We start from the raw sequence: 57,061 nt of genomic DNA, 5'->3' as shown, positions 1-57,061 counted from the left end.
ACGAACGCACCACCCCCAAACCGTGGAACGCCTACGCGCTGTCCAAGCTCATTGCCGAGCAGACAGTGCAGATGTTCGCCGCTGCCCAGGGAGATGCCATCCGCTACGCGGCCTTCCGGCCCTGCTATGTGATCTCGCCCGAGGAATGGGACGGGGCACCCACCCAGCAGGGCCACACCGTGGCCGAACGCCTGGCCGACCCCGCCCTGTCCGCACCGGCGCTCTTCAACTACGTGGACGCCCGCGACGTCGCCGATTTCCTGGACGTGCTCCTGCAGAAGATGGACACCATCCCCAACGGGGAAACCTTCTTCGTGGGCGCCGCCGACGCGCTGGCCACCGCACCGCTTGCCGAACTGATGCCGCGGTTCCTGCCCGGCAGCTCGGAGCTTGCGGCCGGACTCACCGGCACCAGCCCGGCCTTTTCGATTTCCAAGGCCCGCGAGCTGCTCGGCTGGGAGCCCCGGCGAAGCTGGCGGACCGAGCTGAAGACTGACACCACCCTCAACGACGAGACCCCTGCCGTGCTGGTCGCGGCAGGCACAGGATCAAAGGAGACCCGATGAAATTCGACGGCGTACTGTTCTTCCCCGTCACGCCCTTCACGCCGGAAGGGGCCGTGGACGTGGACATCCTCAAGGAGCACATCACGTCCCGCCTGCCGCACGGGCCGGGCGGCGTGTTTCCGGCCTGCGGCACCGGCGAGTTCCATGCGCTGAGCCTCGACGAGGTGCGCACCGTGGTGACCGCCGCCGTCGAAGCCGTTGCGGGACAGGTGCCGGTGGTGGCCGGTGCCGGCGGTCCGCTGGGCCACGCGCTGGCCGCCGCCCGGGTGGCCGAGGAAGCGGGAGCGGACGCGCTGCTGGTCCTTCCGCCGTACCTGGTGACCGGCCCCACCGACGGCCTGGTGGCGTACATCGAGGCAGTGGCCTCGGCCAGCAGCCTGCCGGTGATCGTCTACCACCGCGGCAACGCCAAGTACACGGCCGCTTCCATGACCCGCCTGGCCGCCAACCCCAAGGTGATCGGCTTCAAGGACGGCCTGGGCGACGTTGGCCTCGCCCAGGAAATCGTCAGCGCCATCAACGCCACCGGCCGCGAGGACTTCCTGCTCTTCAACGGCCTGCTCACCGCGGAACTGACCCAGGGCGCCTACCGCGGCCTGGGCATCCCGCTCTATTCCTCCGCCGCGTTCGCCATGGCACCGGAGATCGCCAAGGCCTACTACGACGCCTACATCTCCGGCGACGAGGACCGCCGGCACGCCCTGCTGGAAGGCTTCTACGCGCCCCTGGTCCGCCTCCGCGACCAGACCCCGGGGTTCGGCGTCTCCCTGATCAAGTCCGGACTGCGCCTGGGCGGCCTTCCGGTCGGTCCGGTCCGCGCCCCGCTCGTTGACCCCACCGAGGAACAACTCGTCCAGCTCAAGTCCATCCTGGCCAAGGGCTACGAGCTGGCCGGTCGCTAATGGGTTCGCCAGTTGCCGGAGCCCAGCTTGCCGAAGCCCCAGTTGCCGAAGCGGTCCGCACCGCACCGCTCATCACGGGTCTGTCCAGCCGCGTCCTGACCGTTCCGCTCCTGCGGAGCTGGGGTGCGGAGGCACCGGAAAACCATGTGATCGTCACCGAACTCCAAACGGACGACGGCGGCACCGGCCATGGCTTCTCCTGGACGCCCACCATCGGCCCGCAAGCGGTCAAAGCCCTCCTCGACTTCGACGTCGCGCCTTTCATCAGGGGGCTCGACGCGAATCCCGAAGGAGTGTGGGACCAGCTGTGGAAGCGGCTGCACGAAGCCGGTGGCGGGGGACTGACCACCATCGCCATGGCCGGCGTTGACCTTGCGTTGTGGGACCTGCAGGCACGGCGCGCCGGAACCTCGGTGACCGGGCTGCTGGGCCAGCGCCAGGATTCCGTGGAGGTGTATGGCTCCGGCGTGAACCTGCACTATTCACTCGGGGAGCTCGTGGCCCAGGTGGAGCGCTGGGTTGCCGCCGGGCACAACGCCGTCAAGATCAAGGTGGGAAAGCCGGACATCCGGGAGGACGCCGAGCGCGTGGCCGCCGTCCGCAAGGTCCTGGGGCCCGACCGCAAGCTCATGATCGACGCCAACCAGCGCTGGGACCTGCCCGCCACCTTTCGGGCCCTGGACGTGCTGGCGGAGTTCGGCCTCGAATGGCTGGAAGAACCGCTCCGCGCGGACGATCTCTGGGCCTACCGCAGGCTGCGCCAACACTCGCCGGTGCCCATCGCTCTGGGCGAGAACCTGCACACCATTTACCGCTTCCGCGACTTCATCGAAGCCGGCGCGGTGGACATCATCCAGCCCAACATCATCCGCGTCGGCGGCATTACCCCGTTCCGGCGCATCGTGGAACTTGCCCGCACGCACAGCATCAGGGTCCTGCCGCACCTGCTGCCGGAGCTCTCCGGCCAGCTCGCCGTGACCATGGCCGAGCCCACGCTGGTGGAGGACGTCGAGGACGCCTCCTTCGAACAGCTCGGCGTACTGGACGCGCCCTCGCCCGTGCACGTCAGCAACGGCCGGCTCACGCTTGCCGGCCGGCCCGGGCTGGGGTTCGCTTTTTCGGACCCCTCCGACCACCAGGACAGGAAATTACTGTGACAACTGCAACCCTCGACCTCACGGCCCTGACGGCCGCCGCCACCCGGGCGGCCAAAGCGGCCGCTGCAGCGTCCGACGTCGAACGGTCCCGTTGGCTGCACGCCGTCGCCGACGCCCTGGACGCCAACGTGACGGAACTGGTGGCCATCGCCGATGCGGAAACCCGGCTGGGTGCCGCACGGCTGACCGGCGAGGTGGCCCGCACCACCGGCCAGCTGCGGCTTTTCGCCGCGGTGATCACCGAAGGCTCCTACCTGGAAGCGGTGATCGACCATGCCGATCCCTCGGCCATGCCGCCCAAACCGGACCTGCGGCGCCTGCTGAAGCCGATCGGCCCCGTGGCTGTGTTCTCGGCGTCGAACTTCCCGTTCGCGTTCTCGGTGGCGGGCGGTGACACGGCGTCTGCCCTCGCCGTCGGCTGTTCCGTGATTGTGAAGGCCCACTCCGGCCACCTCAGGCTGTCAGAGCGGACGGCGGACATCGTCACGGCGGCGCTGGCTGCGGCCGGTGCCCCCGACGGCCTGTTCGCGCTGGTCAGCGGCCGGGAAGCCGGCACCGCGCTGGTGCAGGATCCGGCGATCAAAGCCGTGGGCTTCACCGGCTCCATTCCCGGCGGCCGGGCGCTGTTCGACCTGGCCGTTTCCCGGCCCGAGCCCATCCCGTTCTACGGCGAACTCGGCAGCCTCAACCCCGTGGTGGTCACCGCCGCAGCGTTGCGGGCCCGTGCCGGCGAGCTGGCCGCAGGCCTCGCAGGGTCCTTCACCCTCGGCGCCGGGCAGTTCTGCACCAAACCGGGGCTCGTGTTCATCCCGGCCGGCAGCGACTTCCCGGCGCTGCTGGCCGAAGCCACCAAGGACAAGGCGGCCGCGCCCATGCTGACGGAGCGCATCGCCGAGGCCTACCCGGACGGACTGCAGGCGGTGGCTGGACTGACCGATGCCCTGGGCGCGGCAGCCGTCGAGGTGGTCAGCGGTTCGGTGGAGCAGGACGCGGCTGCACACGGAGCCGCCCCGGTGGTGTTCCTGACCTCCGCGGCAAACGTACTGGAGCGCCCGGAGGAACTGCTGGAGGAGTGCTTCGGGCCCACCACGCTGCTGATCGAATACTCGGACCAGGACGAGTTGGCCGAAGCCCTTGCCGTGGTGCCCGGCAGCCTGACGGCCACCGTCCACGCGGAGCCGGGCGAGGATGTTTCCGGCCTGGTGGAGCTGCTCTCCGGCCTCGCCGGCCGTGTGCTGTTCGACGGCTGGCCCACCGGCGTTGCGGTGAACTGGGCGCAGCAGCACGGCGGGCCGTACCCGGCCACCACGTCGCTGTTCACCTCGGTGGGGGCGACGGCGGTGCGCCGCTTCCAGCGTCCCGTTGCCTATCAGGAGGCTCCCGAAGCAGTGCTGCATCCTGCCCTGCGTGAAGCTAACCCGCTCGGCATTCCGCGCCGCGTGGACGGCGTGCTGGTGCTTCCGTAGCTTCAAAGGTCAGTTCACGGCAGGCGACACAGGAAGATCACCGCCCGGAAACGTTGCCGCAATCTTGTTGGGGGAAGCTGTTCCCAGGAGCATCGCCAGGGGAGGCACACAGTGGAAGCAAGCGGGAATTCAACCATCCGGACGTGTTCGGATTTGGCAGTCGGGGAAGAAATTGAGGCCTGGCACAAGGGCCGGCTGTTCCACCGGGGGAGCGTGACGGAGACAATCCCTTCCACGGACCTGTTCTGGATCGTGGATTCGCGAACCGGGGCGCGCAAGCTGCTGGACGTGGAGGCGCTGGAAATTGTCAGGGTTGAAAAGCCCCTTGCGGTTGAGGCCGTCCGGGCTGAGCCTGTGGGTGCTCGCCCGGCCAGGCCTGAACCGGCCAAGCCTGCGGCCGCGAGGCCTGAACCGGCCAAGCCTGCGGCCGCGAGGCGCGAACCGGCCAAGCCTGCGGCCGCGAGGCGCGAACCGGCCAAGCCTGCGGCCGCGAGGCGCGAATCTGCCCGTGTGGAATCTGCCTACGTGGACAAGGCGGCACGCGCGGAGCGGCTCGCCGCCCCGCGCGCAGCCCGTCGGGAACCGCACGTCGTGTGGTTCTCCAACGCCTGAATCCCGGACCGTTCCGGCTCACACAGTTCAGCGGCTGCTTGCAGCGGGGTCCAGGTGGCCGATGCCGTCGGGCGTGATCTGCAGGACGCGGGCCGTGGAGATGTCGTAGAACAGCCCCGCAACATGGACGCGTCCTGACTTAAGCGCTTCCTGCAGCCCGGGGTGGCCCTGGAGCCTGTCGAGCTGGACTGCAACGTTCACCATGGCCAGCTGGTCCACGGCACCGTAACCGGCCTCGGCTGCAGCCACCTGTACGGGATGTCCGTTGCGGAAAGCCGTCAGGCTTGGCCGGGCATGGTCCAGCCAGACGTCGATGGCGCCTCGATCGCCCGCACCATCAGGTTCAACAGCGCCGTCAGGGTCAACAGCACCATCAGGTTCAACAGCGCCGTCCGGGTCTGCCCACAGGGCGGTCATGGCACCGCAGCCCGAATGCCCGCAGACCACAATCGATTCCACCGAGAGTTCGTTGAGGGCAAACTCCAGGGCTGCCTCGATGGAGGCGTCCCGGCCGTCGTCGCCCACCACATTGCCCACGTTCCGTACAGTGAAGAGATCACCCGGGCCGCTGCTGGTGATGAGGTTCGGCACCAGGCGGGAATCCGAGCAGGCCACGAACAGGGTGCCCGGATCCTGGTACGAGGACAGCTCCTGCACATGGGGACGCACCAGATGGGCGTTCCGCCGGTGGTAGTTGTCCACGCCATCCAGTACCGAACGCAACGGTCCCGGAACGTGCGGCCCCGGGTTATCCGGTCCCGCAGCATCCTGCCCTGCAGCATCCGGTCCTGCCCCGCCCTGCCCTGGAGCATCCGGCGCGGCAGCTTGCGGCCCTGCCGCGCCCTGCCCGATCAGCCGCCGCTGCCAGCTGCGCCACGGGGCGAAGCCGCTCCTCAGGGCCGAACGCGAACTGCCGCGGCTCGGCGGCCCCGCTTGGGCATCGTGCAGCGTAGCGGTGCCGCTTTCCTCGATGACCACCGTGCCGCCGTTGCCCACGTGGCGGTTGCGCCAGGCGTCAAGGGTGTCGTGCACGGGATGGTCCAGGAAGTCCACCTCCAGCTCAACGGTCACGTGCGTGCCGGCCGGAACAGAGGCCAGGACAGTGCTCAGGCGCGGCAGCGAGAGGAAGCTGCAGGACCCGTCGATCACCACGCGCCAGCGGTTGCCGTCGCTGGCGCCTGTCGGTTCCGCATGGATGCTGGCCCGCGCCACCCGCCAGAGAACCAGGGCGACGGCCAGGACGAGGCCGGTCAACACTCCCACCAGGAGGTTGATGAACACCACGCAGAACAGGGTGACGCCGTAGACGGTGAGGTCACCGGTCCGCCGTGCGGTCCGGATGTCGGCCGCCCGGACCAGGCGGGAGCCGATCACGATCAACAGTCCCGCCAGGACAGCCTGCGGAATCAGCTGGATGAGTCCCGCCAGCAGCAGCGAGAACACCAGCACCCAGACGCCGTGGAGTATGGCCGACTTGCGCGTCCGTGCACCGGCTTCAAGGTTGGTGGCGCTCCGCACGATCACTCCGGTGACGGGCAAGCCGCCCAGCATTCCGGAGGTCACATTGGCGGCGCCCTGCCCCAGGAGTTCGCGGTTGAAATCCGTCCGCGGTCCGTGGTGCATCTTGTCTACTGCCACGGCGGAGAGCAGGGATTCGACGCTGCCAATCAGTGCCACAGTCACCACGCCAATCACCACGGCGGTCCAGTTCCCGCCGGGCATCTCGGGCAGGGACAGCGCCGCCAGCAGGGAACCGTCGAAGGTGATCCGGTCCACGTTGAAGGGCAGGGAGAGGGCGGTGGCCGCGATGACGGCGACCAAGGGCCCGGGAACCCGGCGTACTGCCGCGGGAAGGTGCTTCCAGCCGAGCAGCACGGCGATGACCACCGCGCCGAGGACCGCCGCGGCGAGGTCCGCGGCGAAAATGCTGCCCGGCATGGCCATGATGTTGTCCCAGGCCTCGCTGGCGGAATCAGCGCCGAGCAGCACGTGCAGCTGCTGCAGCACGATAGTGATGCCGATGCCGGCGAGCATGGCGTGAACCACCACCGGTGCGATGGCCAGCGCGATTCGGCCCACCCGTGCCAGGCCGAGCAGCGCCTGGAGCACGCCCGCCGCGGCCGTGATGGCGCAGGTGGCCGGCCAGCCGAATTGTTCGATCAGGCCGGCGACGATGACTGTCAGCCCGGCTGCGGGTCCGCTGACCTGCAGGGGTGAACCGCCCAGGCTTCCGGCGACGATCCCGCCCACGGCGGCTGCGATCAGGCCGGCCATGACCGGGGCGCCCGAGGCGGCCGCGATGCCCAGGGACAGCGGGACGGCCACCAGGAACACCACAAGGGATGCCGGCAGGTCCCAGCGGAGTCCGTCGGTCAGGAACCGGCGCCGGTTTGCCGGGGCCCGGTTGGCCGGCTGGTTCCCTGCCGGTGGTTTTGCGGGGGCGGGCGGGTCCGTCTTGGCGGGTGCTGATGGCATTGCAGTCCTTCGCTGGTACGTCGCGGTCCCGTGCCACGCTATTGACGCTCCAGTCCGGCCCGCAAGGGAACCGATCGTGAGAAAGAACACGCCAAAAAACCCGCTGCCGGCCACGTAACGGAGGCTCAATGGGCCCTATCCCGCGGATTGTGGAGCCGACCATTTCAGCACTGCCGGGAGTCGGCGGACCCCACCGAATCGGACTAGGTTTTCAAGTCAAATCCAATCGATGGGCCATCTGATCGGCGTCCAAGGCAGAAAAAATTCCGTGGTTTCGCCCTGATACTGCCTACCGGTCTATACCGGTGACTCCATGTTGCGTGCTCACAGCTCCAGTGTGAGCGGCCGCCGGATCCCGTTCACGACGGCGGCGGGCCAGCGCGGATCCACGCTGAGGACTGCGATCCCGGCCCCGGTGAGCTGCACCGTGTCCTCGATCTTCACTTCCGGACCGGACGGGTTCCAGGTGAAGGTCTGGTTGGGAACCACCAGGTCCTCGGTTGCGGGAGTCGCCCGGGGATCGCGGCCTGCATATCCGGCCGGACCGCCCTGGTGGTGGAGGGTCCACTGGTCGGGGCCGAAGCCGTGCCGGACGTAGGCCTCCCGGATTTCCGCGAAGATGCCGTCAAGGCGTGCCCCGGGAACGGTGGCGTCAAAGATGTCCGCCTCCACCGCGGCAATCCGGGCTTCGGCATCGAGTTCGGCCGGGGTGCCGGCGTCGAACCGGACCCAGCGCGTTACGTTGGCCACCAGCCCGTTGCGCCGCGCGCACACCACCGCCATAGCCCGCCGGCCGATCGGTGCGGGGGTGGGCAGCGGATGCCGGAACCCGCTGCGTTCCGCACCGTTGCACAGGAGCACCAGCGGCTCGGCCCCCATCGCCACGATCCGGGCGGCCAGGGCGGAAGCCACGGCGAACTCCGTGGTTTCCGGAGTGGCTTCGGCGAGGACGTCGGTCATGGCGGCCGCTGCGTCGGCGCACAGCCGGGCGTACCGGCTGCTTTCCCCGGGCAGGAACTGCTGGCGGGCCGTCCTCAGCTCGTCCGCAACATCGGCTTCCGAGAGCGGCTTCCCTCCCGGAGCGAGCATGGATGCGGCGGCATGCAGCTGCCCGTGCCACGGCACCGCGTGGAGGGCGACGCCGTCGGGCAGTTCCTCCGCCGCGATCCGGGCGGCCTCGTTGTTGAAGGTGACCAGATGGTCGCCGTCACGGTCAACCAGCATTGCTGCGACGGGGTCACCGGCCAGGCTGATGTGGACCCGGCTCCCGTCCAGGTACCACGTCAGCGCCGTGTTGGTGGTGAGCAGGAGGGACTCCCGGCCCGCGGCGTCCAGGATGTCCAGGACGCGCCGCCGTTTGACTGCCCGGTCGGCCGGGTTCCCCGGGGCCGCGGCGTCGACCAGATTCGACACCTGATGTGTCTGCTGTGCCTGTTGCGTTTGCTGTGTGACGGTGTTCATGCGGTTTCCCCCAAGGTGGTGATGAGCTGTTCGATATCGATAGAGGACAGGAGCCCGTCGGCCACCAGGACGGTGACGGTCCGGTGCAACGGGTTGGCGTGGCTGGCCACTGCCGGCTGCTCCCAGGCCAGGGAGAGGCCGACGCCGGGATACCCCGCCACGCGGACAAACCAGGGGTCGCCGGGCTGCTCGGGCCCCGGCCGGGGCAGGAAGACCAGGGTGGCGGGACCGCCGTCGGGCTCTCCCCGCCGGAAGGTGCCCGACCACGCCAGCCACGGCGCCGCAGCGGACGGGACGGCCCCGTGCAGGGATTCTTCCCCCTCCGCGGACGCCGTCCACACCCTTGGCCCGTCGACGGCGGGAAGCCGCCAGAAGAAGCCCCCGTAGCCGCCCTGCGGCCGGCCGTTCGAGCCCGGACTGCCGAGCGTGACCGGGTCCGGTCCGTTCGGCGTCAGGGTGAAGTCCAGTGTGAGCCGCCACGCGGAAGAGCCGACGGCGGCCCAGCTCCACGCCCGCTGTTCGTTCAGGAGCGGTGTGCCGTCCGGCCGGAGCCATTGCAGTGTTTCGGTCCGCACGTTCCCGTCACGGTCGGCCGCGACCGTGACAATGCGGCCGTGGTCGTTCCGCCAGACGTAGGCGCCGGCGTCGCGGGTATAGGTGCGGCCGCCCCAGAAGTTCGCGCCGTCCACGTCCTGGACGGCAACCCCCGCGCCGAGGTGCCACACATGGTCCTCGGGCAAATGGTCCGTCACCACGGTCCCGGCCAGGGTTCTGACCGGGTGGAGGTACGGGCGGGACGAGGACGTGGGTGCAATCCGGCGGCCGTCGTTTCCGCGGGCCACTTCGCGGCCGTCCACCGTGAAGCCGTCCACCATGAACTCGGGATGTTCGGTATCCAGCTCCCGGGCCCACGGCACACCAAGTTCAGCGAAAGTTGCCTGCGCCGCGGCGGCCCGGCGCACCAGCTGGCCGATTCCGCGGACCACCGGGTGGGCGTCGTCGCCCTCGCCTTCCCATGTGACGTGCGCAGCGCCGATCGCACGCGGAGGTTCCGCGGTCCGGATGGCTTCCAGTACCGTCATAAAGGCGCCGTTGCCGGCCAGCGGGCTCAGCAGCCCGTGCGCACCGGCAGGGGAGCGGCGGGCAGCCAGGAGGTTCTCCAGCAGATCGGTGCGGCCGAAAGTTTCCGTGCGCTCGCGGTCGGGCGTTGTCACGGTCAGCCGGTCCTCGGTGTAGAAGAAGTCAGCCCTGCCCAGGGTGCCGTGGACGGTGACAGCCGGCGCGGTCTGTTCCTCGGCGCAGAGTGTCAGCGCGCAGAGGAGGACGCCGCCGCGGGACGTGCGGACCCGGATCACCGAGGTGTCGTCGCTTTCGGTGGCGTGGGCGCGGTAGAGGTCCGTTTCCACGGACAGGACGTCGTCGGCCTTTTCCGCACCGGCGATCTTCAGTCCGGTGGCCACGGCATGCGCCAGGGCATTGGTGGCTACGCCGTCCACTACGTCCGTGCCGTCCAGGCTGCGTTTGCCGGCCCAGCGTGAGCGTTTGAAATAGCCCCTGGTGCGCACCCACGTGCCGACCGCGCTCACTCCGCGCACCTCGCCGATTTCACCGGACGCCACAATCCGGTCCAGGGCCGGCAGGGCGTGGGAGCCGAGGCTTTGGAAGCCCACCTGGACCAGCCGGCCGGCCCGCCGCGCTGCGGCGAGCACTTCGTCGAACTGGGCCAGGGACGCCATGGGCGGCTTTTCCACGTAAACGTCAGCCCCCGCAGCGATCGCCGCCAGGGCAAGCGGCGCGTGGGTCTGGATGGGGGTGGCCAGAATGACGACGTCGGGCGCCGGCCCGGCGGCCAGCAGTTCCTCCAGCGACGCGAACGTGGCCACGCCCTCGGGAAGCGTGCCCTCGGCCGGCGGGCGGGGGTCCGCCACCGCCACGAGCTGCACGAGGTTGAGCTCGCCCAGGCGGGCCAGGTTGTCCAGGTGGCGGGTCCCGTAACCGTGCGCGCCCACGAGGGCGATGCGCGGCACCGGGGAAGTTGCCGGCCGGCGTAGTTCGTCGGTGGCGGAACTAAAAGTATCGGCTGTCATGAGAGTCCGTTCTGGCGGGCTGTGGCGAAGGGAACCGGGGAAAGCTGTTGCCGCAGGAAGGCGGCGGCTTCCTCCTGCATGTCCGTAGTGAAAGCGTGTCCGCCCGGCCAAAAACTGCCGGTGTAGCGGCCGTGCGCGGAGCGCCCAGGATGGCGTCAGCGTCGCGCATTCCGTCCTCGGGGAACAGCTCATCCGCCAGCGCGTACTGCACCAGGAAGCTGTCCGCGGTGGAGCGTGACGCCAGTTCGGGAAAGTCGCCCAGCCGGGACAGGCCGGGGGTCTGGAGGAGCCAGGAATGGGCGTCCAGGTAGGCAGGGACCAGCGAGCGGTAAGTGGTCATCATGCAGGTGACCACGAAGCTGCGGACCAGCGGACTGAGCGCGGCCAGCACCAGTGACCTGCCGCCGCCGCCGGAGAACCCGGCGCTGCCCAGCCGGCCGGCGTCCACGCCCGGAAGCCCGGCAAGGACCTGCAGGGCTGCGAGGTCGTCATGCGCCACCATCCCCGCGAAGCTCGTGCCCAGGAGTCCCGCCGCTTTCGCCACGGTGTCCTCATGGGCCGACGCGGCGGCGTCGTAAAGCTCCGTTTCGGAAGGCACGACGCCGGCCTCCCGCCAGAGCGCCCTGCGGCCCTCCATGACGGCGGCAGTCCGCCACGGGGGCGTGCCCAGGGCGAAACGGCGGCTGCCCCACGAGAAGGTGTCGTGCGCCAGGACCGCGAAGCCCTGCGTTGCAAGCCAGGTGGCAAACGGGCGGCCGCCGTAGAGGCGTTGTTGGAGGTCCGCGGCCAGCGGATCCACCAGGCGTCCGGCGCCTGCGGACTTGATGCCGGCGTGGCAATGGAGCGCCAGGATCCCCGGCAAAGGCCCTGTTGCGCCGGCAGGGCGCAGGAACCAGGCGCGGGTGCGGGGACCGAAGCCCAACTGCCAGCTGACCCGCGAAGTAGTGACGCCGTCGTGCGTTGCTTCCGACTCGATCACCGTGCCCGGCGCTGCCGGACCGGCCGGAACCCCGAGTGCGTCCGCCAGTTCCTGCCCCGCCGAAGTCTCCGCAAGGTGCCGCGGATGGGTGCCCAGGTAGGACGGCCAGTCCTCGTAGCCGCCGATGGCGCTGGGCCGCGGCGCGGTGCCGGGTGCAAGCATCGTTGTCCTGCCTTTCGCTGGTGCTCTGATCCGGAGGTAACCGAAAGTAAGAAAACGCTTTCTCAAAAATTAGCAAAAGGCTGTACACCGGTCAAGAAAGCGTTTACTTTGGTACAAAGCCGCTGTTGGCCCGGTCACTCCGGAAGCCAGGCAGCCGGGTAGTGTCGGAACGGTCCGCGCGGCCCGGGACGGCGAAAAGCACCTCACACCAGCCCGCCGTGGAAGGCCACGATGACCAAAGGAGACCACATGGCCGCACAGCATCACCCGGGGACGCCGGCAGGCGTCCGTCAACCGAGGGGGAGGCAATGAGCGCTATCAGCGAACTGTCCTCCATCAGCCGGCGCAAAGGGCCGGCCACCCCCGAGGAAAAACGCGCGAACCGCCGCGACAACAAGGCCGCCTACATCTTCCTGCTGCCATGGCTGATCGGCCTCGTGGCCATCACCGTCGGCCCCATGATCATGTCCCTCTACCTGTCCTTTACGGACTACAATCTCCTGCAGCCGCCGGAGTGGGTGGGGCTGGACAACTTCACCCGCATGCTCGGTGATGCGCGGCTCCACAATTCACTCCGCGTAACATTCACCTACGTCCTGGTCGGAGTTCCGCTCCAGCTGGCCGTTGCGCTGCTGATCGCACTGGTGCTGGACAAGGGCCTGCGGGGCCTGCCGTTCTACCGGTCCATTTTCTACTTGCCGTCCCTGCTCGGCGGCTCGGTGGCCGTCGCCATCCTCTGGAAGCAGATCTTCGGAACCTCCGGCCTGGTGAACCAGGTGCTGGCCATGTTCGGAATCACCGGGCCGGGCTGGATCTCGGACCCGTCCACATCGCTGGGATCCATCATCCTGCTCCATGTGTGGACCTTCGGCAGCCCCATGATCATCTTCCTCGCCGGCCTCCGCCAGATTCCCAACATGTACTACGAGGCGGCCGAGGTTGACGGAGCCACCACCCTGCAGAAGTTCTGGCGGATCACGTTGCCCATGCTGAGCCCGATCATCTTCTTCAACCTCGTCCTGCAGATCATCGGCTCGTTCCAGTCCTTCACTCAGGCGTTCATCGTCTCGGGAGGCAACGGTGGACCGTCCGACTCCACCATGTTCTTCACGCTTTACCTCTACCAGAAGGGATTCGGCCAGTTCGACATGGGGTACGCCTCGGCGATGGCGTGGTTCCTGCTGGTAATCATCGGCGCTTTCACGGCCATCAACTTCATCGCTTCAAAGTATTGGGTGTTCTACGATGACTGAACTACAGACCAAGCCGGCTCCGGAGAAAGTGCCGTCCGCCGGAGGAAAAACGAAGGGCGCGAGCTTCAAGAGCGGCGGCCGGAAACGCGAATCCCGCGGGTCCCTGGCCTTCAGCCGCAGCGCCCGGATCAAGGCACTGGCCAAGCATGCCGTCCTGATCCTCACCGGCGGCATCATGATCTACCCGCTGCTGTGGATGGTTGTCTCGTCGCTGCGTCCCAATGACCTGATCTTCCGCGAACCGGGCCTCTGGCTAAACAGCCTGGAGATGGGCAACTACGTTGACGGCTGGTCCGCGCTGACCCATCCCTTCGGCCACTACATGCTCAACTCCGCGGTGGTGGTGATCGGCTCCATCCTGGGAAACCTGATCTCCTGCTCCATGGCCGCATACGCCTTCGCCAGGCTGCAGTTCAGCGGCAAAAAGCTGTTCTTCGGCGTCATGCTGCTGACCATCATGTTGCCGTTCCATGTGATCATCGTTCCGCAGTACATCCTGTTCTCGCAGATCGGCTGGGTGAACACCTTCTGGCCGCTGATTGTGCCGAAGCTCCTGGCCACGGATGCGTTCTTCGTGTTCCTGATGGTGCAGTTCATCCGCGGGATTCCCAAGGAGCTGGACGAGGCTGCCCGTATCGACGGCGCCGGCCACCCGCGCATCTTCCTGCGGGTCATCCTGCCACTGATGGTCCCTGCCCTGGCCACCACCACCATCTTCACGTTCATCTGGACCTGGAACGACTTCTTCGGCGCGCTGATCTACCTGACCGATCCGGAGATGTTCACGGTGCCGGTTGCCCTCCGGGCCTTCGTGGATTCCCAGTCGGCCACCAGCTGGGGCTCGCTCTTCGCGATGTCCATCGTGTCCCTGCTGCCGGTGTTCCTCGTGTTCCTGTTCGGCCAGCGCTTCCTGATCAAGGGAATCGCGACCACGGGCATCAAGTAAGCCTGCCGTGCACCGGCCGTGATTCGTGCACCGGCCGTGATTCGTGCGCAGCCTTCCTTCGTGCGCAGCCTTCGCGGCTGACTGCGGTAGCTCCTGGCTGTTAGCTGTGCAGCAGTCCCCGGGGTGGGCGGATGTTCGTTGTCCGCTCACCCCGGCGCGTGGGGCGGGCATCAAATTGGTCCATCGAAACACCTTGTATTACAAGTTCCTTGCTTGTATTCTCAGTGATGAGAAAGCGTTTTCTCATCAACTTCCAGACTCGCAGGCTTTCCAGACCCCTCAGTACCTAAACCCCATTCGCTTTCAAGATCAAAGAAGATCGGAGAATCAAGTGCCGCTATTTTCCCGCCCTGCCTCAGCCGCCCGTCGTGGTGCAGCAGAGGCAACATCCGCCCAGTCCGGACGGAGGCTGCGCCGAACCGGCGCAGTCGCCGCAGCTGCCGCCGTCGTCCTGGCCCTTAGTGCCTGCGGCGGGGGAGCGGCGCCGCAGAGCGCCGACGGCAAAGTCGAGCTCCGCTTCTCCTGGTGGGGAGGGGACAAGCGGGCGCAGCTGACGCAGGCTGCGATTGCGGCTTTCGAAGCCGAGAATCCGAACATCAAGATCAAGCCGGAGTTCGGCGACTGGAGCGGCTACTGGGACAAACTTGCCACCCAGGTGGCCGCCAACGACGCCCCGGACATCATCCAGATGGACGAAAAATACATCACGGAGTACTCCAGCCGCGGCGCCCTCCTGGATCTTTCCAAGTACAACATCGACACGTCGAAGCTTGACGAAGCGGCCCTCAACGCCGGCAAGAACGAGGACGGCCTGACAGGCATTGCCGCGGGCATCAACGCAGCGACCATCCTGGCCAACCCCGCCGTGTTCAAGGCAGCCGGGGTTGAACTGCCGGACGACAGCAAGTGGACGTGGGAAGACTTCGAGCGCATTTCCGCCGAGGTCACCGCGAAGTCGCCGAAGGGCACCTACGGCGCTGCAGCCTACGGCACGGACGAAGCCTCGCTCGGCGTCTGGCTTCGGCAGAACGGCAAGTCGCTGTACACCAACGACGGCAAGCTGGGCTTCGAGCCGGGCGACATTGCCGAGTGGTGGGCGTTCCTGAAGGAACTCAGCGAGAAGAAGGCTGTGCCCTCAGCCTCCGAGGTGGTTGAGGCCGAAGCGGCGCCGCTGGACCAGAGCGGCCTGGCGACGGGCAAGAACGGGCTCGCCTTCTGGTGGTCCAACCAGCTGCCGGCCCTGGAGAAGGCTGCGGGCGGAGAACTCCAGATCCTGCGGTTCCCGTCCAAGACCGGCACCTCCGCCGACGCCAAACTTTGGTACAAGGCCTCCCAGTTCTGGTCCGCGTCGTCCCGCACCAAGCACCCGGAAGAAACCGCCAAGTTCATCAACTTCCTGGCCAACAACACCAAGGCCGGCGAAACGCTCCTGGCCGACCGCGGCGTGTACCCCAACTCCGAGGTCCGGGCAGCAATCGCATCCAAGCTGACCCCCGCCGACATCAAGGTGGTCAAGTTCATCGACCAGATCAAGGACGAGCTCGGTGAAGCCCCGGCCCCGCCGCCGAAGGGAGCCGGTGCGATCGCGGAGATCGTCAAGCGGTACACCTCGGAGGTCCTCTTCAACAGGCTGTCCACGGAGGAAGCCGGCAAGAAGGCGGTTGACGAGATGAAGTCAGCCATCAGCTAGCAGGTCCTGCCGAAGTGCCCCCATCCGATGATTCGGGCGGGGGCACTTCTGCGTGCGCTTCCAGATGGGATCAGTCCTCCGCGACCACCGCCACGCCGCCGGCAGGAACCGATCCCGTGAACCGTTCGCCCGACAGCAGCTCGGTCCCGGCCACCTCCACCCTGGCGTCGGCGCGGGAATGGTTGATGGCGAACACGAAGCCGGTGCCGTCGGCGGTGCGGCGCCGGGTCAACTCGACGCCCTGGTCCGCGTTGGCCACCGCGGAAACTCCCGACTCAGCGACCAGGCGGTCCACCAGTGACTCGATGCCGTCCCGGTCCGGGAAGGTGGCCAGGTACCACGCCGATCCGGAGCCCGCCGGGCGCCGCGTGAGGGCCGGAACGCCGTCGAGCGGGTATTCGGTGAATGTCGCCAGAACTTCTGCGGCGCCTTCACCGGCAGCCCCGCCCGCCACATGGACGTGCTCGCTCCACACTGTTCCGACGCCGCCGTCGCTCAGTTTGGCGGAGGACCCGGCCAGCAGCGGATGGAATTCCTCCACCCGGACGCCCAGCAGGTCACGGAACGCGCCGGGATACCCGCCGAGCCGGATGTGGTCCTGTTCGTCAACGATGCCGCTGAAGTAGCTGACCAGGACCGTCGCCCCCGCCCGCGCAGCCGAGGCGATGTTGGCTGCGGCGGCGTCGGTGACGTTGTACAGGGTGCACACGAGCACCAGGTCGTAACCGTCCAGCGGCGCGGACGGGTGCACAAAATCCGTCGAAATCCCGCGCAGGACCAGTGCGCGGTGCAAGGCGCGCATCAGGTCCAGGTACTTCACGTCAACGCTGGGTTTGGAGTCAATTTCGCTGGCCCACCATGCCTCGTAATCGAACACGATGGCCACCCGCGATTCCACGCGGGATCCGCGCACCGGCGCCAGTTTCCGCAGCGCGGAGCCGAGCCCCACCACCTCCCGGAACACCCGGGTGTCCCGGCCGCCGTGGGGGACCATGGCGGAATGGAATTTCTCCGAGCCGGCGAAGCTCTGCCGCCACTGGAAGAACATCACGGCGTCCGCGCCGCGGGCCACATGCGCCAGCGAGTTGCGCAGCATTTCGCCCGGCATCTTCGGCTGGTTGTGCGGCTGCCAGTTGACGGCCGACGTCGAATGTTCCATCAGGATCCACGGGTCGCCGCCGGCAACGCCGCGGGTGAGGTCGGCGCTGAATGCGAGTTCGATCTGCCGTTCCGGATCGGCGGCCACAAGGTAGTGGTCGTTGGCGATCACGTCCAGGTCCCCGGCCCAGTCGAAGTAGTCCATGGACCTGGTGGCGCTGGACACCATGAGGTTGGTGGTGGCGGGCACCTCCGGCGTCACGTCCCGGAGTACGCCGAGCAGGGTGCGGTAGTAGTCCATCAGCGCCCAGGAGCTGAAGCGCTGGAAGTCCAGCTGCTGGCCCGGGTTGAGCGTGGACGGTGCCACGCCGGGAGGCAGGATCTCCTCGAACGAGGCGTAATGCTGGGACCAGAACGCCGTTCCCCAGGAGGCGTTGAGCGCCTCGATGCTTCCGTAGCGCTGTTCAAGCCAGCGGCGGAAGGCGGCGGCGTCCTCGTCACCGTAAAACTCTGAAACGTGGCAGCCGAGCTCGTTGTCGACATGCCACAGCGCCAGTGCCGGGTGGTCCTTGTAGCGTTCCGCCAGCACCCTGGTGATGCCGGTTGCGTACCGCCGGTAGACGGCCGACGACGGCGTGTAGTGTCGCCGGGAGCCGGGTCCCAGCACGGTGCCGTCAGCCGTGACCGGGAGGATTTCCGGGTGCTTGCGCACCAGCCAGGCCGGGGGAGCTGCCGTGGCGGTTGCGAGGGCCACCTTGATGCCGGACGCCGCCAGGTTGTCCAGGACCTCGTCCAGCCAGCCGAAGTCATATTCGCCCTCGGAGGGCTCCAGCAGCGCCCAGGAGAAGATGCCGACGCTGAGGAAGGTGACTCCGGCTTCCTTCATCAGTTCCAGGTCCTCCAGCCGGGTGCTGACCGGCCACTGCTCCGGGTTATAGTCGCCTCCGAAGGCAATGCCTTCGAGGCTGTTCCACACCGGTGGCGGGGTGGATTCTTGCTGGGATGACATGGGACTCCTTCGTCGATGCTGGTGCACGATCATGGCATGAAAGCAGATGTTTGGAAAACGCTTGCCCAAATCTGGGAATGGGGATATTGTATCGTTTCAGAAAGCGTGTAAGCCAGATCACTACTCTCGTTGTAGAGAATCACAGGGAATCGCGCTTACACAACCGAGCAAGGAGGCTCTTATGATCAACAGACGGAATTTCCTCACCACCGTGGCACTAGGCACCGCATCTGCCGCTGTCCTGGCGGCCTGCGGACAGTCCGCTCCGGCGCAGACTGGTTCCGCGTCAAACCCGGTCACGATCAACTACACCTGGTGGGGCAACGACGACCGTGCAGAGCGCACCCGCAAGGCGATCGCCCTGTTTGAGTCCAAGAACCCGGATATCAAAGTCAAGGGCAACTTCTCCGACTTCGCAGGCTACTGGCAGAAGCGCGCCACCGAGGCGGCCGGCGGCGGCCTCCCGGACGTCATGCAGTGGGATCTCTCCTACCTCCGCGATTACGGCCAGCGGAACCAGCTCCTGGACCTCGGCACCGTGAAGATCAACACGGATGCCTTCGAGAAGTCGCTGCTGCCTTCCGGCCAGATCAAGGGCAAGACCTACGGCATCCCCACCAGCACCAACGCCTTCGCCGTGTACTACGATCCCGCCAAGGTGGCCTCACTCGGGATCGCCGAGCCGGACGGCAACTGGACCTACGCCGAATTCAACAAGTTCCTGACCGAGGTCGGCGCCAAGGGCAACGGCGCGCTCTTCGGCTCCACCGACTACACCGGTGTCTGGTGGATGTTCAACATCTGGCTGCGCCAGAACAATATCGAGGCGTTCACCGGGGACGGCAAGCTCGGCTTCACCAAGGACGACATGAAGAAGTGGTGGAACCTCACCAAGGACCTGCGCGGCACCCCCGCCATCGTCTCCGAGGAACGCACCACCCAGCTCGCCCCCAAGTCCCCGTTCGGCTCCAATGTGACCGCCACCGAAGTCACCTGGGACAACTTCATGGCCGGCTACCTCGCTGACAGCGGCGCCAAGGAACTCAAGCTCGTCCCGGTTCCCTCCGATGACCCGGACAACCTGGGCCTGTTCCTGAAGCCCTCCATGCTGATGGTGGCCAGCGCCAAGACCAAGTACAAGGACGCGGCCGCCCGGTTCATCGACTTCATGGTCAACGATCCCGAAGTGGGCCAGATCTTCAAGACCTCCCGCGGTGTCCCGGCCTCCAAGACCCAGCGTGACGGCACCACGTTCGAAGGCACCGACAAGCTCGTGGTCGATTACGAGAAGTCGATCGAGAAGTACCTCAAGGACGCCCCCGAGCCGCCCATTGTCGGTTTCGGCACCCTCGAAACCTCCTTCAAGCGCATCAGCTCCGACCTGAACTTCGGCAAGGTGACCGTGGACGGCGCAGCCGACGCGTGGTTCAAGGAAGCCGAAGACCTCATCAAGCAGAATTCCTGATCCGCTTACTGTCCGCCCGACACTCGCAACTGACGGAATATAGACATGACTCAAAGCCCAACCCTGAACAGGCATTCGGCGTCGTCCACGCCCCCGCTGCCGCGCAAGTCGCGGCAGCGGGGGGCGGACGCCCGCGCCGGCTACACCTTCCTGATGCCCTGGCTGCTGGGATTCATCGCCCTGACCGTGGGGCCGATGATTTCCTCGCTGTACCTGTCCTTCACTAACTACAACCTGTTCGATCCGCCCAAGTGGATCGGGCTGGACAACTACACCACCCTGTTCCAGGACGAACGGTTCCTGCAGTCGGTCGGCGTGACCGTGTCCTACGTGGTCTTCGGAACCCCGATGAAGCTCGCCGCCGCACTGGCCATCGCCATGCTGCTCAACAGCAAGCGCAAAGGGCAGGGCTTCTACCGCTCGGCGTTCTACGCCCCCTCCCTGATCGGCGCGTCCGTCTCCATCGCGATCGTGTGGAAGGCGATGTTCGGCGATTCCGGCCCGGTGGACCAGGGACTGTCCTTCTTCGGCATCAACCTCGGCGGCTGGGTGGGCAACCCCTCCATGACCATGCCGATGATGATCCTGCTGACCGTTTGGCAGTTCGGCGCCCCGATGGTCATCTTCCTCGCCGGCCTCAAGCAGATCCCGGCCGACCTCTACGAAGCGGCGTCCATGGACGGTGCCGGTCAGGTCCGGAAGTTCTTCAACATCACCTGGCCCATGCTCTCCCCGGTGATCTTCTTCAACCTGCTGATGGAAACCATCCACGCATTCCAGATCTTCGCCTCGGCCTATATCATCTCCAATGGTGAAGGCGGCCCGGCCGGCTCCACCCTCTTCTACACCCTCTACCTGTACCTGCGGGGCTTCAGCGACTTCCGGATGGGCTACGCCTCGGCGATGGCCTGGCTCCTGGTGATCGTCGTCGGCATCATCACGCTGATCTTCTTCCGCACGTCCAAGTCCTGGGTCCACTACAGCGGTGATTCGAAATGACAACCATGGCAACACCCACACAGCCGAAACCCGTCAAGCAGGCAGCCGAAGCCCCGGCGCCCGTGTACAACCCGAAGTCCGAGTCAGCGGGCGCCAAACGCGCCAAGAGCGTCATCTTCCACATCGTGGCGCTGGCACTGACCGCCGTCGTGCTCTACCCGGCGCTGTGGATGATCGCCTCGTCCTTCAAGCCGAACGCCGAAATCGGCGGGTCGAACACCTCGCTGTGGTCCAGCAACTTCAGCTTCGACAACTTCGTCACGGCCATGGAAGGGATCGGCGGGGTCTCCACCCTGCAGTTCTTCACCAACTCCCTGGTCCTGGCCGTCGGCGCCGTGGTGGGCACCATCCTCTCCGCGTCCGTCTCGGCCTACGCCTTCGCCCGGATCAAGTTCCCCGGCCGCAGCATCTTCTTCGGCATGATGATTGCCACCCTGCTGCTGCCCTTCCACGTGGTGATCATTCCGCAGTACATCGTCTTCCAGCAGCTGGGCCTGGTGGACACCTACGTTCCACTGCTGATCGGCAAGTTCCTGGCCGCGGACGCGTTCTTCGTGTTCCTGATGGTCCAGTTCATGCGGAACCTTCCGGCCGAGCTGGACGAGGCGGCCCGCATCGACGGCGCCGGGCACGTGCGGATCTTCACCTCGATCATGCTTCCGCTGATGAAGCCGGCCCTGATCTCCACCTCGATCTTCTCCTTCATCTGGAGCTGGAACGACTTCCTGGGCCCGCTGCTCTACCTGAACTCCCCGGAGAAGTATCCGCTGCCGCTGGCCCTGCGCCTCTTCGTGGACCAGACCCAGTCCTCTGACTACGGGGCAATGATCGCCATGTCCGTGATGGCCCTCCTGCCGGTCCTGGTGTTCTTCCTGGTCTTCCAGCGCTACATCGTTGAAGGCGTCTCCACCCAGGGCCTCAAGGGCTGACGGCGTGGACAGCACCACACCCGCGTCCGGCCGCGACGAACCGATCCCGGTCAACCGCTTCGCCCTGTTTTCCGAGACCCTGCTGGCCGGACTGCTGGTGCTGGTGCTGTCCATCCCGCTGGTGACGATCCCCGCCGCGTATGCGGCGGGCATCGCCCACCTCGAGCGGCACCTCTCGGGCAGGGATGACTCAGTCCGCGGCCTCTGGGGCACGTTCCGCTCGGCGCTGCCGGGCAGCTGGAAGCTGGGAATCACGACGGCGGCAGCCGCCGTCGTGGTTGTCCTGAACCTCCTGCTCGCAACGGTCGGGCAGTTGCCGGGCAGCTCCGTTGTCCTGCCGGCCACGGTCGTCCTGGCGGCCGCAGGAGCCATCCTGCTGCTGCGCACCGCAGCAGCGTGGTCGGATTTTGCGGGCGGCCAGGCGCCCGGGCGCGGCTGGCCGTCCGCCCTGGCAGCCGCGAAGGCACTCTCGGTCCGCGACTGGACCGGCTCCCTCCTGCTGGCCGCCGCGCTCTTCGCCGCGGTGGTGTTTGTGTGGATGCTGGCAGCCCTGTTCGTCGTGGTGCCGGGCACCCTGGTCCTGGCCGCGGCCGCAGTCAAGATGCGCGCGGCGCGCGCGTAGCACCAAACCGTCCCAGCAGGTCCCCTTCACTACCGAGTTGAGCCAGACGTGACTTCCGAGCGCCACCCGTCCGAAGAGTCCCTCCAAGCCCCCGAACATGGTCCAGGACAAAGTTCAGGACATGGTTCAGGACAACGTTCAGCGCCGGCAGCTGCGCCAGGATTAGAACGGCCGCCGCGCTGGTACCACCCGCTGGCCCAGCGCAACTACCGCCTGTTCGTAGCCATTCAGCTGGCCGGCAGCACGGGCGTCTGGATGCAGCGCCTGGCCCAGGACTGGCTGGTCCTGCAGCTGACGGGAAGCCCCGCGGCCGTGGGCGTGGCGGTGGCGCTCCAGTTCCTGCCCATGCTGGTGGTGGGACCGCTCAGCGGCGTGCTGGTGGACCTCTTCCCGAAGCGCCGCATCCTGCTGATCTGCCAGTCCGTCACCGCCCTCCTGGCCCTCACCCTCGCCGTCCTGGATGCCGGCGGCGGGATCACCGTCTGGGCCGTATACGCCTGCTGCGCGGCCTTGGGTGTCACGTCCGCCGTGGATGGCCCGGCCCGCCAGGCGTTCGTCAACGAGGTGGTGGGGGATGCCGCCCTGCGCCCCGCGATCGGCCTGAACAACGCTATCGGCCAGCTCGGCGCGATGGTGGGCCCCGCCCTCGGCGGCCTGCTGATCGCCAGGGCGGGTTCGGCTGCCGCCTTCGCCGCGAACGCGCTGGTGTGCCTGGCGGTACTGGGCATGATCATCGCCATCAGGACCTCCCAGCTGCACCCCAGCGAACCGCCCCTCCGCGGGCGCGGGCAGGTCCTGGCCGGCTTCCGCTACGTGCGACACCGGCCGTCCCTCCTGCTGGTGATGCTGCTGGCCGGGCTCCTCGGCGCGTTCGGCATGAACGGACCCGTGGTGCTTGCGGCGTTCGCCAGCGACGTCTGGCACAGCGGCGCCGCCGGCTTTGGCATGTTTAACACGTTCAGTGCCGGCGGTGCCCTGGCAGGCGCGTTGCTGGCGGCGCGGCTCCGCACCCTGGGGCGCCGCGGAATCGTGGTGAGCGCGGGGCTGTTCGGCCTCACCCAGCTGGTGGCCGCCCTGATGCCGACGCAGGAGCTGTTTGTGGCCATGCTGGTGCTGGTGGGGGTGATGACGCTGCTCTTCCTGACCAGCGCGGCAACCACCGTCCAGCTGGAAGCCGGAGCGGAAGTCCGGGGCCGCGTCCTTGCCCTGTACCTGCCGCTGCTGCTGGGCGGGCACGCCCTTGGCGGGCTGCTCGCCGGCTGGCTTACGGAAGAGTTCGGCGTCAGGACCGGACTGGTGGTGACCGGCGCGCTCGGAATCCTCTCCGCTGCAGTCATCGGGCTGCTGCTGTGGCTGACCGCCAGGCGGCGGTCCGGCGACGGGTCTTTCGCCAGCTAACCCGAGCCATCGACCGCCGTAGTCCCTCGAGCCGGACAAAACCGGCAGCGCATCCGCATTGACTGCGACAGGGCATTGACTGTGACCGGGCACACATTTAGGGTAAGTGAGAAAGCGTTTTCTCACTCGTTTCAATCCACCCGTCGAAGAGGACATCGAATGATTTTTCGCGCCCTAAAATCCCGGACTCCCAAGATTGCGGCAGTGGCGGCCGCCCTCGCCCTGACCCTTTCCGGCTGCGGAGGCGGTGCCCAGTCCGATGCCGGCGGCCCGGTGACGCTGCGCTTTACCTGGTGGGGCTCGGATGTCCGGCACAAAATGACGCAGAAGCTGATTGACGCGTTCGAGGCCAAGAACCCCAACATCAAGGTTGAGGGCGAGTACGGGGACTGGTCCGGCTACTGGGACAAGCTCGCCACCCAGGTGGCTTCGCAGCAGGCTCCGGACGTCATCCAGATGGACCTCCAATACCTGGGTGAATATGCCAAGCGCGGGGCGCTGCTGGACCTCAAGGACGTGGACCTGTCCAAATTCGACAAGGCTGCGGCAGACGCGGGGAAGACCCCGGACGGACAGTTTGCCGTGACGGCGGGAATGAATGCACTGGTGGTGCTGGCCAACCCCTCGCTGGTCTCCGCCAGCGGCGTGCCGCTGCCGGACGACCAGTCCTGGACCTGGCAGGACTACGAGAAGACGGCCGCCGACATCACAGCCAAAGGCAAGGCGGGCACCTACGGATCCGGGCCCATTACCGGAGACGCCTCCTTCAATCTCTGGCTGCGGCAGCATGGAAAGTCCCTCTTCACCGCGGACGGGAAGCTGGGGTTCGATGAGTCCGACGCCACGTCCTACTTCGAGTTCCAGGCCGGCCTCCGCGACGCCAAATCGGTGCCGCCCGCCTCCGTCATGACTGAAGAGGCCAGCGCATCGCTGGACCAGACAGGCCTGGCCACCAACAAGTTCGCCATGGGGTGGCTGTGGTCCAACCAGCTGGGAGCCCTGACCAAGGCCTCCGGCCAGCCCCTGGAGATCAAGCGGCCGCCGAGCACGGACGGTGATGCCAAGTCGGCACAGCAGTACTACAAGGCGTCCCAGCTCTGGTCCGCGAGCTCGCGCACCAAGCACCCGAAAGAGGCACAGCAGTTCATCGATTTCCTGGCGAACAGCGTCGAAGCGGGCGAGATCGCGCTGGCTGACCGCGGCATCCCCGGCAACTCCGAAGTGCGCGACGCCATCCAGCCCAAACTCAGCCCGGCGGACGCCGCCACGGCCACCTTCATCAACGACATTGCGGATGAAGTGGGCGACGCCCCTGTTGTCCCGCCGGCAGGTTCCAGCCCGGCCTCGGAAATCCTCACCCGCTTCGTCACCGAGGTCCACTTCGGCCGGCTGAGCCCGGAGGAGGCCGCGAAGAAGTCGATCGACGAGATCAAGAGCGGACTCAGCTAGCGGGCCGAGCCAGGGCCGGCCGCCTGGCTATTCCGGCCGGAAGTGCCAGGTCCCCGGATGGATCCGGAACGTGACGGGGCCGGCTCCCGTGGAGGGCCCGACGACGGCGGAAACCGGCGTCGGGCCCTCCGCCGTGTAGCGTCCGGCCGGCAGCACCACCACCGCGCGGACTCCGGCGGGCACCGTGCAGCCCAGTTTCACCCCGGCGGGGCCGCGACGCCAGCTGGCAGACACCGTTCCGCGCTGGAGCGGGACACTCCCGCGGGCGTGCCCCAGCCGGCCGGCCGGGGGTTCGATGCGGGCCTCCGCGCCCCCGTCAGTCACCCGGATGCCGAGCAGGTGGCTCAGGATTTCCCGGATCACGGAAGCGGACCACGCGTGCGACTGGCTGTAGTCCGTGGCCTCGTCCAGTTCCCAGGCTTCCCAGGTGAAACTGGCTCCTGATTCCAGCAGCCGTGCCCAGCCGGGCTGCCCGGGGTTGGTCAGCAGGTCCAGCACCTCGTCCACCAGCCCCGCCGCCAGCAGTGCGCGCACCAGGCGGTGCACTGTCATGGGACCCTGCCGCATTCCCATCCCGGCCAGGCGCCGCCCGTCGCGCAGGACCCACTCCGGGGGGGTGATGCCGAGCGACAACGGGAAGGACGTGGCGTGCTGGGAGGCGTGGCTGCTGGGGGTGCCGTCCCCGTGCAGCCCGTCCACCATCACTCCGTCCACGCGCAGGCGGGCGTTGATCGCGGCGGAGAGCTCAACCGAGCGCGCACGGTACTCCTCGGCTTCCCGGCGTCGACCGGTCAGCCCGCACAACCCGGCCACCGCGTCCAGGACCGAAAAGGCCTGCGCGTTGACGGTGGTTTTGGCCGCGCACGCCATGTCATAGCCGAAGCGCCCGGGCGCCGGCCAGTCCACAATCCCGTGGAGGTAGGGACCGGAGCCGCCGCCGAGGCGGGTGACGAGTCCCGCCGTCGGGCCGTCCGCCGGGATGTGCCGCAGCACGTAACCGGCGGTGGCGCGCAGGGCCGGCAGCAGCTCTTCCACCAGGGCGGTATCGCCGCTGTTCCGGTGGTAATCCTCCACCCATTCCGGCATCATCAGGGAGAAATCCGGGATGTCGCGCTTGCCGTCGCCGTTGGGATACACCGCGTTGTAGCGGCCGTGGTCGCCGCCGCCGGACCAGTACCGACCGGCCGACGCCGCAAACTCGCGCAAGGCCTGGGCCGTGAGGTGCCGCTCGCCGAAAAGTGCCATGGTGGCGTAAGAGATATTGACGGCGTCGCCCAGGAACTGGCCCTTTTCGCGGGTGGGGGTATCCACGAACTGTTCCTGCGCGCCGTACAGCGCGGAGTCGCGCAGCAGCGTGAACACGGCGTCAAGCGCCGGATCGGAACTGCTGAAGCCGCCCTCCCGCTGTCCGCTTCCGGGATGTTCGGAATGGACGACGACGCCGCCCACCGCGGCGATTTCCGCCGCCGGGATTCCGGGTACTTCGACGTACCGGAACCCCAGATGGACGGCGGCTTCGTAACGTTGCGGCCCGGAAGCCTGGGTGTAGGGGTAGGACATGTCCGTGTTCTGGCTGGCCGACTTGCCGCGGTCAACCCGGCCCTCCTTATCCAGGGTGTAGCCGGCCCGGATCATCACCGTGCGGCCGGCCCGGCCGTCGGCGAACTCCACCACCGGCCGGGCTGGAAGCACGCGGCCGAAGTCGGCCACCACCGTACCGTCCTGCGCCGTCAGCAGCCTGGCCGCAGGCACGGGTATCCGGGCCAGGAACGTGCGCCGGGGGAGAACGGCGGGAAAATCTGCCACGGGGTGCCTGCCGAGCGACGTGGCGGGTTCCCAGGTGGCGGACTCCGAGGCGCCCGGGGCGGTGGCGTCCAGATGCTCCACCGGATCGCCTTCGTCGTTCCGGTAACCGGACTGCCGGTACGGACCTTCCGCCACCTGCCAGCCGGGGCCAGTGCCGAACACTTCGCGGCGGCCGTCCTCGTAGTCGACATGGAGCTGGGCCAGGAGCCCGGGAACGCCGGCAGCCCGGCCCTGGCCCGGCCCGTACCAATGCACCCGGGCGGAGAGGACCACATCGCGGACCCCGGCCTGCAGCAGGGCGGTGACGTCGGCGGCGTCGTAATAGCCCTCACCCGGGTAGCCGAAGGACGACGTCTCCAGGACTGCCCTGCCTGAGGACGCTGTGTCGACGCGGAACACGGCCTGGTGGCTGGCGGCGGCGAACAGCCTGGCGCGCACCACGGTGCCGGAAAGTGGTACGTCCGTGCGGGCCAGCGTCCACTCGTCGGGCTGGCGGTGGGTGGTGGTGCGGGTCCATTCGGCGAGGCAGGCAGTTGCGCGGTCAGCCCCGGCGTCGTAGCAGTGGTCAACAAGCGCCGTTCCGCCCGTGGTTTCAGTGACCAGGATCGACCCGTATTCGGCCTGGCTCCGCGGGCCCTGATGCAAGGCAAGGCTTCCCCGGAACCCGGCAGGGGCGGGCTCGTCCACAGTGAGTAGCTCCGCGCCGTCGAGCATCACCGTGATGGTGCGTCCGTCGTCGGTGACTGTCAGGTCCTGCCAGGTGCCGGGGACCAGGTCCTTGCCGGGCAGCCGTTCCTGGCCGATGGTCACGTCGCGTTCCCGCTGGGCGCTGGCGAGGACCTCGGTTGCGGGCACGGAAGCGGAGGGGATCTCCCACCGGGCCGCGCGCCGGAGGACCACGGCCCCGGCGGAATTCAGTTCCAGCAGCAGGCCGGTACCGGGGCCGGTGGTGCGCAGGAGCAGGCCCGCCCATCCCATCGCAGGCCTCACGCGCGCCTCCAGCCGGACCTGGCGGACGGGCGGGGAGGGGAGCGGGAGGTACGGCGAACCGGCAACCCGCAAGGCGCCGTCGAACAATTCCAGCGGGGCGCGGCCGCCGGGCTCCCGGCGGATCCATTCGGCGTCCCAGTCCGGAGTGTCGAGGCCCGTGCTGAAACCCTGCGGCGCGGACCAGGGCCCGGGGACGCCGCTGGCGTCGTGGACGCGGACGGCCCACCGGTAGTCGGCGTCCGGTGCGAGCTCAAGGCCGCCGTAGGGGACATAGTGCTGCTCACCGGAGGCCACGATGCCCGAGTCCCATAGCTGCGTGCCGGCCGCGTCGCTGACCCGGAGCTGATAGGCGCTCTGATGGCGGGAGGCCGGATCACTTCCCTCTCCGGCCGCCAGGACCCAGCCGAAGTGCGGGCGCTTTGAGGCGGTCAGGCAGGCTTCAAGCCCGTCGGTGAGAAGACCGGCGGGGGCAAGGTGCCCCGTCACCTGCCAGCAGCCAATGCGCCAGCCTCGGACGGGGCCAGCGTGCCGTCGGCGATCCACACCGTGAAGGAGCGACGGACCGATTCTCCCGCGGCGAGGATCACCGGACGGTCCCAGGCCAGCGCCGAACCCACCCCCGGGTAGCCGTGCAGCCGGACGAACCAGGGATCGGGTGCCTCGGCCGGCGCGGCAAACACCAGGCTCGCCGCGCCCTCCGGGAACTCCGCGGTCCAGGCCAGCCAGGGCGAGACAGAGCCGTGGACGGCTGCCTCACCCTCCCGGTCCGCCGTGAAGACATCCGCCGCGGAGCAAGCAGGCAGCCGCCAGAAGAACCCGCCGTAGCCGCTGCCCGCGGCACCGTTGGACCCGGGACCGCCCAGCGAAGCGTCGACGACGGCGGTCAGTTCGGTTGCCAGGTCCAGCCGCCAGGTCCGGTGGTCCACCCTTCCTGCGCGGGTGGTGCGGCGCTCGCGGAGGAGTTCGCTGCCGTCCGGCGCCTGCCAGCTCAGGTCCTGGTGGAGGGATATGCCGTCCGGTGATGCCGTCTCCGGCCTTGCCGAGAGCTGCACAATCCGGCCGTGGTCCGGGCGTTCCTCGTACCGTCCGGCGGCGCGGGTATACGTCTTGCCGCCCCAGAAGTTCGTGCCGTTCACGTCCTGCAGGGCGATGCCGGCGCCCAGGTGCCACGGATGGTCCGCGGGCAAGTGGTCGGTGACGGTGACGCCGCCGAATGACCGCACCGGATGCAGGTACGGGCGGGGCGAGAGGCGGGCCGCGAGGGCGGAACCGCTTCGGACCGTAACGAGAAGCACTGTGGAAAGAGGCACTGTGGAAAGAGGCGCTGCGGAAAGGGACAGCGTGTCCGCGCCGTCGGCAGAAGGCCGCGCCCAGGGCAGGCCGAGTTCGCTGAAGGTGGCGTGCGCCGCCGTCGCGCGTTCCAGGGCATCTTCGATGCCAGCGATCACCGGGTGGGCGGAGTCGCCCTCGCCTACCCAGTCGATATAGCGGGCAGGGACCAACTCAGGGGCAGCGGCGGTGCGGATCGCCTCCAGCACGCGCATGAACGCGCCGCTGTCCGCGAGGGAACTGATCAGCGGCGCACCGCTCGGCAGGTCCTGCGGGCGGCGGTTCCGCAAGTGCTCCAGCAGGTTCTCGGTAAGGTCGAGCCGGCCAAACACCTGATGGCGCTCGCCGGCGGCAGTGCTGACGGTCAGGCGGTCTTCGGTGTAGTGGAACACCGCAGTGCCTTCACTGCCCTGCAGGGTGACGTACGGTTCCACGGATTCCGTGGCGCAGAGGGTCAGTGCACAGGTGATGGGAAGCCCGGAGGTTGTGCGGATCCGGATCACCGAGGTGTCGTCCGATTCGATGTCGTTGGCGCGGTAGAGGTCTGTTTCCACCGAGGCGAGATCGTCCCCGGTCCGCGCGCCGGCGATCCGCAAAGCAGTGGCGATGGCGTGGGCCAGGGGGTTGGTCGCCACGCCGTCCACCACGTCGACGCCGTCCAGGCTGCGTTTGCCCGCCCAGCGCGACCTCTTGTAGTAAGCGCGGTCGCGTACCCAGCGGCCGGTCGCGGAGATTCCCAGGAGGGTGCCGATTTCGCCGGCGGCCAGCAGCTCTTCGATGGCCTGCAGGGCTTGCGAGCCCAGGCTCTGGAAGCCGATCTGGACGCTCCGTCCGGCCGCTGCGGCGGCGTCCTGCAGCCTGGTGAAATCGGCCAGGGAAGCCACCGGGGGCTTCTCCAAGTAGAGGTCGGCGTGGGGGAGGGCCGTGAGCGCGAGCGGTGCGTGCGTCTGGATGGGCGTGGCCACAATAATGAGGTCCAGCACCGGGGTTGCCGCCAGGAGCTCGTCCAGGGTGCCGAACACTCCGGTTCCGGGCGGGAGCGCGCCGGCGGCCGGAGGATTCGGGTCGGCAACGGCCACGAGGGTGACGGCTCCATCGTGCTGGAGCCTTTCAAGGTTGTGGAGGTGGTGGGTGCCGAAGCCGTGAACGCCGACGAGGGCCACCCTGGCCGGGGCGGAGGCGATCCTGCCTTCCGTGGCAGGCATGTCGGGTTCTTCCGGGACGGGCGCGGACAGGGTGCCCATGGCTCTCCTCTTCTGTGCCCGGGGCTTCCCTTTCCGGGGCCGGGTCTGACGTCGGTGTCGATGCGGAAATCGCCGGGGCGGGGCCCGCGACCGTCGCTTTCAGAGTAGGCCGGGGGGCCCGCCCCAACGGATGGTAAGCGCTTTCCAATTTGCTGCTGCCATCAGTCTAACCCGGCTCGGGCCAATATGTAACGATTCAAATTTCGCCTTGACCGCCGCAGTAAAAGCGTCTAGATTTTCGAGAAACCGCTTACTGAGGTGACGTGGACCACTGTGGCCCCCGTTTCTGCAACGATGGAGATCCGAAGGGGGCTGGCTGTGCTGGCTGGAAGTTTTAGCGCCAAGGCGTACTCATTTTTCGACACCCTGCTCTGGATTGCCTGCCTGAACCTGCTGTGGATGGTGTTCTCGCTCGCCGGGCTGGGCGTCCTCGGGGCGGGCCCCGCCACGGCCGCCGCGCAGGTCATGGTGCGCCGCCGGGTCCGGGGCGAGGCTGCTCCGCTGTTCCGCTCCTTCGCCCGGGAGTATGGACGCAACTTTGGCCGCGGCAATGCCCTGGCGCTGCCGATCCTGCTGGCCGGAGCCGCCCTGGCCTTGAACTGGAACTACTTCTCCCGCTCCGGCGACCTTCTTTCGCAGCTGCTGGCGGCCGGGACCTTTGTTGCCGCGATCTTCCTGGTGGCTGTTGCCTGCCATCTCTTTCCGATGTTTGCCCGCTACGAGCTTCCGCTTCCGCAGTACCTCCTGATGTCCTCGCGGTTTGCCCTCCGGCACCTGGCGGGGACGGCGATCCTGCTGTTCGTGACCGCCGTCGCGCTGTTCGCCAGCCAGGCGCTGCCGGGACTTATCCCTTTCTTCAGCGTCGGAGCGTGGCTCTACGTGACCGGGTGGCTGTGCGACCGCTTCTTCACTGCGAACGACGAATCGGTGACCGGTAGTGCTGGCGAGCCTGCCGCGGGCGCCGCGCTCCCGGCCGCAATGGTCGGAGCCCCCCTTGCCTGAGCCGTCCGACGCCCGCCGGAGCCTGGAGTCCTCCGCGTTGGCGCGGGACGGCTTTGCCGGGCATGTAATGAAACGTATCAAAATGATGCCAGCACTTCCCGGACCCACACCTGACTCCAGAGCCAGCCCCAAAAACTGACCGACCGACCCACCTGACCCAACCGACCCCGAAGAAGTGGAAAAGGAAATAACCATGATCCGCAGAAAACTCAGCCTGGCGGCCGCCGTCGTCACCGCCACCGCCTTGACCCTCACGGCGTGCAGCGGGGGTGAAGCGCCGGCTGCCGATTCCTCGAAGATCACCATCATGGCGCCGTTCCTGGAGGCACAGCCGCCGTCCGCCGACGGCGCGGTGCAGCAGAAGCTGGAGGAACTCACCGGCAAGGACGTGAGCATCACCTGGACGCCGAACGCGTCCTACGAGGACAAGATGAACATCACGCTCGCCTCCTCCGAGATCCCCCAGGTCATGGTGGTGCAGGGCAAGTCGCCGGGCTTCGTCAAGAATGCCGAAGCGGGGGCCTTCTGGGACCTCACCGACAAGCTGGACGAGTACCCCAACCTGAAGACCACCTTCCCGGAGGTCGAGAAGAACGCCAGCGTCAACGGCAAGGTCTACGGCGTCTTCCGTGCCCGCAACCCCATCCGCTCGGCCGTCATGTTCCGCCAGGACTGGCTGGACAAGCTCGGACTGAAAGCTCCCGAAACCACCGAGGACCTCTACAAGGTGGCCAAAGCATTCACCGAACAGGACCCGGACGGCAACGGCCAGAACGACACCTGGGGCATCACAGTTCCCAAGTTCGGCGCCCTGGGCACCAACAGCCCGTACGACATGATTGAAACCTGGTACGGCGCAGGCAACCGGTGGACCGAAAGGGACGGAAAGCTGATTCCCAGCTTCGAGACCGAGGAATTCCTGGAAGCCAACCGCTTCGTCAAGAAGATGGTGGACGAGAAACTCATCAACCCGGACTTCGCCACCTTTGACGGCACCAAGTGGAACGAACCGTTCTTCAACGGCAAGGGCGGCATCATCGTTGACGTCGACTCCCGCGTCAGCGTCCTCATCAACCTGTTCAAGCAGGCCAACCCGAACGACTTCCAGAACAAGGTGGGCTTCGTCGGCGGGCTCAAAGGCCCGGACGGCGAACTGCACACCCATCCCACGGACGGCTACTCCGGCTTCCTGGCCGTGCCCAAGACCAGCGTCCGCACCGAGGCTGAGCTGAAGAACGTTCTGCAGTTCCTCGACAAGATGAACTCCAAGGACGTGGCCGCGCTCCTCAACAACGGCATCGAAGGCGTCAACTTCACTGTCCAGGACGGCAAGGCAGCCGCCATCAAACCCGAAACCCCTGAAGGCAAGGCCGTGGCCACGGACATCAAGAGCTACGCGCAGCTGGGCACCAACGTCACGGGCAACAACTTCTACCCCGTCAAGCAGGCCTCGGACTACGAGCAGGAAGTCTTCGACAAGCGGGTCGAGGTCATGGCTCAGGACCTGAAGAGCGCCGTCTACAACCCCGCCGCAGCGTTCGTTTCGCCCACCTACGTCGCCAAGGGCGCACAGCTGGACAACATCGTGGCCGACGCCCGGATCAAGTACCTCGCCGGCCAGACCGATGAGCAGGGCCTGAAGGATGCCATCAAGCTGTGGAAGACCAGCGGAGGCGACAAGGTCCAGGACGAGATCAACAAGCTCTGGCAGGACAGCAAGTGACAACGTCCACCGTTGACGTCAAAGCCCCGGGGCAGGCGCCGCCACCAGCGCCTGCCCCGGGGCGGCGGCGCCGCTTCGCCGTCCACTTCGCGCATTACAAGTGGCTGTACCTGCTCCTGCTGCCGGGGGTCCTCTACTTTGCGGTGTTCCGGTACGCCCCGATGTACGGGGTGTCCATCGCGTTCAAGGACTACGTCCCGTTCCTGGGCGTCAACGCCAGCCCGTGGGTGGGCTTCCAGCACTTCCAGGATTTCTTCGCCAACCCGGACTTCGGCCGGCTGCTGGGCAACACCCTGATCCTCGCGTTCCTGAACCTGGGCATCGCGTTCCCGCTGACCATCGTGCTGGCGCTGCTGCTGAATGAGGTCCGCCTCTCGATCCTCAAGCGCACCGTCCAGACGCTGGTGTACATCCCGCACTTCCTGTCCTGGACCATCGTGGCGTCGCTGAGCTTCCTGCTCTTCGCCCTGGACTTCGGGCCGCTGTTCCTGTTCATCAACTCAGTGCTTGGCACGGACATCGACTTCCTCTCCGACCCCGCCTGGTTCCGGCCGCTCATTGTGCTCCAGGAGATCTGGAAGAACACCGGCTGGGGCACCATCATCTTCCTCGCCGCCCTGGCCACCGTGGACCAGGACCAGTACGAGGCCGCGATCATCGACGGTGCCGGCAGGTTCCGCAGGGTCTGGCACATCACCCTGCCCGGGATCCGCTCCACCATCATCGTGATGCTCATCCTGGCGATCGGGCAGATGCTGAATACCGGCTTCGAACAGATCTACCTCATGACCAACGCCCTGAACCGCGAGGTAGCGGACGTCTTCGACACCTACGTGTACTTCGTGGGCATTACCCAGGGCGCCTACAGCTACTCCACCGCCGTCGGACTGTTCAAGTCCCTGGTGGGCATTGTGCTGATCTTCGGCACCAACGCCCTGGCCAAGCGGTTCAACCAGAGCGGACTGTTCTAATGAAGATCCACAACACCACCGGCGGCCGGATCTTCGATGCCGCCAACTACGTCTTTCTGGCCGTGATCGGCGTCCTGACACTGCTGCCGTTCGTCTACGTGTTCGCCGGCTCGTTTGCCACCGAAGCGGAAATCACCCGCCGGGCCTTCTTCGTCTGGCCGGAACAGTTCAGCCTGGGAGCCTACGAATACATCTTCTCCACCCCGGCCTTCATCCGGGCGCTGGTCACCACCGTCCTGGTCACGGCCGTGGGCACGGTGGTCCAGCTCATCCTGACCGTCACCATGGCCTACCCGCTGGCCAAGCGGAACCTTCGCGGCCGGCAGCTGATCCTGTCCCTGGTGGTCTTCGCGATGGTGTTCTCCGGCGGCATGATCCCCACCTTCCTGCTGATCAAGGACCTCGGCCTGCTCAACAGCTACTGGGCGCTGATCCTGCCGGCCGCCATCAACCCGTTCAGCCTGATCATCATCAAGAACTTTTTCCAGGAACTCCCGGCCGAGCTGGAGGAGTCTGCCAAGATGGACGGCGCCACGGAAATCGGGATCCTGTGGAGGATCCTGCTGCCGCTGTCCAAGCCCGTGCTGGCAACGTTCGCGCTCTTCTACGCCGTGGGCATATGGAACGATTTCATGTCGCCCCTGCTCTACCTGAGCGACAACTCCAAGTGGACCCTGCAGATGTACCTGCGCCAGGTCACCGCCTCGTCCGACCTCCTGGGCTCCGGCAACGTGGACCCGAACTACATCCCGCCGGAACAGGGCATCAAATTCGCAGTGATCGTGGTGGCCACCCTGCCCATCCTGATCTTCTACCCCTTCCTGCAAAAGCACTTCGCCAAGGGCATGCTCATCGGCTCCGTCAAGGGCTGAGCCGGCTTCGGCTTGCGCAGGTGACGGCTCAACACGCAACAGAAGGAACAGCATGAAGATACTGCTCGCCGGTGATTCCACGGTGGCCAACTGTCCCACCCACGAGTACCCCATGAGCGGCTGGGGCGCGCAGCTGCCCCGGTACGTCTACCCCTGGGCCGCCGTGCACAACTTCGCCAAGGGCGGTGCCAGCACGGAGTCCTTCATTGAGGAGGGGCTCTGGGGTCAGCTCCTGGAAGCCGCGGAGGAGGGCAGCCTGGTGCTCATCCAGTTCGGTCACAACGACCAGAAATGCCCCCAGCTGGCAGCCAGGACGGGGTACGCGGCGAACCTGCGCCGGATGGTGGCGGAAGCGCAGGCGCTCGGGGCGGTGCCGGTGCTCTGCACTTCCGTGGAGCGCCGGCACTTCCTGGCGGACGGTGCCCTGGAAGACAGTCTGGAGGACTATCCCGAAGTGGTCCGTGAGATCGCGCTCGAACTGCATGTCGCCGTCGTCGACCTCAACGCCTGGACCCGCACGCTCTACCTGGGGCTGGGCGTCGAGGAATCAAAGCCGCTGTTCTGCCATTTCGGTCCCGGCGAGCACGCCCACTGGGCTGACGGACTGGCCGACAACACGCACTTCTCCCGTCACGGCGCGTCCCTGGTTGCCGGGGAGGTTGCCGCCCGGCTTGCGCTGCTGCAATGCACGACGGCGGGACTCACGACGGCGGGGCGGCGCTAGGTGGGAGCGTTGCCGCCCAGTCCGGAACTGCTTTACAGCAATCCGCTTGCCGGTCCGGCGGACGTGTCCGGCTGGGTGGCCGAGGGCCCGCTCCGGCAGGAATGCGGGGAGGGCGCCCTGGCGCTTTCCGGCGCACTGGACGATCAGGAGTTCGGGGACCACGCGCACTGGACTTTCTGGTGCCCGGTGGAGTTTCCGGACGGCATCCGGATCAGCTGGGAGTTCCTGCCGCTCGCCGAGCCGGGGCTGGCCATGCTGTTCTTTTCGGCCTCGGGGCACGGCGGGCAGGACCTGTTTTCGGACAGCGTCGCCCGGCGCACGGGCTTCTACCCGCAATACCACTCGGGTGACATCGATGCCCTCCATGTTTCCTACTTCCGGCACAAGTACGAGTCCGAGCGGGCCTTCCGGACCTGCAACCTGCGGAAAAGTGCCGGCTTTGAATTGGTGGCCCAGGGCGCGGACCCGCTGCCGCCGGCGGAGGACGCCCGGGATTTCTACCGCATGGAACTCGTGAAGGACGGCCCGCGCGTGGCGTTTTCCATCAACGGGCTGCTGCTCTTTGACTGGACCGACTCCTCGGACCAGGTGCTGGGCGGGGGCTACCTCGGGTTCCGGCAGATGGCGCCGCTGCGTGCCGCCTACCGGAACCTCACGGTGGAGAAACTCTAGCCCTCAAGGCCCGTGCTGAGGCTGAGTTCCCGCCATTCGTCCAGTTCCGCGCGCTCTGCCTGGGCGACGGCGTCAAACGCGTTGTACGCGTCCTGGCCAAGAACCAGGAGGGACGGCGGGGCCGCGCTTTCGGCGATCGCCATGATGGCCTCGGCGGCCTTCGCCGGGTCGCCCGGCTGCGTGCCGTGGACGGTGTCATGCTCTTTGCGTCGTTTCCCGGCCGTTTCGGCATAGTCCGCGATCGCCGTCGCCGACTGGGTGAGGGAGCGGCCGGCGAAGTCCGTGCGGAACGCGCCGGGCTCGATGACGGTGACGTTGATGCCAAGCGGCTGGAGTTCCTTGTGGAGTGAACCGGAGAGGCCCTCCAGGGCCGCCTTGGTGGCGGAGTAGTATCCGGAGCCGGCCGGCTTGATCCGCGCTCCGATGGAGGAGATGTTCAGGATGGACCCTGCCCTTTTTGCCCGCATGTCCGGGAGGACTGCCTTGATCATGTCGACGGCGCCGAAAACGTTGGTGTCGAACAATTGCCGGATGTCGGCGTCGTCCGCTTCCTCAACGGCGGCGCGGTAGCCGTAGCCGGCATTGTTGACCAGCACGTCGACGCCGCCGAACCGCGTCCGCGCCTGCTGCACCACTGAGCTGATCTGTGCCGTGTCGGTGACGTCAAGGGGGAGGGCCAGGGCCGTGTCCGGGTACGCGGCCGCGATGTCCTGCAGCGTGGAGGCGTTACGCGCGGTGACCACCGCGTTGTGGCCGCGGGCGAGCACGGACTGGGCGAGGGCGCGGCCGAGACCGGTGGAGCATCCTGTGATGAGCCAGGTAGCCATGGGTGTTCCTTTCGTTGGTTATGCCCATCCAACAGGAAGTGGATCCCCGGCGGGAGGGCCTCTTGATACGGGTACTGGTAGCCCCTCCCGGGCTGATTCCCCCGGCGCATGATGAACCGCGGATCGTCAGGGAACGGTGCCGGCCGGGCTCAGGAACTCCGCAATTTTCGTCGCCATGGCCTGGGACTGCGTCCAGTGCAGGTAGTGGTTCCCGTCGAGGACCACCAGCTCGCGGCGCTTCACATTTTCCAGTTGGCGCTCGTGGGAGCCCAGCCACTCCGGCTGCTGGCTGATCGTTTCCCGGGACAGGAATTGAAGGACGGGAACGTGGTCAGGGTAGCTGAGTGTTCGGATCTTCGCGGCGTTTTCCGCAAGGCCCAACGCGGCGGCCCAGCGGACCAGGCCGGTGGTCGACGGAAGCCGTTCCCAGAAATTGCCTGCGGCCGGCGCCTCGGTGTGGGCAGGATCTTCATCCGAGGCCATGCCTGCGGGGACCGTGGGGTCCGATGCCGATAACGGCAGACACTTCCGCAGGGTACTTGTTGGCGTAGTACAGGGTGGTAAAGCCTGCTATTGAATGGCCGGCAAGGATGTACGGACGATCGACGGCGAGCTGGGACAGCACTGTGTGAAGTTCCTCGCTCATGTTCTCGATGGTCCGCGGCCGGGCGGTCATGTCGCTGTGGCCGTATCCGAAACCCTCCACCGCCACCACCCGGAAGCCGGTCAGTTCCCGCACCAGCGGCGCGAAGTCCAGCCCCGGGGCGGGCGTGCCCAGCCCGCTGAGCAGCACGATGGTGGGGCCGGTGTCCCCGGAACGCGAGACATTGATGGTGCCCTGGTCGATCCGGACTTTCTCCCCGTACGCAGCGGCGTTCGAGCGTTCGACCCCTTCCAGGACGAGATTCGCCGCCGTAGAGGCCACCAGCAAACCGATGATCGTCAACAGCGCTACGACGGCGATCCTGAGTGCCCGCCGTCGTCTTTCTCCGCGAGGCAGCGGCTGGCCCGGCGCTGAACGGGTGCGGCGGGACAAGAAGCGCAACGGCGTACTTCAAGATACCCCCGAGGGGTATCGGAGGCAAGGGCCTCAGCGGCTTCCGGCGGCGTCTAATCCGGCGTGGCGGCACCCGCCGTGCTTTGCCGCACCACCAGTTGGGGAGTGAAGATCACGGCGCGGTGGTGCGGCCGTGACGAGGCGGACCCCATGGCGTCCACTTCCTCGGCCAGCAGCTCGATGGCAGTCCGGCCGAGTGCTTCCGTGGGCTGGCGGATCGAGGAGAGCGGCACCACGGCGGACACGGCGAAGTCGATGTCGTCGTAGCCGATCAGGGCGATGTCTTCCGGAATCCGCAGCGTGTGCAGCATGGTGAGGGACTGCATCACGCCCAGGGCAAGCAGGTCATTGGCGCAGAACACTCCGTCCGGAAGTTCGCCGGCGCTGCGGCGGACCAGCCGGTCGCCCACGCCGCGGCCCGCCAGGACCGTTTGCCCGGCGGAATCCAGCACTTCCAGGGAGGCGTCCGGGACCTCGGCAACGGCGCGTTGCGCCCCCTGGAGGCGGTCCGCCACCTGGCGTATCGACGTCGGGCCTCCCACGAAGGCCAGCCGACGGCGGCCGGTGTCCAGCAGGTGCCGCGCCGCAAGGTAACCGCCGGCGTCGTCGTCAACGGAAACGGAACTGTACCGGGACTCGTCGGCCAGCCGGTCCACCAGGACAGTGGGCACGCCGCGTTCGCGCAGCTGGTCGAGGCGTTCGGTGACATCGCCCACCGGCGAGATGAGCAGGCCCTGGACCCGCTGCTCCTGGAAGAGGTCGATGTAGTTCGACTCGCGGCTCGCATCGTGCCCGCTGTCTCCGAGCAGGACTGCGCTGCCCTGCAGGGCGGCGGCATCCTCGGCGGCGCGGACCACGGACGTGAAGAACGGGTTGCCGACGTCGAGCACAATCAGGCCGATGGTGCGGCTGTGCCCGGCCCGGAGCTGGCGGGCCGCGTCGTTGCGGACGAACCCGAGCTCGTCGATGGCCTGCAGAACCCGGTCCTTGGTCCGCTGCGACACCCGGTCGGGGTAATTCAGGACATTGGACACCGTGCCCACCGCCACGCGGGCATGGTTCGCAACATCCTTGATGCTGGCTGACCGTGACATGTTTCTCCAAGCTCTCTCGTGCGGGGCGGCGTGTGTAAACGCCCGGATCACACCCCCCGCGCCAATTGTCCTTGCCCGGGGCGCGTTCCCTTGCGAGCGAAACGGCCTTCCCGGAGAAAGGGTTTTCGTCCAATGACAATTGCTTGACACCTACTCGACTTCAAGAGTACTTTGAATCGTAACAATGAAACGATTCAAAGAATCCGAAATTCAGGAGAGCCGCAGATGAGGGTGTGTTTCCGCTCCTCGGTCCAACCCGGACTGATCGATGAGTACAAGCGCAGGCACGCCGCCGTCTGGCCGGAGATGCTGAAGGCACTCCAGGATGCGGGCTGGCACAACTATTCGCTGTTCCTGGGCACTGACGGGCTGCTGGTGGGCTACGTGGAATGCGACGACTTCGACGCCGTGAGGGCGCGGATGGCGCTCACCGACGTCAATGCCCGCTGGCAGGCGGAGATGGCCACTCTTTTTGACAACCCGGACAACACGGACCAGGCCCCCGACGAAGGGTTCCTGGTCCTCGAAGAAGTCTTCAATCTAGACGACCAGCTCGCCGCGGCGGAGTCCGCGGCACGCTGAGTCACCCAAGGCTCCAGCAGCGGGGCCGCAGCACCACCACCCCATACCGCAGCAACACAAGAGACCGGAAATAACCAACATGAATGACGTAGCAACGGCGCTGGGCAGGCTGGAAGAGCTTGCCATCGAAGTCCCCTCCTGGGCCTATGGCAACTCGGGCACCCGCTTCAAGGTGTTCGGCACACCGGGCACCCCGCGGACCGTGCAGGAGAAGATCGCGGACGCCGCGAAGGTGCACGAGCTGACGGGCCTGGCTCCCACCGTTGCACTGCACATTCCGTGGGACAAGGTGGATGACTACGCCGCCCTGCGTGAGTACGCGGCGGGCCTGGGCGTGGGCCTTGGCACCATCAACTCGAACACGTTCCAGGACGACGAGTACAAGTTCGGTTCCCTGACGTCCTCGAACGATGCAGTGCGCCGGCGCGCCATCGACCACCACCTCGAGTGCCTGGAAATCATGCACGCCACGGGCTCGAGCGATCTGAAGATCTGGCTGGCGGACGGCACCAACTACCCGGGCCAGGACGACATGCGGGGCAGGCAGGACCGGCTCGCCGAGTCGCTGCAGGAGATCTACGCCGCCCTGGGCGAGGACCAGCGCCTGGTGCTGGAGTACAAGTTCTTCGAACCGGCTTTCTACCACACCGACGTTCCGGACTGGGGCACGTCCTACGCCCAGACCCTCGCGCTGGGGGAGAAGGCGTTTGTCTGCCTGGACACCGGCCACCACGCCCCGGGCACCAACATCGAGTTCATCGTCATGCAGCTGCTCCGCCTGGGCAAGCTGGGTTCCTTTGACTTCAACTCGCGCTTCTATGCGGATGACGACCTGATCGTCGGTGCGGCGGACCCGTTCCAGCTGTTCCGGATCATGCACGAGGTGATCCGCGGCGGCGGGTTCGGGAAAGAGTCCGGCGTGGCGCTCATGCTGGACCAGTGCCACAACCTGGAAGAGAAGATCCCGGGCCAGATCCGCTCCGTGCTCAACGTCCAGGAAATGACCGCGCGTGCGCTGCTGATCGACACCGCCGCTTTGGGCGAAGCCCAGCGTGCCGGCGATGTCCTGGCCGCCAACGCGGTGTTCAACGACGCCTTCTACACCGACGTCCGGCCCGTCCTGGCCGACTGGCGTGAATCCCGCGGCCTGCCCGCGGACCCGCTGGCAGCCTTCAAAGCCAGCGGCTACCAGAAACAGATCAACGAAGACCGCGTGGGCGGTCACCAGGCCGGATGGGGCGCATAAGAGCATGAGCAGCACGAACAAGACTGTTGAAGACCTGATTGCCCGTTCCAACCGCCTGGGTGCGGACAAGCGGAACACTAACTTCGCCGGCGGCAACACCTCCGCGAAGGGCACGGAGAAGGACCCGGTCACCGGCGAGGACGTCCAGCTGCTCTGGGTGAAAGGCTCCGGCGGGGACCTCGGAACCCTCAAAGCCGAAAACCTGGCCGTGCTCCGCCTGGACCGGCTGAACGCACTGAAGAATGTCTACCCCGGGGTGGACCGCGAAGACGAAATGGTGGCCGCTTTTGATTACTGCCTGCACGGCAAGGGCGGCGCTGCGCCGTCGATCGACACCGCGATGCACGGGCTGGTGGACGCCGCGCACGTGGACCACCTGCACCCGGATTCCGGCATCGCGATCGCCACGGCCGTGGACGGGGAGGCACTGACCACCAAGATCTTCGGTGACAAGGTGGTCTGGGTTCCCTGGCGCCGCCCCGGTTTCCAGCTGGGCCTCGACATCGCCGCGATCAAGGACGCCAACCCGCAGGCCGTCGGCACCATCCTGGGCGGCCACGGCATCACCGCCTGGGGCGCCACGTCCGAAGAGGCCGAGGCCAACTCGCTCTGGATCATCGACCAGGCCGAGTCTTACATCAAAGAAAACGGCCGCACGCAGCCGTTCGGCCCCAAGCTCCCCGGCTACGGTGCCCTCCCGGAAGCGGAGCGCCGTGCCAAGGCCGCCGCGCTGGCGCCGGTGATCCGCGGGCTGGCATCCACGGACAAACCGCAGCTGGGGCACTTCAGTGATGACGCCGTCGTCCTTGATTTCCTGGAAGCCGCCGAACACCCCCGGCTCGGTGCCCTGGGCACGTCCTGCCCGGACCACTTCCTGCGCACCAAGGTCAAGCCGCTGATCCTGGACCTGCCCGCCGACGCCTCGATCGAGGACTCGATTGCCCGGCTGCAGGAGCTCCACGCGGACTACCGCGAGGACTACCAGGCCTACTACAGCCGGCACGCAACCCCGGACAGCCCGGCGCTGCGCGGCGCGGACCCGGCCATCGTGCTGGTCCCGGGTGTGGGCATGTTCTCCTTCGGTGCGAACAAGCAGACCGCCCGCGTCGCCGGGGAGTTCTACCTCAACGCGATCAACGTGATGCGCGGCGCCGAGGCGATCTCCACCTACGCCCCGATCGAGGAATCCGAGAAGTTCCGGATCGAATACTGGGCACTGGAAGAAGCCAAGCTCGCCCGGCTGCCCAAGCCCAAGTCCCACGCCACCCGCATCGCCCTGGTGACCGGCGCCGCCTCCGGCATCGGCAAAGCCATCGCCACCCGCCTCGCCGCCGAAGGCGCCTGCGTCGTGATTGCGGACCTGAACCTGGAGAACGCGCAGGCCGTTGCCGCCGAACTCGGCGGACCGGACGTGGCCATCGGCGTGCAGGCCGACGTCACCAACGAAGCCCAGGTCGCCGCGGCCATCCAGGAAGCGGTGCTGGCATTCGGCGGCGTGGACCTGGTGGTCAACAACGCCGGGCTCTCCATCTCCAAGCCGCTGCTGGAAACCACCGAGAAGGACTGGGACCTGCAGCACAACGTCATGGCCAAGGGCTCCTTCCTGGTGGCCAAGGCCGCAGCGAAGGTCATGATCAGCCAGGACATGGGCGGGGACATCATCTACATCTCCTCCAAGAACTCCGTGTTCGCCGGCCCGAACAACATCGCCTACTCCGCGACCAAGGCAGACCAGGCCCACCAGGTCCGGCTCCTCGCGGCAGAACTGGGCGAATACGGCATCCGCGTCAACGGCATCAACCCCGACGGCGTGGTCCGCGGCTCCGGCATCTTCGCCGGCGGCTGGGGCGCCAAACGCGCCGCGGTGTACGGGGTGGACGAGCAGGAACTGGGCAAGTACTACGCCCAGCGCACCCTGCTCAAGCGCGAGGTCCTGCCCGAGCACGTGGCCAACGCCGCCGCCGTGCTCACCAGCGCCGAACTGTCCCACACCACCGGCCTCCACATACCCGTGGACGCCGGCGTGGCCGCAGCCTTCCTGCGATGAGCAGCACCCCAACACCCGGTGTCGACGGCGGCGTGGTCGCCGGCAGTGTATTCGCCGCTGTCGATATCGGCGCCTCCTCGGGCCGGGTCATCCTCGGCCGGGTGGCACCCGGCGTTGCCGGTGGTGAAGGCAAAGCGTCGCTGGAAACGGTCCACCGCTTTCCGAACGGTGTGGTGGAGTCCGACGGCGGCCTGCGCTGGGATTTCGACGCACTGTTCGCCGAGGTGCTCACGGGGCTCGCTGCCGCGGCCCGCGTTGCCGCCGAGCGCGGCGAAACGATCAGCAGCATCGGGATCGACACCTGGGCGGTGGACTACGGGCTGGTGGACGCTGCCGGGAACCTCATCGCGCAGCCGTTCAGCTATCGCGATGACCGCAGCCGCGCCGCCGTCGCCCGCGTCCACCAAAAACTGGACCCGGCCCGGCTCTACGCCACCACAGGCCTGCAGTTCCTGCAGTTCAACACCCTCTACCAGCTGGCAACCGAAAAGGACCTGGACGGGCTGCAGGCCCTGCTCATCCCGGACCTGATCGCCTTCCTGCTCACCGGAGAGCGCCGCACCGAAGCCACCAACGCCTCCACCACCGGCCTCTTCGACGCTGTTGCGGGGGAGTGGGCCACCGAGTTCCTGGCCGCCCTGGGCCTGCCGAAGAAACTGTTCCCGCCGCTGATCCAGCCCGGCGAAACCGTTGGCACCCTGCTGCCCGGCATCGCCGCCCGGACCGGCCTGGCCGAGGCCACGAAAGTAGTGGCCGTCGGCTCGCATGACACCGCATCCGCCGTCGCCGCCGTCCCGGCCGAACACGGGAACTTCGCCTACATCTCCTCGGGAACCTGGTCGCTTGTCGGGGTCGAGCTGAAGAAGCCCGTGCTCACCGAGGCGAGCCGGCAGGCGAACTTCACCAACGAACGCGGCGTGGACGGCACCATCCGGTATCTCCGCAACGTCGGCGGGCTCTGGCTGCTCAGCGAATGCCAGCGCGCGTGGGCGCAGCAGGGTTACACGGCCACGCTGGCGGACCTGCTGGCCGGCGCCGCGGCGCTGCCGTTGGGCGGACCCCAGATCAACGCGGACGATCCCTACTTCATCGCCCCGGACAACATGCCCGAACGGATCCGCGCGGCCGTCCGCAACACCGGCTCGGTCCTTACGGACAGCCCCGCCGCGATCACCCGCTGCATCCTGGACAGCCTCGCTGCCGGGTACGCCCGGACCATCGCCGACGCCGAACGCCTCGCCGACGTGCGCGTCGACGTGGTGCACATTGTCGGCGGCGGCTCGCAGAACCGGCTCCTGTGCCAGCTCACTGCCGACGCCACCGGAAAACGCGTCATCGCCGGACCGGTCGAGGCCACCGCACTGGGCAACGTGCTGGTCCAGGCCCGGGCGGCAGGCGTGGTGTCGGGCGGCCTCGGCGAGCTGCGGGCCCTGGTGCGTGGCTCCCAGCCGTTGGAAAGCTTCCCGGCTGCGCAACGTGGCGTCGTGACGGTTGAATCCGCCGTGTCCGCCTGAGAAGATGCAACATCCTACGTATTGGCCGCTTCATAGAACCGGAATTCCATGCCACTTTTCGACCTACCGCTTGAGCAGCTCCGAAACTACACCTCCGGCGTCACCGCGCCGGTGGATCTCGATGCCTTCTGGGACCGCACCGTCAGCGAAGCCCGGGCATACCCGCTGGGCGCCGTGTTCGAGCCCGTGGACAACTACCTCACGGTAGTAGACACGTTCGATGTCACCTTCGCGGGATTCGGCGGTTCCCCGGTGAAGGGCTGGCTGCACCTGCCGGCGAACCGCCCGGCGGACGAGCCGCTTCCCGTCGTGGTGCAGTATGCGGGCTATTCCGGCGGACGCGGGCTGTCCAACCAGGACACCAAGTGGGCGCAGGCGGGCTACGCGCACTTCATCATGGACACGCGCGGGCAGGGCTACGGCGGACTCCTGGGGCACACCGCAGACCCGCACCCATCCGCCGGGGACGTGGCGCATGCGGGGCTGATGACCCGCGGCGCCGGAAGCCGTGAGGATTACTACTACCGCCGGGTCTATGTGGATGCCTTCCGCGCGGTGGAAGCGGCGCAGGCGCATCCCGCCGTCGACGCCTCCCGGGTTGTGGTTGCGGGTGTCAGCCAGGGCGGCGGCATCACCATTGCCGTGGCCGGGCTTGCTGCCGGAAGGCTCGACGGCGTCATCGCCGCGCTGCCGGACGTGCCGTTCCTGCAGGACTTCCCCCGCGCCATCGACATCACGCCGCGCGGACCCTATCCGGAAATCGCTGCCTTCCTGGCCCGCCACCGGGACCGTTACGAGTCGGTCCTCGCCGTGCTGAACTACTTCGACGGCGTCAACCTGGGCCGGGCGGCCACGGTGCCGGCGCTGTTCTCGGCCGCGCAGGCGGACGACATCTGCCCGCCGTCGACCGTTTTTGCCAGCTTCAACGCCTACGGCACGGGCGCTGGCAGCGGGGCGCCGGCCAAGGACATCGAGGTGTACCGGTTCAACAACCATGAGGGCGGCCAGGAGCACCAGTGGAACCGCCAGCTGGAGTACCTGCGCAAGCTGCTGGGGTAGCGCTTCCCTCCCAACTAGGTAGCAGCAGATGTCGTTTTGGCGGCTCAAAACGACACCTGCTGCTACCTAGTTGGGCCGGGGCTGGTTGGGCCGGTCGAGAGCGGTGCGGTGTGTTGCGCGGAGTTTTGTGACGCCCCGGTTTGCGGCCGGTTGCTTCCGGGGTTATGGTCTTGGCTATGATAAACCGTTGGTATGCGTATTTTTCGTTGGCTCTGGAGGGGCCCGCGTCTAACTGACACGCATCCAACTTTCCTTCAGAGCCAACAGGGCAGAGATCATTCTCTGCCCTTCGCCATTTCTCCGGCGGGTTCTGATCTGGGCCCGCTCCGCACCTTCCGGAACAGGACCCCGCACCCATGAGCACCACAGCAGCCACCGAAACACAGCCTTCCAAGTCCACCTCAAACCTGCGCGTCAGCGAATTCCAGGCGCTTCCGTCACCCCAGGACATGATCGAGGAACTTCCGCTGGACGCCCGGGTTGCTGACGTCGTCGAACGCGGCCGGGATGAAGTCCGGGCCATCATGGACGGCGTGGACGACCGCCTGCTGGTGATCGTGGGCCCCTGCTCCATCCATGACCCCAAAGCCGGCCTGGAATACGCCCGCAGGCTGGTGAGCCAGGCCGAGAAGCACAAGGAAGACCTGCTGATCGTGATGCGGACCTACTTCGAGAAGCCCCGCACCACGGTGGGCTGGAAGGGCCTCATCAACGATCCGCACCTGGACGGCAGCCACGACATCGCCACCGGCCTGCGGGCGGCCCGCCGGTTCCTGAAGCAGGTCACCTCGCTGGGCCTCCCCACGGCCACGGAATTCCTGGAACCCATTAGCCCGCAGTACATGGCCGACCTCGTGTCCTGGGGCGCCATCGGTGCGCGCACCACGGAAAGCCAGATCCACCGCCAGCTGGCGTCAGGGCTGTCCATGCCCATCGGGTTCAAGAACGGGACCGACGGCGACCTCCAGGTTGCGGTGGATGCCTGCAGCGCCTCAGCGGCCTCCCAGGCGTTCCTGGGGATCGACGGCGACGGCCGGGCGGCGCTGGTGGCCACGGCCGGCAACCCGGACACCCACGTGATCCTCCGCGGCGGCCGCAAGGGCCCCAACTACTCCGCGGCCGACGTCGAAGCCGCGTCCGCCAAGCTGGCGGCCAAGCAGCTCAACCCCAGGCTCATTGTGGACGCCAGCCACGCCAACAGCGGCAAGAGCCACCACCGCCAGGCCGAGGTGGCCCTCGAAATCGGCGCCCAGCTGGAAGACGGCGGAGCGGCAGCCGCGGCGATTGCCGGCGTCATGCTGGAGAGCTTCCTGGTTGGCGGCGCGCAGAACCTCGACGTGGCCGAGCACGCCGCAGGCACCGACGAACTGGTCTACGGCCAGAGCGTGACGGATGCCTGCATGGAGTGGGATGTCACGGCGTCGGTACTGGGCCAGCTGGCATCGTCGGCCCGCAAGCGCCGCGGCGCCAGCCAGGGCTGAAAGTCCCTGGCGGTTCAGCGAAACTGGTTACTGAAAATGACTTTCACAATGGCACCATCAGCCACTAGAGTAACTAGCACAGGGTAGGTTGATGGCTCAGCATCGGCACACCGCAATGGGGTTTCAATGGGGTTGCCTTTATCAGCTGTTAACAAAGGAATAAGGGAAATGTCCGCAGAGTCGAACTTCTCGAACGCTCAGTTCCTGACTGTGGCCGAAGTGGCCGAGCTCATGCGCGTTTCCAAAATGACCGTGTACCGCCTTGTTCATTCCGGAGAGATGCCGGCCGTCCGGTTCGGCCGCTCCTTCCGGGTGCCCGAGACCGCCGTCGAACAGTACGTCAAAGGTGCTGTCGTGGAAGGCCAAACGGACACCGCCTAACCTCCGCAGCGGCCGCAACCAAGGGGTGCGGTCTGGCGGGCGGTCAGTGGGAGCGCCGGATAAGCGGTACCCTGTTAGGGAACGTTTTTCGTTATTGTAAGAATCTGTTTGTTGTTTAGTCTGTTGCCTAGTCCACGGACCTCTTCCATCAGACAGGTACTCCATCTAGTTTGTAAGGAACTTTCGTGGGTTCAGTTATTAAGAAGCGTCGCAAGCGTATGGCCAAGAAGAAGCACCGCAAGTTGCTTCGTAAGACCCGCCACCAGCGCCGTAACAAGAAGTAGAGATACTTCCTACAGCGTGAGATGCCCGTTGCCTTTGGCAGCGGGCATTTTTCTTTGCTTGGTTCCCCGGCAACAGCGCTTCGCCGTCGCTTAGACACGCCCGAAAGGCGCTCCGACGGTCGCTGGGCGACCTGTGTCGCGCGTTCGGTCGCGATGCGCTCCTACGCGAAGCACTGTGGCCGATTGAGGCTCCGGAAGCTCAGCGGGCACGCCACTCGTGTGGTGAGGGTTAGACCGTGGGTCCGCGGAAGCGGGTGAAACCCCGCCAGAGGCCGTAGGCGGCGCCGCCGACAGTCGCGGCTTTCAGCCCGAGCGTTGCGGCGCGGCGCCCGGATCGGAAGTCGTACACCGGCCAGTTGTTGTCCCGGGCGTGGCGGCGGAGCCGGGCGTCGGGATTGATGGCCACGGGATGGCCCACCATGCTCAGCAGCGGAATGTCATTGTGTGAGTCGCTGTAGGCCCAGCAGCGCTTGAGGTCCAGGTCCTCGGCGTCCGCGATGCCCTGGACAGCCACGGCCTTGGCCTGGCCGTGCAGGATGTCACCCACCAGCCGGCCGGTGTACGCCCCGTCCATGACTTCACCGACGGTTCCCAGGGCACCGGTCAGGCCCAGCCGGGTGGAAATCACGGTGGCCACCTCGATGGGGGTCGCCGTCACCAGCCACACCATGCGCCCCACCCGGAGGTGCTGCTGGGCCAGGGCTTTGGTGCCGGGCCAGATCCTGGACTCAATCATTTCGTCGAAGACTTCTTCGCCGAGGGCTTTGATGTCCTCCACGGTGATGCCGGCTGCAAGGGTCAGGGCCGAGTCCCGGACCGCGTGGACGTCATCCATGTTCTCGCCGCGGAGAATGAACTTGAACTGCTTCCACGCCATGCCTGCTGCCTGCGGCAGGGTGAAGGCGCCGCGCTGGTGCATTTTTCGGGCCACATGGAAGAGGCTGGCGCCCTTCATGAGCGTGTTGTCGACGTCGAAGAAGGCGGCCTCGCCGTGCTGCAGCGCACCGGCCGGCTGCCGGACTACGGCGACGTACTTCTCCTCGGGCATGACTTGAGTCTAGTCAATGGTCGAGTCCGCGCTGTCGCGGCCTCGCAGACGAGTCCATGCTGATGGGTGCACACAGATGTGCGCCCCCGTCGCAGCGGGGCGGCAGCCCGGGCTACGGTTAAGGCATGGCAAAACCCGACGTCGTCCTGATCACCAAAGCTGACTGCCACCTCTGCGAGGCGGCGCGCGACGCCGTCGGACGGGTCACAGCGGCACTGGGACTTGAGTGGACGGAACAACTGGTGGACAACCAGCCGGAGCTGCGCGAGCGTTACGCCGAAGAGATCCCCGTTGTCCTGGTGGACGGTATCCAGCGGGACTTCTGGAAGATCGACGAAACCCGCCTCGAGCGGATACTACGCCAGGCTGTGGCGAAATAGGCGCGACGACTTCTGCTTTGTTGGCAGCGCAGAGGGGGCTCTAGAGTGGACTCACAACGCGACGCAATGGAGCAGATAGTGACTTCGCTGGATTCATCCCCCGAGGCTGTCCACGGGGATAGCGGAACTGCGGCCAAGCAGATTCCGCCCGCGGCCGTGGCCCGGCTGACCATCTATTTGCGCGCCCTCACCACCATGCTGGCCGAAGGGATCGAACGCGTCTCGTCCGAGTCCCTGGCCGAAGCCTCCGGCGTCAGCTCGTCCACCCTCCGCAAGGACCTCTCGCACGTCGGGTCCTACGGCACCCGCGGCGTCGGCTACGAAGTGCAGTACCTCAGCCGCAACATCTCGGCCGCACTCGGGCTCACCCGGGACTGGAAAGTGGCAATCGTGGGCGCCGGCAACCTCGGCAAGGCCCTGGCGCGGTACGGCGGCTTCGAATCTCGGGGCTTCGACGTCGTGGCCATTTTTGACGCCGACCAGATGGTGGTGGGCAACGAGGTGGGCTGGCTGCGCGTCAGCGACGTCGCGGACCTGGAGCCTGTCCTCCAGCGGACCGGCGCCAACATGGTGGTGCTCGCCCTGCCGGCCGCCGTGGCCCAGGGTGTGTGCGACCGCGTCATCGCCGCCGGCGTGCGAAGCATCCTCAGTTTTGCGCCCGTGATGCTCCAGGTGCCGCCGGGCGTGAACCTGCGCAAGGTGGACATGGCCACCGAGCTGCAGATCCTGGCCTACCACGCCCAGCGGATCCAGAACCCCGACGACGGCGAGTAATCCCGCCGTCGAGAAGTGCCGCCGCTAGCGCCCGAAGGGGTAGCCCGGCTGCCCGTACGGGCCGGCGTACGGCTGGTACTTCCGGAAGTACGGCGCCGACCCGGGCAGGTACAGGAGCACGATCGCCGCGGCCCCGGCCAGGATGGACGGCGTCCCGAGTCCCATCTGCAGAACGCCCAGCAGGGAGAAGGCCGCGAAAATGGTACCCAGGACACGGGCCCAGTTGCGGCCCTTCCGGACGTTGAACGCCACAAGCGCGTACAACAGCACTCCGACGGCGGCGATCAGCACCACCATTCCCACAATGACGCCCTTCACGGCTTCAAAATCCACGTCCGCTCCGCTGGTTGCCAGCCTGGCATTGAACTGGCTGCGCGTGGCGGGGTCGTCGATGGAACCTATCGACAGGAACACGGAGCCCACCCAGAGCGCGCACGCGACGATCAACAGCCAGAACGAGAGGTTGACCAGCGGGGGAGCAGCGGTGCCCGAGTTTCCCTGCTGCGGCAGTTCCGAGGGGTAGGCGTAGTACTGCGGCTTCCCGGACTGCTGCGGCTGCGCATATTGCGCCTGCCCGAACTGTTGCGGGGGCTGGCCGTATTGGGGCGCCTGGCCGGATTGCGGGGCCTGCGCATACTGCGGTGGATGCGCAAAGGCGGACGGATCCTGCCCGTACTGCGGTGCCTGCTGGCCGTAGGAACCGCCGCTGGGATCGCTGGGATACGACGGCGGGACGGGCGGAGTGCTCATTAGTGATCCTTTGTGAGTCGGTTACTCAGTAATAGACACCGGGATCAGCCACCTCACCTGCCCCCAGCGTGATTTTGGTAACACCGTACCGTGCGGAAGGGCATTCTGGGCATAGTTTGCGCCGCAATTTCCGCTCAAGAGAAACAGCGGGCAAACACAGAGGGCGCGGACTCCGGAGGCTCGCGACTGAATTCGCGGGTGCCGTCCAAAGTCCACGCCCTTCGGCTGTGGAACTGTGGTGCTGCTGTGCTGTGCTGTGCTGTGGTGCTTCGGTGCGGGCTAGCGGCCGTAGGGGTTGCCCGGCTGGGCGTAGGGTCCGCCGAACGGCTGCTGCTTCTGGAAGTACGGCGCTGATGCCGGGAGGTAGAGCATCACAATGGCCGCGATGCCGAGCAGTACGGCGATGGTGCCGATGCTGAGCGGAAGCAGGCTGAAGATCGAGAGGGCGGCAAAAACCGTGCCCAGGATGCGCGCCCAGTTCTTTCCCTTGCGAACGTTGAAGGCAACCAGGGCGTACAGCCCGGCACCGATCAGGCCCATCACAACCATGGTTCCGATGACAACGCCCTTGATCGATTCAAAATCGATGTCTGCGCCGCCTGCCCGCATCTGCTCCTCGAACGTGCTCCGCATGGCGGGATCATCCAGCGCGGGAATGGCCACCAGGAGGGAGATGAGCCACAGGGCGCCGGCAGCAATGATCATCCAGAACGCATTGTTGACCATCTTCGGAACCCCGGCGGCTCCGGGACCCTGTGGCTGTTCGGACGGGTACTGGGCGTAGGGGGACTGGCCGTACTGCTGCGGTGTCTGGCCGTAGGGCTGCTGTCCGTACTGGGGAGCGGCAGGAGGCTGCTGCCCGTACTGGGGCTGGCCATACTGGGGAGCAGCCGGCGGCTGCTGCCCGTACTGGGGTGCGTTCTGCCCGTACTGGGGAGCGCCCGGCGCCGTGTTTTGGCCATACTGCGGCGCGGCCGGGGGCTGCTGCCCGTACTGGGGTGCGGCAGGTGACTCCGGTGCGTTCTGCCCGTACTGGGGAGCGTCGGGGCCAGGCTTGCCGTTCTCGGGTTCGTTCGGGGTGGCTGGAGGCGTGCTCATAGTTGGTCCTTCGCGGGTCGACTACTGACAAAACGGGTACCGGGATCAGTGACGGTTCCCCTGCCCCCAGCATGGTTTGGTTCCACCGTACCCCGCTCCGGCGGCCCGATGGATCATTCCGCAGAGGTATTCTGGCCGGCCGGGTTTAGCGGCCGGATTAAGCACAGCACCCCGCTCCGTCGCGGTGACGGAGCGGGATGCTGTGGGGTGAAGAACTACATAAGCGAAGAACTAGGCTGCGGGAGCGATGAACGCGAGCTCGAGGTTGATGGCAACCTTGTCGCTGACCAGCACGCCGCCGGCTTCGAGGACGGCGTTCCAGGTCAGGCCGAAGTCCTTGCGGCTGATGGTGGTTTCGGCGGTGAGGCCGGCGCGGGTGTTGCCGAACGGATCCACAGCCACACCGTGGAGCTCGGTCTCGAGCGCCACCGGGCGGGTGACGCCCTTGATGGTCAGATCGCCCTGGAGCTCGTAGGCGTCGCCCTTGGGAACGATCGCGTTGGAGACGAAGGAGATTTCCGGGAACTTCTCGACGTCGAAGAAATCTTCGCCGCGGACGTGGCCGTCGCGGTTGACGTCGCCCGAGTCAAAGCTGGCGGTCTGGATGGTGGCGTTGACCTTGGAGTCGGCAACGTCCTGGGCGAGGTCCAGCGTGGCTACGGCGTCGGTGAACTGGCCGCGGACCTTGCTGATGCCTGCGTGGCGCACCGTGAAGCCGATTTCGCTGTGCGAGTTGTCGAGGGTCCAGGTGCCGGTGGTGATGTTGGCGGGCAGTGCCATGGTGTTGCTCCTTGTGATCTGTGGTGGAAGTTCTCTTGCGGAAGGACATCTGATCGCCAGCCAAAACTTCTTTGCTTGAAGTCTCAACTAACTGCTTCACCCAGTATAAACATGCATATGCATCTTTTATTCCAACTCCGGGGAACATTTCTCCAAACTTCTCAGTTCTACTTCCTGTAGAAGATTTCAGATCACCCGACATCTTTGAGAAACTGGTAAACATGCCCCAAGCCACTGTTCATCTCCTTCGCCATGGCGAGGTCCACAATCCGGACGGAATCCTCTACGGACGGCTTCCGGAATTCCACCTCTCCGAACTCGGGCAGCAGATGGCCAAGACGCTCGCCGTGCACTTCAGCGACCGCGTTGCCGGCGGGGCGAACATCGTGCATCTCGTGGCCTCGCCGCTGACCCGCGCCCAGGAAACGGCCCTCCCCATCTCCGAAGCGCTGAACCTCGAAATCCACACCGAGGCGCGCATCATCGAGGCCGGCAACCACTTCGAAGGGCTCCGGGTCAACAAAGCCGAGCTCCTCAAGCCCAGGCACTGGCCGCACCTGCGCAACCCGTTCATCCCGTCCTGGGGCGAGCCGTACAAAGCCCAGGCTGCACGCGTCATCGCCGCGGTCCAGGACGCGCGCCTCCGTGCCATTGAGCTGGGTGGCGACCATGCGGAAGCGATCCTGGTCAGCCACCAGCTCCCCATCTGGTCCACCCGCCTGAGCGCCGAGGGCAAGCCCCTCTGGCACGATCCGCGCAAGCGCGAATGCACCCTCACGTCCATCACGTCTTTGGTGTTCGACGACGACGGCACCCTCCTGCGCGTGGAATACAGCGAGCCCGCTGCCGCGCTCCTGCCCGGCGCCTCGAACACCCCGGGGGCCTGAGCGTGGCCGGATTCAAGTTCAGCAAGGTGGCCGGCGCCCGCGACGTGACCAACGCGGCCTCCCGCCGCAGTGTCCTGGCCGCCGGCGGCCTGGGGCTGGCCGCCCTCACCCTGGGGCTTTCCGCGTGCGCCCAGGAGGACGCCCTGGCCAAACAGGCCAAGGCCGGGGACAACAAGAACTACGTGGCCGGTGACGGATCCGTGACCGAGTTCGCTGCCGCCGACCGCAAATCCGCCGTCAGCATCAAGGGAACCCTCTTTGACGGCACCACTGTGGAGCCGGCGGACTTCGTCGGAAAAGTCACCGTGCTCAACTTCTGGTTCGCTGCCTGTGCGCCGTGCCGCGTCGAAGCGCCGTCGCTCGAAGCCCTCCACCAGGAGTTTAAGCCGCAGGGAGTGCAGTTCTACGGCGTCAACCTCCGCGACGAAAAGGCCGCAGCCGAGGCGTTCGACAAGACGTTCAACCTGACCTACCCCAGTTTCCACGACAAGGACGGCGGCGTGCTCCTGGCGGTGTCCGGGCTGGTTCCTCCGGGTGCAGTGCCCACCACGCTGGTGCTCGACAAGCAGGGCCGGGTGGCCTCCCGTGTCCTCGGGGAAATCCAAAAGGGCACGCTCAAGGCTCTCATCGCCGCCGCCGTGGCAGAGTAACGGCGGCGCCCCACGTGAACAGCCCCTTCGCCGAAGCCATCCTGAACGGTTCGCTGCTGCTTGCCATCCCGGTGGCACTGCTCGCGGGATTCGTGTCCTTCCTCTCCCCGTGCGTCCTGCCCCTGGTGCCGGGATACCTGGGCTACGTGACCGGACTGACCGGCGTGGACCTGGAGAAGCAGAAGCGCGGCCGCATGCTGGCCGGAATCGGCCTGTTCGTGCTCGGCTTCTCGGTGATATTCGTCCTGCTCGGTGGGGCGTTCGGCCAGCTCGGCTCGATGATCAGCGGCGGCCAGAATGCCTGGATCACCCAGGTGCTGGGTGTCCTGGTGATCATCATGGGCGTCGTATTCATGGGCGGTTTCAGCTGGCTGCAGCGGGATGCCAAAATCCACGCCAAGCCGCCGGCCGGACTGTGGGGCGCGCCGTTGCTGGGCATCACCTTCGGCCTCGGCTGGGCTCCGTGCATCGGGCCCACCTACTCCGCCGTCCAGCTGTTGAGCATGTCCGGCGGGTCCTCGGCCGCCAAGGGGGCGTTCCTGGCCTTCGTCTATAGCCTCGGGCTGGGCATCCCGTTCCTGCTGATTGCCCTGGCCGTGCGCCGGGGCGTCGGCGTGATGTCCTTCTTCCGCAAACACCGGCTCGCCATCCAGCGGATCGGCGGGGGAATCCTGGTGGTCCTCGGCCTGCTGATGGCCAGCGGGGTATGGGGAGCCTGGGTGTCCGGGCTGCAGTACTGGTTCCAAACCGATGTGAAATTGCCGATCTGATGAGCGAGCGAGTGAACGAAAAAAAGAAGCCTGCACCCGCAGACAATGCTGCAGCGAACCCCGTGGCCAAGGCCAAGGCCGAAGCTGCCATGCCGGCGCTGGGGCTCACAGGCATGCTGCGCTGGGCCTGGACCCAGCTGACCAGCATGCGCACCGCGTTGTTCCTGCTGCTGCTGCTGGCCGTCGCAGCCGTGCCCGGATCGCTGTTCCCGCAGCGCCCCGCGAACCCCTCGATCGTCACCCAGTACATTGCGGACCACCCGGACTACGGCAAGATCCTGGACTCCCTCCAGCTTTACGACGTGTACTCCTCCGCGTGGTTCTCCGCCATCTACATCCTGCTGTTCATCTCGCTGATCGGCTGCGTGGTTCCCCGCGCGATAGCCCACTACAGGGCCATGCGCTCCCAGCCCCCGCGCACCCCGGCCAGGCTCTCCCGCCTGCCCGAGTACGGCACCCTGGTGATCCCCGCGGACGCCGGGATCCCGGCGTCGGACGCTATTGCGGACGCTGCCGCGAAGCTGAAGAAACGCGGTTACCGCGTTGATGTCAGGGACGACGACGGCGCGCGGCCCTCTTTGGGGGCCGAGCGCGGCTTCCTGAAGGAAGTGGGAAACCTGGTGTTCCACACGTCGCTGATCGGCGTGCTGGTCTCCGTGGCGGCCGGCGGCCTGTTCGGGTACAGCGGGCAGCGGATCCTGGTGGAGGGCGACACGTTCGTAAACACCCTGGTGGGCTACGACCAGTTCACCCCGGGCACCAACTTCCAGAGCAGCCAGCTCCAGCCCTACTCCATCCAGCTGGATAAGTTCCAGATCACCTTCGACCGTGAATCGAAGGGCAAGTTCGGCCAGCCCATCGACTTCAAGGCGGACGTGACCACCCGGGAAACCCCGGACGCACCGGCCGAGAAGCAGGTGCTGAAGGTCAACGACCCCGTCAGCCTGGGCGGCACCAGCATCTACCTCACCGGCAACGGCTACGCCCCCGTGGTGACCATCCGCGACGGCGCCGGCAACGTCGCCATGCAGGGGCCGGTGGTGGCCAAGCTGCAGGGGGACAACTACTACTCCTCCGTGGTCATCAAGGTCCCGGACGCCAAGCCGGACCAGCTCGGGTTCGCCGGGTTCTTCCTGCCCACCGCGTTCGTCACCGAGGAAGGCGTGTCCTTCAGCGGGGACCCGGAACTGATCAACCCGCAGCTCACGCTGAACTCGTACTTCGGCGACCTCGGACTAAACGCGGGCTCCCCGCAGAACGTCTTCGAGCTCGACGTGAAGAAGCTGACGCCGCTCAACGCCCGGAACCTCGACGCCGGCGGCATCACCCTGGCGCCCGGGACCACGTATACGCTCCCGGACGGCAAGGGAACCATCAGCTTCGACGGCGTGAAGCGCTACATCGGCGTGGACATCCACCACAACCCGGGCCAGCTCTACGCCCTGATCTTCGCCCTTCTGGCGGTGGCCGGACTGGTGACCTCCCTGTACGTGAACCGCCGGCGCGTCTGGGTCCGCACGGGTACGCACCCCGACGGCCGCACCATGGTGGAGTACGGTCTCCTGGCCCGCGGCGAAGACCACCGCCTGGCGGCGGAGGCGGAGATTATCCGCGGACTGCTGACAGAGGAATGGGGCCTGGACTCCCGGACGGCTTCACAGACAGCTCCCAGCGGGCCGGAGGATAATGGCCCCGCGGAGAGTGTCCCCAACGGTGCCTCCGGGGATGCCGCCACGGAATCCCGCCCGGAAGACTTTATCCAGTCAACAGCCGGCTCATCCGAGTCGAAGAAGGACCAGTAATGCTCGCCATCAACGAAACCATGGGCCAGTACAGCGAGCTCTTTATGCTGCTGGCCGCCGGAACGTACACGGTTGCCTTTATCGCCTTCGCCTGGGACCTGGCCAAGAGCAGCAAGGCCCTCCTCGCCGTGGACCTCAAAGCTGCGGCCGCAGCCGAGGCGTCCGCGGCAGCGACGTCCAAAGTTCCGGTGGGTGCCGGCGTCGGCGCCGGTGCCGCCGTTGACCGCGCCGATTCGGACGTCAGCGGGCCGGCAGGCCGCGCCGAGCGGCCGTCGTCGGCCACCGGACGCGCCTCCAATGGTGCCGTGGCAGGCGCCGGGCAGACGGCCGACGCCGGCATGCGCTACGCCGCCGAACGCCGCGTTCCCGCCCGCGTTGCTGTTGCCCTGACCGTGCTGGGCGCCGTGATCCACGGCGCCGGCGTGGTCACCCGCGCCTTCGGTGCGGGCCGGGTGCCGTGGGGCAACATGTACGAGTTCCTTACCACCGGCG

At 66.9% G+C, this 57,061-nt stretch carries 49 protein-coding genes and 1 pseudogene (1 of these 50 cut by a window edge); 35 read left to right on the top strand and 15 right to left on the bottom strand.

The genetic code is table 11. From position 1 onward, the window contains the following. The 5 genes from PV761_RS16080 to PV761_RS16060 form a co-directional block, all read left to right on the top strand. Positions 1-566: the 3' portion of an NAD(P)-dependent oxidoreductase gene (locus tag PV761_RS16080; RefSeq protein WP_347898256.1), read on the top strand. It extends 403 nt beyond the left edge of the window; 566 of the gene's 969 nt are visible here — the last part of the coding sequence; the start codon falls outside the window, past its left edge; it ends in the stop codon at positions 564-566. Continuing rightward, positions 563-1,468, top strand: a complete 906-nt coding sequence (locus PV761_RS16075; RefSeq protein ID WP_347898254.1) for a 5-dehydro-4-deoxyglucarate dehydratase — start codon at positions 563-565, stop codon at positions 1,466-1,468. Before PV761_RS16080 ends, PV761_RS16075 begins: the two co-directional genes overlap by 4 nt. Beyond that, complete coding sequence (locus PV761_RS16070) at positions 1,468-2,625, top strand: mandelate racemase/muconate lactonizing enzyme family protein (RefSeq protein WP_347898252.1); 1,158 nt, start codon at positions 1,468-1,470, stop codon at positions 2,623-2,625. The genes PV761_RS16075 and PV761_RS16070 overlap by 1 nt, the downstream gene beginning before the upstream one ends. After that, positions 2,622-4,091 (top strand): aldehyde dehydrogenase (NADP(+)), encoded by a 1,470-nt coding sequence (locus tag PV761_RS16065; protein ID WP_347898250.1) that lies wholly within the window; start codon positions 2,622-2,624, stop codon positions 4,089-4,091. The genes PV761_RS16070 and PV761_RS16065 overlap by 4 nt, the downstream gene beginning before the upstream one ends. 213 nt (positions 4,092-4,304) lie before the next feature. Then, positions 4,305-4,703 carry a hypothetical protein gene (locus PV761_RS16060; RefSeq protein WP_347898248.1) on the top strand — a complete coding sequence of 133 codons (399 nt, stop codon included), beginning with the start codon at positions 4,305-4,307 and terminating at the stop codon, positions 4,701-4,703. Between the two features lie 27 nt (positions 4,704-4,730). Here the strand turns inward: PV761_RS16060 and PV761_RS16055 are convergent, their stop codons facing one another. The 4 genes from PV761_RS16055 to PV761_RS16040 all read right to left on the bottom strand — a co-directional run bounded on the left by PV761_RS16055 (position 4,731) and on the right by PV761_RS16040 (position 11,867). Then, positions 4,731-7,178, bottom strand: a complete 2,448-nt coding sequence (locus tag PV761_RS16055; RefSeq protein WP_347898246.1) for a bifunctional SulP family inorganic anion transporter/carbonic anhydrase — start codon at positions 7,176-7,178, stop codon at positions 4,731-4,733. A 324-nt stretch (positions 7,179-7,502) separates the two neighbouring features. After that, on the bottom strand, positions 7,503-8,639 hold the full coding sequence (locus tag PV761_RS16050) for a M24 family metallopeptidase (RefSeq protein WP_347898244.1): 1,137 nt from the start codon (positions 8,637-8,639) through the stop codon (positions 7,503-7,505). After that, positions 8,636-10,726, bottom strand: a complete 2,091-nt coding sequence (locus PV761_RS16045; RefSeq protein ID WP_347898242.1) for a DUF6807 family protein — start codon at positions 10,724-10,726, stop codon at positions 8,636-8,638. The genes PV761_RS16050 and PV761_RS16045 overlap by 4 nt, the downstream gene beginning before the upstream one ends. Beyond that, complete coding sequence (locus PV761_RS16040; protein WP_347898240.1) at positions 10,707-11,867, bottom strand: acetylesterase; 1,161 nt, start codon at positions 11,865-11,867, stop codon at positions 10,707-10,709. The genes PV761_RS16045 and PV761_RS16040 overlap by 20 nt, the downstream gene beginning before the upstream one ends. A 308-nt stretch (positions 11,868-12,175) precedes the next feature. Between PV761_RS16040 and PV761_RS16035 the strand changes: the two genes are divergently transcribed. The 3 genes from PV761_RS16035 (at position 12,176) to PV761_RS16025 (ending at position 15,756) form a co-directional block, all read left to right on the top strand. Continuing rightward, complete coding sequence (locus tag PV761_RS16035; protein ID WP_028269956.1) at positions 12,176-13,120, top strand: sugar ABC transporter permease; 945 nt, start codon at positions 12,176-12,178, stop codon at positions 13,118-13,120. Further along, entirely contained in the window at positions 13,113-14,066 is a 954-nt protein-coding gene (locus PV761_RS16030; protein WP_028269957.1) for a carbohydrate ABC transporter permease, read from the top strand. The genes PV761_RS16035 and PV761_RS16030 overlap by 8 nt, the downstream gene beginning before the upstream one ends. Positions 14,067-14,397: 331 nt before the next feature. Next, positions 14,398-15,756, top strand: a complete 1,359-nt coding sequence (locus tag PV761_RS16025; RefSeq protein ID WP_347898237.1) for an extracellular solute-binding protein — start codon at positions 14,398-14,400, stop codon at positions 15,754-15,756. A gap of 70 nt (positions 15,757-15,826) precedes the next feature. Here the strand turns inward: PV761_RS16025 and PV761_RS16020 are convergent, their stop codons facing one another. Beyond that, positions 15,827-17,863 carry a beta-galactosidase gene (locus tag PV761_RS16020; RefSeq protein ID WP_347898235.1) on the bottom strand — a complete coding sequence of 679 codons (2,037 nt, stop codon included), beginning with the start codon at positions 17,861-17,863 and terminating at the stop codon, positions 15,827-15,829. Between the two features lie 181 nt (positions 17,864-18,044). Here PV761_RS16020 and PV761_RS16015 point away from each other — a divergent pair, with 181 nt between their 5' ends. From PV761_RS16015 to PV761_RS15990, 6 genes are all read left to right on the top strand, one after another. After that, positions 18,045-19,328: an ABC transporter substrate-binding protein gene (locus PV761_RS16015; protein ID WP_028269960.1), complete on the top strand. Its 1,284-nt coding sequence runs from the start codon at positions 18,045-18,047 to the stop codon at positions 19,326-19,328. A gap of 45 nt (positions 19,329-19,373) precedes the next feature. Next, complete coding sequence (locus tag PV761_RS16010) at positions 19,374-20,327, top strand: sugar ABC transporter permease (RefSeq protein WP_347898232.1); 954 nt, start codon at positions 19,374-19,376, stop codon at positions 20,325-20,327. Continuing rightward, entirely contained in the window at positions 20,324-21,256 is a 933-nt protein-coding gene (locus PV761_RS16005; RefSeq protein WP_028269962.1) for a carbohydrate ABC transporter permease, read from the top strand. The genes PV761_RS16010 and PV761_RS16005 overlap by 4 nt, the downstream gene beginning before the upstream one ends. A 4-nt stretch (positions 21,257-21,260) precedes the next feature. Beyond that, a complete protein-coding gene (locus PV761_RS16000) occupies positions 21,261-21,878 on the top strand; it encodes a Poxvirus protein I5 (protein ID WP_347898230.1) in 618 nt (205 codons plus the stop codon). Between the two features lie 192 nt (positions 21,879-22,070). Next, positions 22,071-23,276: an MFS transporter gene (locus PV761_RS15995; protein ID WP_347898274.1), complete on the top strand. Its 1,206-nt coding sequence runs from the start codon at positions 22,071-22,073 to the stop codon at positions 23,274-23,276. A 159-nt stretch (positions 23,277-23,435) separates the two neighbouring features. Further along, positions 23,436-24,725, top strand: coding sequence for an extracellular solute-binding protein (locus PV761_RS15990; protein WP_347898228.1), 1,290 nt, complete (start codon positions 23,436-23,438; stop codon positions 24,723-24,725). Positions 24,726-24,752: 27 nt separating this feature from the next. Here the strand turns inward: PV761_RS15990 and PV761_RS15985 are convergent, their stop codons facing one another. Together PV761_RS15985 and PV761_RS15980 are read right to left on the bottom strand one after the other, a co-directional pair. Continuing rightward, positions 24,753-28,007, bottom strand: a complete 3,255-nt coding sequence (locus tag PV761_RS15985) for a family 78 glycoside hydrolase catalytic domain (RefSeq protein ID WP_347898226.1) — start codon at positions 28,005-28,007, stop codon at positions 24,753-24,755. After that, positions 28,004-30,094 (bottom strand): DUF6807 family protein, encoded by a 2,091-nt coding sequence (locus PV761_RS15980; protein WP_347898224.1) that lies wholly within the window; start codon positions 30,092-30,094, stop codon positions 28,004-28,006. The genes PV761_RS15985 and PV761_RS15980 overlap by 4 nt, the downstream gene beginning before the upstream one ends. A gap of 258 nt (positions 30,095-30,352) precedes the next feature. On the opposite strand from PV761_RS15980, the gene PV761_RS15975 reads away from it, so the two are divergent. The 6 genes from PV761_RS15975 to PV761_RS15950 all read left to right on the top strand — a co-directional run bounded on the left by PV761_RS15975 (position 30,353) and on the right by PV761_RS15950 (position 36,058). Continuing rightward, entirely contained in the window at positions 30,353-31,096 is a 744-nt protein-coding gene (locus PV761_RS15975; RefSeq protein WP_347898222.1) for a DUF624 domain-containing protein, read from the top strand. 193 nt (positions 31,097-31,289) lie between these two features. Then, complete coding sequence (locus PV761_RS15970; protein WP_347898220.1) at positions 31,290-32,819, top strand: extracellular solute-binding protein; 1,530 nt, start codon at positions 31,290-31,292, stop codon at positions 32,817-32,819. Continuing rightward, a complete protein-coding gene (locus PV761_RS15965; protein WP_347898218.1) occupies positions 32,816-33,790 on the top strand; it encodes an ABC transporter permease subunit in 975 nt (324 codons plus the stop codon). The genes PV761_RS15970 and PV761_RS15965 overlap by 4 nt, the downstream gene beginning before the upstream one ends. Then, the gene (locus tag PV761_RS15960; RefSeq protein ID WP_028269969.1) at positions 33,790-34,662 is read left to right on the top strand and encodes a carbohydrate ABC transporter permease; all 873 of its coding nucleotides are present in this window, start codon (positions 33,790-33,792) and stop codon (positions 34,660-34,662) included. Before PV761_RS15965 ends, PV761_RS15960 begins: the two co-directional genes overlap by 1 nt. A 52-nt stretch (positions 34,663-34,714) precedes the next feature. Next, entirely contained in the window at positions 34,715-35,386 is a 672-nt protein-coding gene (locus PV761_RS15955; RefSeq protein ID WP_347898215.1) for a rhamnogalacturonan acetylesterase, read from the top strand. Continuing rightward, positions 35,387-36,058, top strand: a complete 672-nt coding sequence (locus PV761_RS15950; RefSeq protein ID WP_347898193.1) for a DUF1961 family protein — start codon at positions 35,387-35,389, stop codon at positions 36,056-36,058. Here the strand turns inward: PV761_RS15950 and PV761_RS15945 are convergent. From PV761_RS15945 to PV761_RS15930, 4 genes are all read right to left on the bottom strand, one after another. Continuing rightward, positions 36,055-36,885, bottom strand: coding sequence for an oxidoreductase (locus PV761_RS15945; protein WP_347898190.1), 831 nt, complete (start codon positions 36,883-36,885; stop codon positions 36,055-36,057). The two genes, PV761_RS15950 and PV761_RS15945, sit on opposite strands and share 4 nt — an antisense overlap. 126 nt (positions 36,886-37,011) lie before the next feature. After that, the gene (locus PV761_RS15940; RefSeq protein WP_347898187.1) at positions 37,012-37,368 is read right to left on the bottom strand and encodes a hypothetical protein; all 357 of its coding nucleotides are present in this window, start codon (positions 37,366-37,368) and stop codon (positions 37,012-37,014) included. Next, positions 37,355-37,831, bottom strand: a complete 477-nt coding sequence (locus PV761_RS15935) for an alpha/beta hydrolase (protein WP_347898185.1) — start codon at positions 37,829-37,831, stop codon at positions 37,355-37,357. The genes PV761_RS15940 and PV761_RS15935 overlap by 14 nt, the downstream gene beginning before the upstream one ends. Before the next feature lie 164 nt (positions 37,832-37,995). Beyond that, entirely contained in the window at positions 37,996-39,036 is a 1,041-nt protein-coding gene (locus PV761_RS15930) for a LacI family DNA-binding transcriptional regulator (protein ID WP_028269974.1), read from the bottom strand. A 225-nt stretch (positions 39,037-39,261) separates the two neighbouring features. Between PV761_RS15930 and PV761_RS15925 the strand changes: the two genes are divergently transcribed. From PV761_RS15925 to PV761_RS15890, 8 genes are all read left to right on the top strand, one after another. Further along, positions 39,262-39,618: an L-rhamnose mutarotase gene (locus PV761_RS15925; RefSeq protein WP_028269975.1), complete on the top strand. Its 357-nt coding sequence runs from the start codon at positions 39,262-39,264 to the stop codon at positions 39,616-39,618. Positions 39,619-39,697: 79 nt separating this feature from the next. Further along, a complete protein-coding gene (gene rhaI, locus PV761_RS15920; protein ID WP_347898182.1) occupies positions 39,698-40,864 on the top strand; it encodes an L-rhamnose isomerase in 1,167 nt (388 codons plus the stop codon). A 4-nt stretch (positions 40,865-40,868) separates the two neighbouring features. Further along, a complete protein-coding gene (locus PV761_RS15915) occupies positions 40,869-42,911 on the top strand; it encodes a bifunctional aldolase/short-chain dehydrogenase (protein WP_347898180.1) in 2,043 nt (680 codons plus the stop codon). After that, positions 42,908-44,425: a rhamnulokinase family protein gene (locus tag PV761_RS15910; protein WP_347898178.1), complete on the top strand. Its 1,518-nt coding sequence runs from the start codon at positions 42,908-42,910 to the stop codon at positions 44,423-44,425. Before PV761_RS15915 ends, PV761_RS15910 begins: the two co-directional genes overlap by 4 nt. 48 nt (positions 44,426-44,473) lie before the next feature. Further along, a complete protein-coding gene (locus tag PV761_RS15905; RefSeq protein WP_028269978.1) occupies positions 44,474-45,484 on the top strand; it encodes an acetylxylan esterase in 1,011 nt (336 codons plus the stop codon). A gap of 356 nt (positions 45,485-45,840) precedes the next feature. Beyond that, positions 45,841-46,965, top strand: coding sequence for a 3-deoxy-7-phosphoheptulonate synthase (locus PV761_RS15900; RefSeq protein ID WP_347898174.1), 1,125 nt, complete (start codon positions 45,841-45,843; stop codon positions 46,963-46,965). 168 nt (positions 46,966-47,133) lie between these two features. Continuing rightward, positions 47,134-47,346, top strand: a complete 213-nt coding sequence (locus PV761_RS15895) for a helix-turn-helix domain-containing protein (RefSeq protein ID WP_028269980.1) — start codon at positions 47,134-47,136, stop codon at positions 47,344-47,346. Between the two features lie 185 nt (positions 47,347-47,531). Continuing rightward, positions 47,532-47,630 carry an AURKAIP1/COX24 domain-containing protein gene (locus PV761_RS15890; protein WP_003792170.1) on the top strand — a complete coding sequence of 33 codons (99 nt, stop codon included), beginning with the start codon at positions 47,532-47,534 and terminating at the stop codon, positions 47,628-47,630. 229 nt (positions 47,631-47,859) lie between these two features. On the opposite strand, the gene PV761_RS15885 is transcribed toward PV761_RS15890, so the two are convergent. Beyond that, positions 47,860-48,678, bottom strand: a complete 819-nt coding sequence (locus PV761_RS15885; protein WP_028269981.1) for an HAD-IB family hydrolase — start codon at positions 48,676-48,678, stop codon at positions 47,860-47,862. 125 nt (positions 48,679-48,803) lie between these two features. On the opposite strand from PV761_RS15885, the gene PV761_RS15880 reads away from it, so the two are divergent. Further along, positions 48,804-49,058, top strand: a complete 255-nt coding sequence (locus PV761_RS15880; protein WP_043483637.1) for a glutaredoxin family protein — start codon at positions 48,804-48,806, stop codon at positions 49,056-49,058. 78 nt (positions 49,059-49,136) lie between these two features. Then, the gene (locus PV761_RS15875; protein ID WP_028269983.1) at positions 49,137-49,832 is read left to right on the top strand and encodes a redox-sensing transcriptional repressor Rex; all 696 of its coding nucleotides are present in this window, start codon (positions 49,137-49,139) and stop codon (positions 49,830-49,832) included. 24 nt (positions 49,833-49,856) lie between these two features. Here PV761_RS15875 and PV761_RS15870 read toward each other — a convergent pair whose 3' ends face one another. The 3 genes from PV761_RS15870 to PV761_RS15860 form a co-directional block, all read right to left on the bottom strand. Beyond that, positions 49,857-50,582 (bottom strand): hypothetical protein, encoded by a 726-nt coding sequence (locus PV761_RS15870; RefSeq protein WP_347898169.1) that lies wholly within the window; start codon positions 50,580-50,582, stop codon positions 49,857-49,859. Positions 50,583-50,861: 279 nt separating this feature from the next. Then, positions 50,862-51,680: a hypothetical protein gene (locus PV761_RS15865; RefSeq protein ID WP_347898167.1), complete on the bottom strand. Its 819-nt coding sequence runs from the start codon at positions 51,678-51,680 to the stop codon at positions 50,862-50,864. 231 nt (positions 51,681-51,911) lie between these two features. After that, positions 51,912-52,460, bottom strand: a complete 549-nt coding sequence (locus tag PV761_RS15860; protein WP_347898165.1) for a YceI family protein — start codon at positions 52,458-52,460, stop codon at positions 51,912-51,914. A 221-nt stretch (positions 52,461-52,681) separates the two neighbouring features. On the opposite strand from PV761_RS15860, the gene PV761_RS15855 reads away from it, so the two are divergent. From PV761_RS15855 to PV761_RS15835, 5 genes and pseudogenes are all read left to right on the top strand, one after another. Continuing rightward, positions 52,682-53,347, top strand: a complete 666-nt coding sequence (locus PV761_RS15855; RefSeq protein WP_347898163.1) for a histidine phosphatase family protein — start codon at positions 52,682-52,684, stop codon at positions 53,345-53,347. A 44-nt stretch (positions 53,348-53,391) separates the two neighbouring features. Continuing rightward, on the top strand, positions 53,392-53,997 hold the full coding sequence (locus PV761_RS15850; RefSeq protein WP_347898272.1) for a TlpA disulfide reductase family protein: 606 nt from the start codon (positions 53,392-53,394) through the stop codon (positions 53,995-53,997). 14 nt (positions 53,998-54,011) lie between these two features. Beyond that, on the top strand, positions 54,012-54,767 hold the full coding sequence (locus tag PV761_RS15845) for a cytochrome c biogenesis protein CcdA (protein ID WP_028269989.1): 756 nt from the start codon (positions 54,012-54,014) through the stop codon (positions 54,765-54,767). After that, positions 54,767-56,569: a cytochrome c biogenesis protein ResB gene (locus tag PV761_RS15840; protein WP_347898161.1), complete on the top strand. Its 1,803-nt coding sequence runs from the start codon at positions 54,767-54,769 to the stop codon at positions 56,567-56,569. Before PV761_RS15845 ends, PV761_RS15840 begins: the two co-directional genes overlap by 1 nt. Then, a pseudogene (locus tag PV761_RS15835) lies at positions 56,569-57,061 on the top strand (c-type cytochrome biogenesis protein CcsB); the annotation flags it as partial. The gene PV761_RS15840 and the pseudogene PV761_RS15835, both read left to right, overlap by 1 nt.

Source organism: Arthrobacter sp. CC3, assembly GCF_039907775.1.
Taxonomy (GTDB): domain Bacteria; phylum Actinomycetota; class Actinomycetes; order Actinomycetales; family Micrococcaceae; genus Arthrobacter.
This window is presented reverse-complemented; position numbering and strand designations above follow the sequence as displayed.

What these genes read in the sequence shown, in the direction of transcription:
- PV761_RS16075 (WP_347898254.1), top strand. Translation starts at nt 563, where the DNA reads ATGAAATTCGACGGCGTACTGTTCTTCCCCGTCACGCCCTTCACGCCG.
- PV761_RS16070 (WP_347898252.1), top strand. Translation starts at nt 1,468, where the DNA reads ATGGGTTCGCCAGTTGCCGGAGCCCAGCTTGCCGAAGCCCCAGTTGCC.
- PV761_RS16055 (WP_347898246.1), bottom strand. Translation starts at nt 7,178, where the DNA reads ATGCCATCAGCACCCGCCAAGACGGACCCGCCCGCCCCCGCAAAACCA.
- PV761_RS16050 (WP_347898244.1), bottom strand. Translation starts at nt 8,639, where the DNA reads ATGAACACCGTCACACAGCAAACGCAACAGGCACAGCAGACACATCAG.
- PV761_RS16045 (WP_347898242.1), bottom strand. Translation starts at nt 10,726, where the DNA reads ATGACAGCCGATACTTTTAGTTCCGCCACCGACGAACTACGCCGGCCG.
- PV761_RS16040 (WP_347898240.1), bottom strand. Translation starts at nt 11,867, where the DNA reads ATGCTTGCACCCGGCACCGCGCCGCGGCCCAGCGCCATCGGCGGCTAC.
- PV761_RS16035 (WP_028269956.1), top strand. Translation starts at nt 12,176, where the DNA reads ATGAGCGCTATCAGCGAACTGTCCTCCATCAGCCGGCGCAAAGGGCCG.
- PV761_RS16030 (WP_028269957.1), top strand. Translation starts at nt 13,113, where the DNA reads ATGACTGAACTACAGACCAAGCCGGCTCCGGAGAAAGTGCCGTCCGCC.
- PV761_RS16020 (WP_347898235.1), bottom strand. Translation starts at nt 17,863, where the DNA reads ATGTCATCCCAGCAAGAATCCACCCCGCCACCGGTGTGGAACAGCCTC.
- PV761_RS16015 (WP_028269960.1), top strand. Translation starts at nt 18,045, where the DNA reads ATGATCAACAGACGGAATTTCCTCACCACCGTGGCACTAGGCACCGCA.
- PV761_RS16010 (WP_347898232.1), top strand. Translation starts at nt 19,374, where the DNA reads ATGACTCAAAGCCCAACCCTGAACAGGCATTCGGCGTCGTCCACGCCC.
- PV761_RS16005 (WP_028269962.1), top strand. Translation starts at nt 20,324, where the DNA reads ATGACAACCATGGCAACACCCACACAGCCGAAACCCGTCAAGCAGGCA.
- PV761_RS15990 (WP_347898228.1), top strand. Translation starts at nt 23,436, where the DNA reads ATGATTTTTCGCGCCCTAAAATCCCGGACTCCCAAGATTGCGGCAGTG.
- PV761_RS15980 (WP_347898224.1), bottom strand. Translation starts at nt 30,094, where the DNA reads ATGGGCACCCTGTCCGCGCCCGTCCCGGAAGAACCCGACATGCCTGCC.
- PV761_RS15970 (WP_347898220.1), top strand. Translation starts at nt 31,290, where the DNA reads ATGATCCGCAGAAAACTCAGCCTGGCGGCCGCCGTCGTCACCGCCACC.
- PV761_RS15960 (WP_028269969.1), top strand. Translation starts at nt 33,790, where the DNA reads ATGAAGATCCACAACACCACCGGCGGCCGGATCTTCGATGCCGCCAAC.
- PV761_RS15955 (WP_347898215.1), top strand. Translation starts at nt 34,715, where the DNA reads ATGAAGATACTGCTCGCCGGTGATTCCACGGTGGCCAACTGTCCCACC.
- PV761_RS15945 (WP_347898190.1), bottom strand. Translation starts at nt 36,885, where the DNA reads ATGGCTACCTGGCTCATCACAGGATGCTCCACCGGTCTCGGCCGCGCC.
- PV761_RS15940 (WP_347898187.1), bottom strand. Translation starts at nt 37,368, where the DNA reads ATGGCCTCGGATGAAGATCCTGCCCACACCGAGGCGCCGGCCGCAGGC.
- PV761_RS15930 (WP_028269974.1), bottom strand. Translation starts at nt 39,036, where the DNA reads ATGTCACGGTCAGCCAGCATCAAGGATGTTGCGAACCATGCCCGCGTG.
- PV761_RS15925 (WP_028269975.1), top strand. Translation starts at nt 39,262, where the DNA reads ATGAGGGTGTGTTTCCGCTCCTCGGTCCAACCCGGACTGATCGATGAG.
- rhaI (WP_347898182.1), top strand. Translation starts at nt 39,698, where the DNA reads ATGAATGACGTAGCAACGGCGCTGGGCAGGCTGGAAGAGCTTGCCATC.
- PV761_RS15915 (WP_347898180.1), top strand. Translation starts at nt 40,869, where the DNA reads ATGAGCAGCACGAACAAGACTGTTGAAGACCTGATTGCCCGTTCCAAC.
- PV761_RS15910 (WP_347898178.1), top strand. Translation starts at nt 42,908, where the DNA reads ATGAGCAGCACCCCAACACCCGGTGTCGACGGCGGCGTGGTCGCCGGC.
- PV761_RS15905 (WP_028269978.1), top strand. Translation starts at nt 44,474, where the DNA reads ATGCCACTTTTCGACCTACCGCTTGAGCAGCTCCGAAACTACACCTCC.
- PV761_RS15900 (WP_347898174.1), top strand. Translation starts at nt 45,841, where the DNA reads ATGAGCACCACAGCAGCCACCGAAACACAGCCTTCCAAGTCCACCTCA.
- PV761_RS15895 (WP_028269980.1), top strand. Translation starts at nt 47,134, where the DNA reads ATGTCCGCAGAGTCGAACTTCTCGAACGCTCAGTTCCTGACTGTGGCC.
- PV761_RS15885 (WP_028269981.1), bottom strand. Translation starts at nt 48,678, where the DNA reads ATGCCCGAGGAGAAGTACGTCGCCGTAGTCCGGCAGCCGGCCGGTGCG.
- PV761_RS15880 (WP_043483637.1), top strand. Translation starts at nt 48,804, where the DNA reads ATGGCAAAACCCGACGTCGTCCTGATCACCAAAGCTGACTGCCACCTC.
- PV761_RS15870 (WP_347898169.1), bottom strand. Translation starts at nt 50,582, where the DNA reads ATGAGCACTCCGCCCGTCCCGCCGTCGTATCCCAGCGATCCCAGCGGC.
- PV761_RS15865 (WP_347898167.1), bottom strand. Translation starts at nt 51,680, where the DNA reads ATGAGCACGCCTCCAGCCACCCCGAACGAACCCGAGAACGGCAAGCCT.
- PV761_RS15860 (WP_347898165.1), bottom strand. Translation starts at nt 52,460, where the DNA reads ATGGCACTGCCCGCCAACATCACCACCGGCACCTGGACCCTCGACAAC.
- PV761_RS15855 (WP_347898163.1), top strand. Translation starts at nt 52,682, where the DNA reads ATGCCCCAAGCCACTGTTCATCTCCTTCGCCATGGCGAGGTCCACAAT.
- PV761_RS15840 (WP_347898161.1), top strand. Translation starts at nt 54,767, where the DNA reads ATGAGCGAGCGAGTGAACGAAAAAAAGAAGCCTGCACCCGCAGACAAT.